Source organism: Zwartia panacis (assembly GCF_030410395.1).
GTDB lineage: Bacteria > Pseudomonadota > Gammaproteobacteria > Burkholderiales > Burkholderiaceae_B > Zwartia > Zwartia panacis.
Genome location: NZ_JAUHHF010000009.1, coordinates 57,672 through 113,903, shown reverse-complemented (window position 1 = coordinate 113,903; position 56,232 = coordinate 57,672). Strand labels below are relative to the sequence as shown.

56 protein-coding genes (2 of these 56 running past the window's edge) are annotated in these 56,232 nt (G+C 51.2%); 29 read left to right on the top strand and 27 right to left on the bottom strand.

Annotated features, from left to right (window positions below; translation table 11 throughout):
* A protein-coding gene (locus tag QWY30_RS12330; protein ID WP_290241472.1) for a patatin-like phospholipase family protein crosses the window boundary here: on the bottom strand, positions 1-764 show its 5' portion. 163 nt of this gene lie to the left of the window's left edge; the window shows 764 of its 927 coding nt (coding positions 1-764); it begins with the start codon at positions 762-764; the stop codon falls past the left edge of the window.
* Between the two features lie 163 nt (positions 765-927).
* Here QWY30_RS12330 and QWY30_RS12325 point away from each other — a divergent pair, with 163 nt between their 5' ends.
* Positions 928-1,908 carry a tripartite tricarboxylate transporter substrate binding protein gene (locus QWY30_RS12325; RefSeq protein ID WP_290241470.1) on the top strand — a complete coding sequence of 327 codons (981 nt, stop codon included), beginning with the start codon at positions 928-930 and terminating at the stop codon, positions 1,906-1,908.
* Between the two features lie 49 nt (positions 1,909-1,957).
* Here the strand turns inward: QWY30_RS12325 and QWY30_RS12320 are convergent, their stop codons facing one another.
* The 9 genes from QWY30_RS12320 to QWY30_RS12280 form a co-directional block, all read right to left on the bottom strand.
* Positions 1,958-2,491 carry a phosphonate degradation HD-domain oxygenase gene (locus QWY30_RS12320; RefSeq protein ID WP_290241467.1) on the bottom strand — a complete coding sequence of 178 codons (534 nt, stop codon included), beginning with the start codon at positions 2,489-2,491 and terminating at the stop codon, positions 1,958-1,960.
* A complete protein-coding gene (gene phnX / locus QWY30_RS12315; protein ID WP_290241465.1) occupies positions 2,488-3,321 on the bottom strand; it encodes a phosphonoacetaldehyde hydrolase in 834 nt (277 codons plus the stop codon). Before phnX ends, QWY30_RS12320 begins: the two co-directional genes overlap by 4 nt.
* A gap of 1 nt (position 3,322) precedes the next feature.
* On the bottom strand, positions 3,323-4,453 hold the full coding sequence (locus QWY30_RS12310) for a TIGR03364 family FAD-dependent oxidoreductase (RefSeq protein WP_290241463.1): 1,131 nt from the start codon (positions 4,451-4,453) through the stop codon (positions 3,323-3,325).
* Entirely contained in the window at positions 4,440-5,339 is a 900-nt protein-coding gene (locus QWY30_RS12305; RefSeq protein WP_290241462.1) for an iron-containing alcohol dehydrogenase, read from the bottom strand. Before QWY30_RS12305 ends, QWY30_RS12310 begins: the two co-directional genes overlap by 14 nt.
* A gap of 179 nt (positions 5,340-5,518) precedes the next feature.
* Positions 5,519-6,334 (bottom strand): phosphonate ABC transporter, permease protein PhnE, encoded by an 816-nt coding sequence (phnE, locus tag QWY30_RS12300; protein ID WP_290241460.1) that lies wholly within the window; start codon positions 6,332-6,334, stop codon positions 5,519-5,521.
* On the bottom strand, positions 6,331-7,278 hold the full coding sequence (gene phnD, locus QWY30_RS12295) for a phosphonate ABC transporter substrate-binding protein (RefSeq protein ID WP_290241458.1): 948 nt from the start codon (positions 7,276-7,278) through the stop codon (positions 6,331-6,333). Before phnD ends, phnE begins: the two co-directional genes overlap by 4 nt.
* Before the next feature lie 13 nt (positions 7,279-7,291).
* Complete coding sequence (locus QWY30_RS12290; RefSeq protein ID WP_290241456.1) at positions 7,292-8,146, bottom strand: phosphonate ABC transporter ATP-binding protein; 855 nt, start codon at positions 8,144-8,146, stop codon at positions 7,292-7,294.
* A complete protein-coding gene (locus QWY30_RS12285; protein ID WP_290241454.1) occupies positions 8,143-8,952 on the bottom strand; it encodes a UDP-2,3-diacylglucosamine diphosphatase in 810 nt (269 codons plus the stop codon). The genes QWY30_RS12290 and QWY30_RS12285 overlap by 4 nt, the downstream gene beginning before the upstream one ends.
* A gap of 32 nt (positions 8,953-8,984) precedes the next feature.
* Positions 8,985-10,217, bottom strand: a complete 1,233-nt coding sequence (locus QWY30_RS12280) for a glycosyltransferase family 4 protein (RefSeq protein WP_290241453.1) — start codon at positions 10,215-10,217, stop codon at positions 8,985-8,987.
* 207 nt (positions 10,218-10,424) lie between these two features.
* Here QWY30_RS12280 and QWY30_RS12275 point away from each other — a divergent pair, with 207 nt between their 5' ends.
* Positions 10,425-11,030, top strand: a complete 606-nt coding sequence (locus QWY30_RS12275) for a hypothetical protein (protein ID WP_290241451.1) — start codon at positions 10,425-10,427, stop codon at positions 11,028-11,030.
* On the opposite strand, the gene QWY30_RS12270 is transcribed toward QWY30_RS12275, so the two are convergent.
* Positions 11,023-12,696: an aminotransferase class III-fold pyridoxal phosphate-dependent enzyme gene (locus QWY30_RS12270; RefSeq protein ID WP_290241449.1), complete on the bottom strand. Its 1,674-nt coding sequence runs from the start codon at positions 12,694-12,696 to the stop codon at positions 11,023-11,025. The two genes, QWY30_RS12275 and QWY30_RS12270, sit on opposite strands and share 8 nt — an antisense overlap.
* A 52-nt stretch (positions 12,697-12,748) precedes the next feature.
* Here QWY30_RS12270 and asd point away from each other — a divergent pair, with 52 nt between their 5' ends.
* Positions 12,749-13,624 carry an archaetidylserine decarboxylase gene (asd, locus tag QWY30_RS12265; protein ID WP_290241446.1) on the top strand — a complete coding sequence of 292 codons (876 nt, stop codon included), beginning with the start codon at positions 12,749-12,751 and terminating at the stop codon, positions 13,622-13,624.
* On the opposite strand, the gene QWY30_RS12260 is transcribed toward asd, so the two are convergent.
* Positions 13,619-14,401 (bottom strand): GNAT family N-acetyltransferase, encoded by a 783-nt coding sequence (locus QWY30_RS12260; RefSeq protein WP_290241444.1) that lies wholly within the window; start codon positions 14,399-14,401, stop codon positions 13,619-13,621. The genes asd and QWY30_RS12260 overlap by 6 nt on opposite strands.
* A gap of 170 nt (positions 14,402-14,571) precedes the next feature.
* Between QWY30_RS12260 and QWY30_RS12255 the strand changes: the two genes are divergently transcribed.
* The 4 genes from QWY30_RS12255 to phoR all read left to right on the top strand — a co-directional run bounded on the left by QWY30_RS12255 (position 14,572) and on the right by phoR (position 19,669).
* Positions 14,572-16,788, top strand: coding sequence for a PhoX family protein (locus QWY30_RS12255; protein ID WP_290241442.1), 2,217 nt, complete (start codon positions 14,572-14,574; stop codon positions 16,786-16,788).
* Between the two features lie 105 nt (positions 16,789-16,893).
* On the top strand, positions 16,894-17,601 hold the full coding sequence (gene phoU / locus QWY30_RS12250; protein WP_290241440.1) for a phosphate signaling complex protein PhoU: 708 nt from the start codon (positions 16,894-16,896) through the stop codon (positions 17,599-17,601).
* A 7-nt stretch (positions 17,602-17,608) separates the two neighbouring features.
* Positions 17,609-18,346 (top strand): phosphate regulon transcriptional regulator PhoB, encoded by a 738-nt coding sequence (gene phoB, locus QWY30_RS12245; RefSeq protein ID WP_290241438.1) that lies wholly within the window; start codon positions 17,609-17,611, stop codon positions 18,344-18,346.
* A 27-nt stretch (positions 18,347-18,373) separates the two neighbouring features.
* Positions 18,374-19,669: a phosphate regulon sensor histidine kinase PhoR gene (gene phoR / locus QWY30_RS12240; RefSeq protein WP_290241436.1), complete on the top strand. Its 1,296-nt coding sequence runs from the start codon at positions 18,374-18,376 to the stop codon at positions 19,667-19,669.
* A gap of 3 nt (positions 19,670-19,672) precedes the next feature.
* Here the strand turns inward: phoR and QWY30_RS12235 are convergent, their stop codons facing one another.
* Positions 19,673-19,987: a hypothetical protein gene (locus tag QWY30_RS12235; RefSeq protein WP_290241434.1), complete on the bottom strand. Its 315-nt coding sequence runs from the start codon at positions 19,985-19,987 to the stop codon at positions 19,673-19,675.
* 153 nt (positions 19,988-20,140) lie between these two features.
* Here QWY30_RS12235 and QWY30_RS12230 point away from each other — a divergent pair, with 153 nt between their 5' ends.
* A complete protein-coding gene (locus QWY30_RS12230; RefSeq protein WP_290241432.1) occupies positions 20,141-21,589 on the top strand; it encodes a sensor histidine kinase in 1,449 nt (482 codons plus the stop codon).
* A 63-nt stretch (positions 21,590-21,652) separates the two neighbouring features.
* Positions 21,653-22,459, top strand: coding sequence for a transporter (locus QWY30_RS12225; protein ID WP_290241430.1), 807 nt, complete (start codon positions 21,653-21,655; stop codon positions 22,457-22,459).
* 15 nt (positions 22,460-22,474) lie between these two features.
* On the opposite strand, the gene QWY30_RS12220 is transcribed toward QWY30_RS12225, so the two are convergent.
* The 3 genes from QWY30_RS12220 to QWY30_RS12210 form a co-directional block, all read right to left on the bottom strand.
* A complete protein-coding gene (locus QWY30_RS12220) occupies positions 22,475-22,822 on the bottom strand; it encodes a winged helix-turn-helix domain-containing protein (protein WP_290241428.1) in 348 nt (115 codons plus the stop codon).
* 67 nt (positions 22,823-22,889) lie between these two features.
* Positions 22,890-24,227 (bottom strand): ferredoxin reductase family protein, encoded by a 1,338-nt coding sequence (locus tag QWY30_RS12215; RefSeq protein WP_290241425.1) that lies wholly within the window; start codon positions 24,225-24,227, stop codon positions 22,890-22,892.
* An 18-nt stretch (positions 24,228-24,245) separates the two neighbouring features.
* Positions 24,246-25,232, bottom strand: a complete 987-nt coding sequence (locus tag QWY30_RS12210; protein ID WP_290241423.1) for a Bug family tripartite tricarboxylate transporter substrate binding protein — start codon at positions 25,230-25,232, stop codon at positions 24,246-24,248.
* Between the two features lie 139 nt (positions 25,233-25,371).
* Here QWY30_RS12210 and QWY30_RS12205 point away from each other — a divergent pair, with 139 nt between their 5' ends.
* The 4 genes from QWY30_RS12205 to gdhA all read left to right on the top strand — a co-directional run bounded on the left by QWY30_RS12205 (position 25,372) and on the right by gdhA (position 30,043).
* Positions 25,372-26,352 carry a Bug family tripartite tricarboxylate transporter substrate binding protein gene (locus QWY30_RS12205; protein ID WP_290241421.1) on the top strand — a complete coding sequence of 327 codons (981 nt, stop codon included), beginning with the start codon at positions 25,372-25,374 and terminating at the stop codon, positions 26,350-26,352.
* Between the two features lie 36 nt (positions 26,353-26,388).
* Positions 26,389-27,276 carry an HpcH/HpaI aldolase/citrate lyase family protein gene (locus QWY30_RS12200; protein ID WP_290241419.1) on the top strand — a complete coding sequence of 296 codons (888 nt, stop codon included), beginning with the start codon at positions 26,389-26,391 and terminating at the stop codon, positions 27,274-27,276.
* A gap of 13 nt (positions 27,277-27,289) precedes the next feature.
* Positions 27,290-28,519: a CaiB/BaiF CoA transferase family protein gene (locus tag QWY30_RS12195; protein ID WP_290241417.1), complete on the top strand. Its 1,230-nt coding sequence runs from the start codon at positions 27,290-27,292 to the stop codon at positions 28,517-28,519.
* 180 nt (positions 28,520-28,699) lie between these two features.
* The gene (gene gdhA / locus QWY30_RS12190; protein WP_290241415.1) at positions 28,700-30,043 is read left to right on the top strand and encodes an NADP-specific glutamate dehydrogenase; all 1,344 of its coding nucleotides are present in this window, start codon (positions 28,700-28,702) and stop codon (positions 30,041-30,043) included.
* 47 nt (positions 30,044-30,090) lie between these two features.
* Here gdhA and QWY30_RS12185 read toward each other — a convergent pair whose 3' ends face one another.
* The gene (locus tag QWY30_RS12185; RefSeq protein ID WP_290241413.1) at positions 30,091-31,344 is read right to left on the bottom strand and encodes an MFS transporter; all 1,254 of its coding nucleotides are present in this window, start codon (positions 31,342-31,344) and stop codon (positions 30,091-30,093) included.
* Positions 31,345-31,369: 25 nt separating this feature from the next.
* Here QWY30_RS12185 and QWY30_RS12180 point away from each other — a divergent pair, with 25 nt between their 5' ends.
* Positions 31,370-32,641 (top strand): M20/M25/M40 family metallo-hydrolase, encoded by a 1,272-nt coding sequence (locus tag QWY30_RS12180; protein ID WP_290241411.1) that lies wholly within the window; start codon positions 31,370-31,372, stop codon positions 32,639-32,641.
* Between the two features lie 57 nt (positions 32,642-32,698).
* Here the strand turns inward: QWY30_RS12180 and QWY30_RS12175 are convergent, their stop codons facing one another.
* Positions 32,699-33,721, bottom strand: coding sequence for a M14 family metallopeptidase (locus tag QWY30_RS12175; RefSeq protein WP_290241409.1), 1,023 nt, complete (start codon positions 33,719-33,721; stop codon positions 32,699-32,701).
* Positions 33,722-33,858: 137 nt separating this feature from the next.
* Between QWY30_RS12175 and QWY30_RS12170 the strand changes: the two genes are divergently transcribed.
* Positions 33,859-34,986 carry a linear amide C-N hydrolase gene (locus QWY30_RS12170; protein ID WP_290241407.1) on the top strand — a complete coding sequence of 376 codons (1,128 nt, stop codon included), beginning with the start codon at positions 33,859-33,861 and terminating at the stop codon, positions 34,984-34,986.
* A 100-nt stretch (positions 34,987-35,086) separates the two neighbouring features.
* Here the strand turns inward: QWY30_RS12170 and QWY30_RS12165 are convergent, their stop codons facing one another.
* Both QWY30_RS12165 and QWY30_RS12160 read right to left on the bottom strand, forming a co-directional pair.
* Positions 35,087-36,052, bottom strand: a complete 966-nt coding sequence (locus QWY30_RS12165; RefSeq protein ID WP_290241405.1) for a Bug family tripartite tricarboxylate transporter substrate binding protein — start codon at positions 36,050-36,052, stop codon at positions 35,087-35,089.
* 88 nt (positions 36,053-36,140) lie between these two features.
* Complete coding sequence (locus QWY30_RS12160) at positions 36,141-37,148, bottom strand: quinone oxidoreductase family protein (RefSeq protein WP_290241403.1); 1,008 nt, start codon at positions 37,146-37,148, stop codon at positions 36,141-36,143.
* Positions 37,149-37,370: 222 nt separating this feature from the next.
* On the opposite strand from QWY30_RS12160, the gene QWY30_RS12155 reads away from it, so the two are divergent.
* The 8 genes from QWY30_RS12155 to QWY30_RS12120 all read left to right on the top strand — a co-directional run bounded on the left by QWY30_RS12155 (position 37,371) and on the right by QWY30_RS12120 (position 45,450).
* The gene (locus QWY30_RS12155) at positions 37,371-38,342 is read left to right on the top strand and encodes a TRAP transporter substrate-binding protein (RefSeq protein WP_290241401.1); all 972 of its coding nucleotides are present in this window, start codon (positions 37,371-37,373) and stop codon (positions 38,340-38,342) included.
* A 3-nt stretch (positions 38,343-38,345) separates the two neighbouring features.
* Positions 38,346-38,855: a TRAP transporter small permease gene (locus QWY30_RS12150; RefSeq protein WP_290241399.1), complete on the top strand. Its 510-nt coding sequence runs from the start codon at positions 38,346-38,348 to the stop codon at positions 38,853-38,855.
* Positions 38,848-40,149: a TRAP transporter large permease gene (locus QWY30_RS12145; protein WP_290241396.1), complete on the top strand. Its 1,302-nt coding sequence runs from the start codon at positions 38,848-38,850 to the stop codon at positions 40,147-40,149. The genes QWY30_RS12150 and QWY30_RS12145 overlap by 8 nt, the downstream gene beginning before the upstream one ends.
* Positions 40,150-40,230: 81 nt before the next feature.
* The gene (locus QWY30_RS12140) at positions 40,231-42,108 is read left to right on the top strand and encodes a DUF294 nucleotidyltransferase-like domain-containing protein (protein ID WP_290241394.1); all 1,878 of its coding nucleotides are present in this window, start codon (positions 40,231-40,233) and stop codon (positions 42,106-42,108) included.
* Positions 42,098-42,757: a 3'-5' exonuclease gene (locus tag QWY30_RS12135; RefSeq protein ID WP_290241392.1), complete on the top strand. Its 660-nt coding sequence runs from the start codon at positions 42,098-42,100 to the stop codon at positions 42,755-42,757. The genes QWY30_RS12140 and QWY30_RS12135 overlap by 11 nt, the downstream gene beginning before the upstream one ends.
* Before the next feature lie 10 nt (positions 42,758-42,767).
* Positions 42,768-43,121: a c-type cytochrome gene (locus tag QWY30_RS12130; RefSeq protein WP_290241391.1), complete on the top strand. Its 354-nt coding sequence runs from the start codon at positions 42,768-42,770 to the stop codon at positions 43,119-43,121.
* Positions 43,121-44,449, top strand: coding sequence for an NAD(P)/FAD-dependent oxidoreductase (locus QWY30_RS12125; protein WP_290241389.1), 1,329 nt, complete (start codon positions 43,121-43,123; stop codon positions 44,447-44,449). Before QWY30_RS12130 ends, QWY30_RS12125 begins: the two co-directional genes overlap by 1 nt.
* A complete protein-coding gene (locus QWY30_RS12120; RefSeq protein WP_290241387.1) occupies positions 44,446-45,450 on the top strand; it encodes a YeeE/YedE family protein in 1,005 nt (334 codons plus the stop codon). The genes QWY30_RS12125 and QWY30_RS12120 overlap by 4 nt, the downstream gene beginning before the upstream one ends.
* On the opposite strand, the gene QWY30_RS12115 is transcribed toward QWY30_RS12120, so the two are convergent.
* Genes QWY30_RS12115 through QWY30_RS12095 form a run of 5 tightly spaced genes read right to left on the bottom strand, consistent with a single transcriptional unit; the run spans position 45,438 to position 49,602 of the window.
* Positions 45,438-46,640, bottom strand: coding sequence for an MFS transporter (locus QWY30_RS12115; protein ID WP_290241385.1), 1,203 nt, complete (start codon positions 46,638-46,640; stop codon positions 45,438-45,440). The two genes, QWY30_RS12120 and QWY30_RS12115, sit on opposite strands and share 13 nt — an antisense overlap.
* An 8-nt stretch (positions 46,641-46,648) precedes the next feature.
* The gene (locus tag QWY30_RS12110; RefSeq protein WP_290241383.1) at positions 46,649-48,379 is read right to left on the bottom strand and encodes a SulP family inorganic anion transporter; all 1,731 of its coding nucleotides are present in this window, start codon (positions 48,377-48,379) and stop codon (positions 46,649-46,651) included.
* A gap of 17 nt (positions 48,380-48,396) precedes the next feature.
* Complete coding sequence (locus tag QWY30_RS12105) at positions 48,397-48,819, bottom strand: YeeE/YedE family protein (protein ID WP_290241381.1); 423 nt, start codon at positions 48,817-48,819, stop codon at positions 48,397-48,399.
* Between the two features lie 13 nt (positions 48,820-48,832).
* The gene (locus QWY30_RS12100) at positions 48,833-49,270 is read right to left on the bottom strand and encodes a YeeE/YedE family protein (protein ID WP_290241380.1); all 438 of its coding nucleotides are present in this window, start codon (positions 49,268-49,270) and stop codon (positions 48,833-48,835) included.
* Positions 49,267-49,602, bottom strand: a complete 336-nt coding sequence (locus QWY30_RS12095; protein WP_290241378.1) for an ArsR/SmtB family transcription factor — start codon at positions 49,600-49,602, stop codon at positions 49,267-49,269. The genes QWY30_RS12100 and QWY30_RS12095 overlap by 4 nt, the downstream gene beginning before the upstream one ends.
* 133 nt (positions 49,603-49,735) lie before the next feature.
* On the opposite strand from QWY30_RS12095, the gene QWY30_RS12090 reads away from it, so the two are divergent.
* A complete protein-coding gene (locus QWY30_RS12090; RefSeq protein ID WP_290241376.1) occupies positions 49,736-50,611 on the top strand; it encodes an MBL fold metallo-hydrolase in 876 nt (291 codons plus the stop codon).
* Positions 50,612-50,622: 11 nt separating this feature from the next.
* Complete coding sequence (locus QWY30_RS12085; RefSeq protein ID WP_290241374.1) at positions 50,623-50,838, top strand: YgaP family membrane protein; 216 nt, start codon at positions 50,623-50,625, stop codon at positions 50,836-50,838.
* A gap of 44 nt (positions 50,839-50,882) precedes the next feature.
* On the opposite strand, the gene QWY30_RS12080 is transcribed toward QWY30_RS12085, so the two are convergent.
* Positions 50,883-51,887 carry an energy transducer TonB gene (locus QWY30_RS12080; protein WP_290241372.1) on the bottom strand — a complete coding sequence of 335 codons (1,005 nt, stop codon included), beginning with the start codon at positions 51,885-51,887 and terminating at the stop codon, positions 50,883-50,885.
* A gap of 121 nt (positions 51,888-52,008) precedes the next feature.
* Here QWY30_RS12080 and QWY30_RS12075 point away from each other — a divergent pair, with 121 nt between their 5' ends.
* Entirely contained in the window at positions 52,009-52,524 is a 516-nt protein-coding gene (locus QWY30_RS12075; protein ID WP_290241371.1) for a copper chaperone PCu(A)C, read from the top strand.
* A gap of 32 nt (positions 52,525-52,556) precedes the next feature.
* A complete protein-coding gene (locus tag QWY30_RS12070; RefSeq protein WP_290241369.1) occupies positions 52,557-53,171 on the top strand; it encodes a LysE family transporter in 615 nt (204 codons plus the stop codon).
* 26 nt (positions 53,172-53,197) lie between these two features.
* On the opposite strand, the gene QWY30_RS12065 is transcribed toward QWY30_RS12070, so the two are convergent.
* Complete coding sequence (locus QWY30_RS12065; RefSeq protein ID WP_290241367.1) at positions 53,198-54,109, bottom strand: ketopantoate reductase family protein; 912 nt, start codon at positions 54,107-54,109, stop codon at positions 53,198-53,200.
* A 108-nt stretch (positions 54,110-54,217) separates the two neighbouring features.
* Here QWY30_RS12065 and QWY30_RS12060 point away from each other — a divergent pair, with 108 nt between their 5' ends.
* Both QWY30_RS12060 and QWY30_RS12055 read left to right on the top strand, forming a co-directional pair.
* Positions 54,218-55,189 carry a Bug family tripartite tricarboxylate transporter substrate binding protein gene (locus tag QWY30_RS12060; RefSeq protein WP_435433408.1) on the top strand — a complete coding sequence of 324 codons (972 nt, stop codon included), beginning with the start codon at positions 54,218-54,220 and terminating at the stop codon, positions 55,187-55,189.
* A 52-nt stretch (positions 55,190-55,241) separates the two neighbouring features.
* Positions 55,242-56,232 carry the 5' portion of an MFS transporter gene (locus QWY30_RS12055; RefSeq protein WP_290241364.1) on the top strand. It continues 272 nt past the right edge of the window, so 991 of the gene's 1,263 nt are visible here — the first part of the coding sequence; it begins with the start codon at positions 55,242-55,244; the stop codon falls past the right edge of the window.

The following is a 56,232-nucleotide window of genomic DNA, read 5'->3' as shown; positions in this document are numbered from 1 at the left end:
CTGCCTTCAGAAATTTGAAGTTGCATGATGTTTAGGCTTGTCGTGAGCACATCGAGCATCGAGGGTAGGTCAGAACCATTTCCTGCGCTCTGTGGGTTTCTGCTAGTGGGTCTGAATCTACCAAGAATGGCTTCCACTACATTGCTGGTGAGCGAAGGTGTGCTCACAGACTGTGCCGGGTGTTCATTGCCATCCCCCGAAATCCGGCTTCGTCTGCCGACCAGATTCCAGTTCAAATCCACCGCGATGACGATTTGCGCACCCATCGCCCTGCATAGGGAGACCGGGATGGGATTGACGAGACCGCCATCGACCAGTAGGCGTCCGTCCTTCATTTGCGGAGTAAATAAGCCAGGCAGGGCGATCGATGCTCGCACGGCCTCGATGACCTTTCCTTCTTTTAACCAAACTTCATTGCCGTTGGCGAGGTCCGTCGCAACGCAGGCAAATTTCTTTGCAAGATGTTCGATGCCCTGATCATTGAATTGCTTGTTGAAAAAGTCGACCAATTTGCTGCCTTCGATCAGACCCCCACCCATCCTCAGATCGATCAGGTTGATCACGGCTTGCCAGTCTAGTGTGTTGACCCAGTTGTGCATGCGTTCGAGCTGACCCGCTGCGTAAGCGGCACCGACGAGCGCTCCGATCGATGTGCCACACACAATCTGGGCAGAGATACCGGCGCGCTCAAGTTCGCGCAGCACGCCGATATGTGCCCAACCTCTTGCCGCGCCGCTACCGAGCGCCAGACCTATCGAAGGCATAGATGTTGTCAAAATGAGTCCGTTTAAAAAAACCATAAACATCATAAGGATAACCGCATCAACCTAGGGTTAATCGGTAGTCGTTCAGCACGCTTATGGGTATAAACTAACAATTCAGGAAAGCTGATAGTGCTTTCAAATCAAATTGAGCAAGGAGTTAAAAGTGGTAAATAAACTCATTCGTCATGTCGGATTCGCCCTGGGTGTGTTGGCTGTCGCAGCCTCCCCGATTGCATCCGCACAACAATGGCCGACCAAGCCAGTGACTTTTGTTTCCCCGTTCCCTCCAGGCGGCTCTGTTGATCCGCTTGCTCGTTTGTTCGCTGCCAAACTGTCCGAAGCGTTGGGCCAGCAGTTCATCGTTGAGAACCGTACGGGCGCCTCGGGTTCAATTGGAACAGGTTATGTCGCGAAAGCGCCTGCGGATGGCTACACGTTTGTGTTCGTCTTTGACACGCATGCGACCAACCCCTATTTGTTGCCCAAGATGACGTACGACACCATCAAGGACTTGACACCCGTCATGCTGGTGGGGACTGCTCCGATGGCGTTTGCGACATCTCCTTCCAAGCCCTACAAAACCTTCACTGACTACGTCAACGCCGCCAAAGCTAAACCCGACACGCTGAGCTATGGTTCAGTCGGTAGCGGCAGCCTAGGCCATCTGGCGATGACGTTGCTCCAGAAAGACGGCAGCTTTAAGGTTGTGCACGTCCCCTACAAAGGTGGCGGTCCAATGTCTATCGACATCATGGGCAGCCAGATCGATGGCGGTATCGGCTCCATCGCTGTGCTGGGCAACCACATCCGCAGTGGCAAGATGCGTGCTTTGGCTGTGACGAGCGAGACCCGGGCTCCTTCGTTGCCAGACGTCCCCACCATGGCAGAGCAGGGATTCAAGGGCTTTTCCGCTGAAGCCTGGTGGGCGGTTTACGCGCCTGCCGGTACTCCCAAGGCAATTATTGACAAGCTGAATGCTGAAATGGTCAAAATTACCAAGCAGCCAGATGTTTACAAACAGTTGACCGAGACACAGGGCATGAACCTCAAGGCCAGTACACCAGAAGCGCTGGCTGCCTTTACCCAGTCCGAAATGGATCGCTGGTCCAAGGTGATCAAGGAAAACAACATCAAACCTGACTGATCTTCAGCGGTGATGATGCGATTGCAAACGCCCCTTTTGGGGCGTTTTTTCATCGCGCGATGGTTCTCGCCATTTCGAGAAAATAATGAAGAGATAGCGTTTTTTTTCCAGAAATTTTGGCTTGATCGTCCCAAGCTCTGAGTTTCAAAGCGTCATCTGAATATGGGCTTTCAATGAAATCATTCAGCTGGGTCGAATTCAATGCACCGCCTTGAAGTGACAAACTGCGCCTGGAGTCTTCAGACAGTTTTTCATAATACATGCTGTCCAATGCGCAAAGCGCTCTTTTGGCGTCTACATGCATGCGTATGGGTAGGCAGACACTAGGGGGGAATAAGTCTTTTAGGAAATGAGCCGCAAAATATTGGTGCTGGTCATCTATGCCTCTCATGCTTGGGGTGTCGCCCCTAAGGTTTAATAAATGACCAATATCATGCAGAAGCGCTGCGGTGATAAGTTCGACGGAGGACTCAGCCTCTAGTGCCAACATCGCGGTCTGTAAAGAATGCTCCAGTTGGGTCACGGCCTCGCCCGCATATTGAATGTGGCCTGACTCATGAAAGAGCCTTTCTATTGTCTTCATTCGGCTGACTCGTAATGTGACTTTAACCGTAGCGTATCGATTTCCTTGAGAATTTTGGGTAAATCAGCAACGGTATCAATTAGAAAATTGGGTTTCCCTTTTGAAAGTTTCTCGGATACTTGAGTCCGGATCAAATTTTTTTCATCTTCATTTAGACTGTGCCATTCTTCGTGCGTCAGGCCGACTTCGTTGCCACTCGCAATGACTCCAACTGTCCAGCAACCACTGTTGTATCCCTCAAGCAGACCAGGCACGGTATCGTCAACTTTGATAACCGATGTCGCTGGCCAGACATTAAGATCTAAAAAGCATTGATACATGCCTAAAGGGCTGGGACGTGATTCTGGCAAATCATCGGCACACACCAGGTTGTCGGGCGTAAAACCTTGTTCTTTAACAAGTGGTAAGACAACATTCATGATCTCTCTGTTGTAGCCAGTGGTTGTTCCGACCTTAATCCCTTGGGTTCTCAAGATTTCAAGCGTTGACAAGAATCCAGGAATCAGCTGAGAGTGATCCATAACTGAAGCAGCGTTCATCGGGGTAAAAATAGCGTAGAGCTCGTCTGTGTCTTTATCGGTAAAGGGACGATTGAATTTTTGTTGCCACTGCTGATTTATGTGGGGAAGATTTCCAAGTGCATGGATATGTTTCCATTTGGGCAACCCCATCGGACCTCGGGCGTCTTCGATGCTGAGCTCGATCCCGTATTCTCCAAACAGTCGTACAAAAGCTTGCATAGGCGCATGACTGCCAAAATCGATAATCGTACCCGCCCAGTCGAATACAACCGCGCTAATACTTGGATTTTTATAAACGTGATTAGTCAATTCATATTCCCCATTGATCGATAACTTCTTCGGCAATCCCAAAGGCTGTGCTTGCCCCAGTTCCGCTGATCACGCTTACCACGCGAATATCATTATTAGGTGAAATGATCAGCGCATCATTGTCTGTCTGGTCGACTGGATATTTTCCGGTCCAACGATGCGTGACGCGATATTCATCCAGAAGAATGGTGCGTTGGAGTTGGTCGAGGATAAGCATGTCGACAGATTCTTGAGCAAATGGCTCAACATCCGAAACGGGGTGGTGGGAGTCGCCTACAACTAAGCTACCATCCTCGCTTTGTACAGCAATCAGGTGTATGCCAGCGTCAAGGCTGGGTTTTTCCTCGAGCAAGAGTCGATCTAAAAGAGCTTGATGACAATTTAACCCGGTGTATCCCGCATAGCGTACTAGACTCAAATCTGACATGACGGCAGCGTGGAGCGGGAGAGGGCGTGATGGTTGGATCCTTAGCATCTGGAGCTGGGTGTGAGTCAGACGGTGAGGTGCTAGATAGGGCTCGGCAATACCGCTCAGTTCAGTACCGGGGCACAAAATCAGTTTTTCAGTATGAAAAATATTGCTAGCTGTTCGTAACTGGGGAAGATTAATTTCCAGAAGTTCATGACCGAAAAAAAAGTCAACACCCATTTCTTGACTGAGCCACATGGCAAGCTGACCGATAGCATCTTTGGACTCGACGCGTAACTCCTGCGGACTGTAAAGACCGCCAAGAGCATGCTCGCTCCTGATTTCCGGAAAACGTTGACACATAGTTTCTGCGCTCAACAAGCTACAGTCCTGTCCCATTTCAGTTTGCTGAAAAGATTCCAAGATTTCAAGAGCCTCGAAACGCTGACCGACAACGATCAGACCCTGGTGGCAAATCGGAATGCCGGCTTTAGGCGCGACCTCAGCCCATAGCTGTCTTGAACGCATCGCGCGTCGCCACGTATCGCCTGCGCGTTGCCCGGTGACGGTGATAAATCCAAAGTTTCTGACAGAGGCACCGATGCATCGATGATTTTTTTCTAAGACCGCGACTCGCAAGCCTTTTCTGCTAGCCATCCAAGCGTGAGCTAAACCGACAATGCCTGCTCCCGCTACGACCACATCGTATTTAGTGGAATGCATAGAGGCGCTCCGCAGTCACAAAATTCTTGCCACGCGTTGAATTTAAAGCTGCCTGAATCCGAGCATCAATGCTTGGACTCTTATCATTCAGTAAAACAGGCTGATAACCGAGTTGAATAAGCCATTCTTGAAGTTCCCATTCATCATTGATGATAGGCTCCATTGCTGCGCGTAAATAAATGCCAAGTTCTTCAGACGATTCGCGAGCGAGTTTGTAGACCCGGGGAAGCCATTTGGCACAAGCTTCACCATGAGAAATGCCCTGTACAAGCGTATCCTCATAGGAGAGGGCATGGACAAGAGCAGTCTCGGTTAAAGCCATTGCCTGGCCCGCCCAAAGAGCAGCTTGACTCATGTCGGATCTCAGCGTGATGTCGTGAGGATGATCAACAAGGCCTGGCAAGGCACGGGTAATTTGTTGAGCCGCGGACATCGCGAATGCGAACGCTTTTGGCACGCGCTTTCGATTCCAGATTGACTCAAGAGCGTGCGCAAGGGCGTCTACCCCGCTGTCGCGCGTGACAACCCAGGGAGCAGTCAAACAAAGTTCAGGGTCGATTACGGCCCAGTCTGCAGTTGCAGCGCTACCAAAAAAAGAGTGCTTAGAGCCATTTTGCAGATTCCAAAGCGTTGCTGTGGAAGAGACTTCGCTGCCAGTTCCTGCAGTGGTTGGCAGCAGCAGGAGAGGGCAGGCGACAAAGTCCTCTATGTGATTGGCGCGATCCAAAACACTCAGGATAGACGCATGAGGGGGCAATGCAATGCGCATGGCTTTCGCTAAGTCCAGCGTGCTTCCGCCTCCGATGGCGATCAGAGTGGGAAGATCCCTCCCGGAGTGACGTGTCCAAAATTGATCTCGCATCCGATCGGTGAGATCAATCGTCATGAGCCCATCAGGACAATATAAAATTTCTTTTAGACGCGAGCCAAACATGAGACGTATTTCTGCTATTAGGGACCTGCTTGCGTGGGCATGTAGCAGGATGACAACAGGTCTATCCCCAGTTAGATTCGGCAAGCTGTTGCGTGCTCCGATACTGAACAAGATTTCTGGTTTTAATTCGTTCATGTCACACGACTCCTCAGATAGGCTGAAATGACATCAATGAGAGTGACGGTTCCAACTAATATGATCAGAACAGCACATGTTTCTGCATATTGAAAGCCGCGTATCACTTCATACAAAATCACGCCAATTCCACCTGCGCCGACCATACCCACAACAGAGGCAGAACGGACGTTAGACTCAAATCGGTAGAGGCAGAAAGAAATCCACATTGGCAAAACTTGTGGAAGAACGCCAAAAACAATTTCTGCGAGTTTTGAACCACCAGCCGCGCGGATTCCCTCTACGGGCCTGGGATCTATCGCTTCAACAGCTTCGGAAAATAATTTGCTGAGCGTTCCGGTTGTGTGTACAAACAATGCGAGTACGCCTGCAAAAGGGCCAAGGCCGACTGCGACGATGAAAAGTAATGCGAATACCATCTCGTTGACGGCACGCAACGCGTCCATGACACGACGTAAAGGTTGATATACCCACGACCGAACAATATTGGAAGCGCAAAGCAATCCCAGTGGTATTGAAACTAATACGGCTAATAGAGTTCCCCAAAAGGCGATATGGACGGTGACAATCATCTCCTTTAGGTAGATACGCCAGTCCAGAAAATTAGGTGGGAAAAAATCCTTGGCAAGTGTGACGATATTTCCGGAATCCCGAATCAAATCAACAGGTCGGATTTCGGCACCTTGCCAAGCCCAAGCCAGCATCAGGAACGCGAAAAACCAGCCTAGGTAATAACCCAGGCCGGGTCGTCCCGCACTTGCGCGTGCTTTGACACGCTCAAGTGGAGTCTGATGAGCGTATTCTGCTGTCATTGGAGTTTAGCGAGAGCTTGATCGATCTCTTTAACCTTTGCGTCTTTTTCAGCCTGATTCATGCCAGCAGAGGACAACACCTTTTGTCGGTCTTTGAAGAGTTCGAGTTGACGGATGGGTTTGAGCTGGTCGTTGTTTGATGCTCTGAAGCCGCCATAGTTATAGATATTTTTCAGGATTTCTTTCTCTTGAGCATCTGATTGAGCATATCCCAATACAAACGTGCGTAATTTTTCCTTGATGGCGGGATCCAAATCTTTACGCCAGACAAAGGGGTCACTCGGTATGAGTGGACTGGTCCAGATGACTCTGAGTTGTTCGAACAGTTCGGGTTTCGTCGCCTTTAATCGACCCATGTCTTCGGTGTTGTTGGTCGCAACGTCAAGTTGCTTGGCCAGGACCGCCTGAATATTTGCACCGTGACTGCCGTTTCGGACAGATTTGAAGATCGCCCGGGGATCGACTTTTCGTTCAGAAAAAACGTAATACGTAGGAACTAGAAATCCTGATGTTGAATTTGGGTCGCCAATACCAAAATTCACATTTTTTGAATTCTTAAATACGTCGTCCAGCGTTTTGTAAGGCGAGTCCTTATGCGTAATCAATAAGGCCTCATAACCATAGCTACCGTCGGCGTACATCAATTGGGCAAAGATTTCACCATTGGCTCGATCAACTGCTTCCATGGCAGCTTTGTTTCCGTACCATGCAACCTGAACTTTGTTAAAGCGCATGGCTTCGATGACGCCTGCGTAGTCAGTTGCATAGAATGATTTAACCTTCAAGCCCGTTTTCTTTTCCATATCCTTAAAAAATGGTTCCCATTTCTCGCGCTGAGCAGAAGCTGAGTCTGTCGCGATGATTCCAAATGAGATTTCTTGTGCGAGCACGATCGTGCTGGATATTGCCAAGCAGGCGGAAGCGATGAGATGACGAATTTTCATAAAAAACTCCAGATTAGGCGCTGAGTAATGTTGGGTACTTCTCTGACATTGATGGGTTGATTAAATATGAGTCAGTGACAATCTCTTGCGCATCCGATCCATATAAATCCTGTAATCGGTGCGCTGTGAGGTCTGCTACGGGGCCGTCATAAATCATTCGTCCTTTGCGCATTCCCAAAGCGCGGTGACAATATGTTTGAGCGATTGAAATCTGATGCAAACTGACAAGTAGCGTCATACCAAGATCCTGCGTGAGTCCAAAAAGGACATCCATGACTTTTTTCGCAGAGGAGGGATCTAGCGATGCGACTGGCTCGTCCGCGAGCAATAATGTTGATCCGCGCAGTAGTGCGCGAGCCACGGCAACCCGTTGTTGCTGGCCTCCCGATAATGTCGAGGCACGCTGATAGGCTTGAGGGCCCAGACCAACCTTGTCGAGGCATTCAATCGCTGCAACTCTTTCAGCTTCGGTAAACCGTCTAAGCAACACATCCGTTAATGATTTATTGGCCACGCAACCTATGAGTACGTTTGTGATGACGTCGAGTTGGCCAACTAAATTGAATTGTTGAAATACAACGCCTATTGTTTTACGAATTTCACGGATCTGCGGGGAGAATTTATTATCCTCATAGAGGTGTCGATCATTCACGCTAATTGAACCGCTTCCAGGATCAATTTTCTCCAAGCCGCAAAGCATTCGAATGAGTGTGGATTTGCCAGATCCGGAAGCGCCGAGAAGAGCAACAGATTCTCCTTTTGCAATCGAAAAACTTACGTCATCCACTGCAAGATATTTTGAGCGACCAAAACTATGGTTATTGAATGTTTTTGAAATATTCTTGATTTCTAATAAAGGTGCGCTCATACAATGAGTTCCTCTTCGACACTTTTGTTAATACTCGACCTGTAGGGCCAATGAACGATTTTCAATTCGCCAGTGTGGGTTTCGACAATGGCCGAAAGACTTTCTACCCAATCCCCATCGTTGCAATACAAAACGCCATTGATTTGACGAATTTCAGGACGATGGATATGCCCACACAACACACCGTCATAACCACGTCTCTTGGCTTCTTCGGTCAGAATAGTTTCAAATTGCGTAATGAAAGAAACAGCATTTTTGACGCGATGTTTCAGATACTGGGACAGAGACCAATAAGACAGTCCAAACTTGTGGCGCAAATGGTTGAACGTGTTGTTGACTTTTAAAATAAAGTTATAAAGCGAGTCACCTAAGTAAGCGAGCCACTTGGCATGCTTGATAATCCCGTCAAACAAGTCGCCATGTGTAATCCAGATTTTTCTCCCATCGAGAAGCTCGTGCGTCGCTTCATCGACAATTGCGATATCTCCAAATGCCATACCTGCGAAGGGGCGAAGTGCTTCGTCGTGGTTCCCCGCGATATAGATCACTTTTGTACCTTTCCTGGATTTTCTCAATATTTTTTGAATGACGTCATTATGGCTTTGGCGCCAATACCACCCTCTCTTGAGTTGCCAACCGTCAATAATGTCGCCTACAAGATAAAGATGTTCTGATTCATTGAATTTCAGAAAATCAACTAAATATTCGGCCTTGCAGCCCGGAGTTCCCAAATGAACGTCCGAAATCCATATGGCTCGGTATCGCTCGTGACATTGATCTGGAATCGAAAATTCAGTTGAATTCATGCAACTGAGTATGCTCAGACAACATGACGTTTTTATGTCGGGATGATGAATTTATCGTGACATGCGAGAGAATTACTCTTTTCGTTTATAAGTTCATGCCAGATATTTTCTGTTCTTCGAACGATTTCCTCCCATGAGTGTTCTTTAGCAGTGGTGATTGCTGAGCAGCCTAATCGGCGGATGAGGGATTGATTCAAAATCGTTGAAGTGACGGCCTGTATAAAGGCACTTTCATTGCCAGGCTCGATGGTGATTCCGTTTTTTCCTGATTCGATCAGTTGACCTGCAGCCGCGTGCTTGTAGGCAATAACAGCCAATCCGCTTGCCATGGCTTCAATCGTGACATTTCCGAATGTTTCAGTCAGACTTGGAAATACAAAGATATCCGCGCTTGCATAGTGTTCAGCAAGTTCTTGACCGCTTTTTTTCCCTACAAAAATGGCTTCAGGACATTTTTTTTGCAGAGACTCTCTCATTGGACCATCTCCAACGACGATAAGCTTGACACTTGAATCGATATTTCTTGCTTGTTCAAAGCTGCTGATCATCAGCTCTAGATTTTTCTCTACCGCGAGTCGACCTACGGAAAGAAGAACAATATCGGTTGGAAGAGCACCCCATGATTCTCGTAATTGAGTGGATCGCAACGCATCTGAAAATTGATGCGTATCGACTCCCCTTGGAATGACTTTGAGGTTTAACAGTCCCGAATCCTGGAGTTCAGTCTTGAGTTTTTCCGTTGGCACCATCGTGCAGTTGGTTGCATTATGGAAATACTTCATATATCCCATGATCACGGGCTCTAGAAACCCAAGTTTGTACAAGGAGCTATATGCATGAAAGTTAGTCCTGAAATCGGAGGTGACAGGGATGCCTAGCCCAGAGGCCGCTTTTAATGCAGACCAGCCAAGTGGACCTTCTGTCGCGATATGAACAACATCTGGTCGTCTCTGTTCCCACCGGTTGGTCAATCTTCGCTGTGCTGGCATTCCCATGCGCAATTCGCGGTATAGAGGGATGGGCAGGGACTTGACCAAGAAATCTGATTGATTTTGTTTGTGTTGAGAGATGATTTGATCTGTCACCTGTCTGGGTCTGACAACCTCGACATGATGTTTGGATTTTCTCAATCCTTTCACTAGCATTGAGATGGTGTGGGCAACGCCATTTATCTCTGGTGGATAGGTTTCGGTGACAACTTCAATATGAAGCGGTGAAACTGAGTGCGAGCGAACTGATTCGTTTGGCTGATTGTTCACTGACATGGCTAGGTATCCAAGTTGAGTGATCTTCACTCTAATAGGACTCTATAACCGTTTGATGACAGTATTAGTTTTATTCACATTGTCATGACAACTTAACATCCATGGTTCAGTCTTAAGCCTGAAGTGCCTCGTTATCAACTGAAGTGCAAATCAATGGATGGATACATTCATTGATCATATTGAAATAATTTATGAATGGAGTCCTCTATGCAAAAACTCATGGGACAGCTTGCTGTTCAGCGTTGGGATGATCATCGTCTCTATCACCACAGCAGAATTAATCAAAGTCTTCATTTAATTAGTGCGCTTTCTTTTATTTTTTCATACGTTATGCTGTTTATTAATCCTGTCATCGCTTCTCTTGTTGCTTGGCTAGTTTCTATGACAACGAGACAAGCGGGGCATTTTTTCTTTGAACCAAGAGGTTATGACTATGTCAACAATATGACTGATGCCCATAAAGAAGACATAAAAGTTGGCTACAACATCCACAGAAAAATAGTGTTGATGAGTATTTGGGCGGCAATTCCTTTCATTGCATACATTTATCCGACAGCGCTTGTTTGGGCCGTATCGGATCGCTATCATGACCTCGTGAGTATCACTGCTTTCTGGTGGTTGTACTTGGGTGCTGCAGGAATGCTGTTTCGGATGCTCCAGTTGGCCGTGCAAGATCATCCACTGAGTGCGCTGGCTTGGGGGGTCAAAATATTGACGGATCCATTCCATGATGTGAAGCTTTACTACAAGTCTCCTTTTTTTCTCTTAAAAGGCGAAATGATTGATCCCATGACTCACGTGCAGTCTAAGTAGTCTCTTTCATTTTCAGTCGCGCTTTGAGCAGTTCGAGCGCGACTGAACGTTTGATATGTTGATTAGTTTGCGTTTCTGGCACCCACCACCATCCGTCTCTTTGCATGGCACTGGCGGCCGAGACGAAGCGTCTACAAAACTCTGAAAAATCTTCGTCAGTAAAGGCGAGATTAAATATCAATCTCCCCGTTCCTACCCAGCTTAGGCAAATTCCCTCTCTTCGCAGATAAAACTGAAGCATCCAGTTGAAGCGACTCGGTACGTTGAAAATCACAGTCCATATGGTACTCATTGAAACCATTTTTAACGGGAGATTGAGCCGTTCAAGTTCAGTATTGATTTGATTGTGTCTGTTTTCCCACACAGAATCCATAGTTGCATAAATTTTTTGAATCTCAGGTTCTTCTATTTTCTTAAGAAAACTATTCATTGCGCCCATGACATACGGATTTGCATTGAATGTTCCACGCGAAAAGCAAATATCCGCCGGATTGTCTTCGCGATAGCGTTTCATGATCTCAGATCGGCCACACAGGACTCCAATCGGTAATCCTCCACCCAGAGTTTTCCCGTAAGTGACGAGATCCGCTTGAATGCCAAAGTACTCCTGGGCACCCCCGTGCGCCAGTCTAAAGCCTAAAAAGACCTCATCCATGATGAGGATAATTTTTCTCTTTGTGCATACGGCTCTTACTTCCTGGAGCCATTCTGTGTAAGCTTGTCGATCGTAATGTGCGGATCTTGATCCATCTATGAGAGTGGAATCGACAGGAGCAGAGCGATTAGGATGCATACCTTGAATTGGGTTGATCAGTATGCAGGCGATATCTTTACGTCGACGTAGGACACGTAATGTGTTTTCATGCATGTCTCTGAGTGTCAGGGTGTCAGAAGAGGGTGGCATCGGATTGCCCGGGCCGGGTTGTACATCGTCCCACCAGCCATGGTATGCGCTCGTCAAGCGAACGATTTTTCTCCGACGCGTATGATATCTGGCGACTCTAACAGCCTGCATGACAGCCTCTGTGCCAGACATGTGAAAAGTGACTTCGTCCATACCGGAGATTTTTGTGATGCGTCGCGCATTGTCCAGAACGCAAGGGTGATAGCCACCGAGCACTGGACCAAGCGCCTCGACTGTCGCCGAGCCTTCTTTGATGCACTCTTTGTAAAAGTCTTGACCAAACAGGTTCACTCCGTAGGCTCCGCTGACATCGATGTAACGTTGTTGATCAAGGTCAGTGATCCACACCCCATTTGTATGGTGATAAAAACTCCCTAACAAAATATTTTTTTCAATAATTTTTTGGAATTGAAAGGGAACCCGGTACCTCCCAGTGAGTTGAAGATCTGATAACAATTCTTTTGCTTGCTGCGTCATGACAAGCGTTTGGGGACTTTTTATTCTCAATGATTGGCATAAAGACTCAAATGCAGCTTTCCGTTGAATAACAATATTTTCGGGTGCATGGTCGATGGCGAGCCATTCATTTTCTTTGTATGAATATCCTTTGATCCATCCGGATATTCGTTTTGCCCAGCGCAAGTGCCCATTAAGTCCTGGTGATTTCGCTAGCGATAACTGTATGCGTTGCACGAATGCCGCACCCGCCCACAAGGCGAGTATTGTCACAATAGCGTATTGGAATAGTTGCAGAATGGTCATGTTTGGAAGTCCTGGCATCAAGGCTTTCTTTTTATACAGACTGCATGACTAAATGATGAAAATCGCTCAAACCATCAGAAATATATTTGCGAACGAGGATTTAAATTTTTTGCTAACCAATCGAATTCCAAGGCATGCCTTGACTGTTTTCATAGGTTGGTTCAGCAAAATTGAGTCAGCATGGATTCGAGATCTCTCCATTTTTATATGGAGAATCTTTACAGATTTAGATCTCTCTGAAGCCAAAAAGACTCAATTTAAAAGTCTTCATGATTGTTTCATCAGAGAGTTGAAAGAGGGTGCGCGTCCAATCAATGATGCTGAGAGTGTCCTGATCAGTCCGAGCGACGGAATCGTGGGAGAGTGTGGCATCATCAAAAACGGGCAGGTTTTTCAGGCTAAAGGCTTTCCCTACCAAATCTCCGACTTATTAGGATCCCATATCGACCCAGTCAGTCTCGAGGGCGGGGTTTATGTCACGTTGCGGTTGACTTCTGCGATGTATCATCGATTTCATGCGCCTTACTCTGGTGTGATTGATCGTGTGGTCTATCACTCAGGCGATACATGGAACGTCAATCCTGTCGCGTTGAAAAGAATAGAGAATTTATTCTGTAAAAATGAACGGGCTGCGATTTCCATGCAAATCGCGGCGGGTCGATACAAAATTTATCTGGTCCCGGTTGCCGCGATACTGGTCGCAAGTATTCGCTTGCATGGTCTAGACGTCACTTTAAATAGCCATTACAGAGGGAGTCATCATCTGAAATGCGCACTTCCATGCGTCAAGGGCGAGCAACTCGGTTGGTTTGAGCACGGTTCAACAATCATTTTGTTCGCCCCATCTGGTTTTTCACTCGCGCCAAATATCGCGAACGGTATCACGATCAAAATGGGTACTGCTCTTTTTCAGCTACCGCCGTTATGATGGGTCGAAACCCAGTCGCTTTCTGTAGCGTGGATTCATCTGCGAAACGGTTAGTAGCATGGGAAAGTCGACTGTATTAAAGTCGGGATCCCAGGCGGGTTCACCACAAACCTTGACGCCGAGTTTTAGGTATCCATCGATCAGGGCGGGAACGTTTGCGGGAAGCTCTGGGTTGACCTGTTCAATCGGGTAAGGGTGGTGGGGTGTGACTTTCAAGCCATGATCTTGCTGGGGGTACTCTCTGACACTGCGCCAGACTTCAGCTGCAGTGACTCCGTCATCGCGTAGGCTGACGCTTGCGCAACCCAGTACATATTGATAATTGTTCTTCCTGATAATTTCAGATAATCCTGTCCACAACATCATGAGGGTTGGGCCGCTGCGGTAGTCTTCATCTATGCACGCTCGTCCAAACTCCACGATTTCATGTCTGATTGAATCCAGTCCTGCGAGATCAAACTCCGATTCGGAGTAATAGCCACCTGCCTGGACTGCCTGTTCGGGTCTTAGCAATCTATACGTTCCAACTACCTGCTGAGTCGTCTGATCGCGTACCAGCAAATGGTCACACCACTGGTCGTATTTGTCTTGATCGATATCTGTGGAAGACCCTTCAAATATTGCACCATATTCCTTGCTAAAAACGGCATGTCTTAATCTTTGCGCTTCCTCGATTTCTAATGCTGTTTTTGCAATGCCAACAGAAAGAGACGAGTTGCTTTTATTATTTTGTTGATGGATACGAAAGTCATTTTTAGCGGGGATTTGGATCAGCATTGTCTGGTATCTCCGTTCGACAACGTGATGATCAAAGACTTGGATTTCATTTCAATGACTATTCAGTGAAATTTTTATGACGTTTGACTGTCATCACGATGTCATGTTTCTTGTGTGTACTAACTTTTGAATGAATTGATGTGATCCGCACCAACTCCAAGGATTGAAAGATGAGTCAGAACAAAGTGAATGCAAATTTTCAGACTGTTTTAGGACAGGCACTCAGTAGTCCCGCAAGAAGAATGGTGCTTAAAGGTGGTTTGGGTTTGAGTGCTCTCGCCCTATTGCCTGAAACATTGCAATCCGCCTTTGCCTCTCCCGTGACTGGAAATGTTCAGTCAGGTCTTGGATTTCATCCGGTCGATAAAAGTCTGTTGGATGATGTGCTTCTGCCGCCCGGATATCGATATTCGATTTTGCATGCGACGGGTGATGGAATGATGCCTGGCGTTGCTCCATACTCCAATGCAGGTATTGAGTCAGACGACTGGTCAGGTCGTATTGGCGATCATCATGATGGTATGGAATTGTTCTATGTCGATGACAAGGGTCGATATTCAGCCAAAGCTACGGATCGAGCTGTTTTGTGTGTGAATCATGAAAGTTCCGCAGATGCTCATTTTTTACATCCCAAAGGTCAGACATCCGCGGGTTCAACTGGTAAGAAATTTGACCAGTTCGGTGCGTGGGACCTGGGTGATCGACCCGAAACAGAAGTCATCAAGGAAATCAACTTGCATGGTGTTTCTATCGTGGAGTTGGTTCGAGAGGGCAACGGCTGGAGGTATCGTGTTGACGGCTCGTTGAATCGTCGGATTACCCCCGAGACAAAGATGTTGATGGCTGGCCCATCTGATAGTCTCCATCAAATCAACCGATACATGAGCACCCGTTACGATCCGACGGGTCAATCTAGTCGCGGAACATTGAATAACTGTGGCCATGGGAAGACGCCTTGGGGAACATATCTGACTTGCGAAGAAAATTGGGCGCGTTATTTTCAAATCACTCCCGAATCTGCACCTCTGCAACCCAAACAAATCGCTGCGCTCAAGCGCTATGGTGTTGCTTCCCAGCCACTGAGTAAAGATTTAAAAAAGGCATACAGTCAGGGTTGGCATACTGTCTCATCGAAGGATGACCGTTTCGCTCGCTGGAATATTGCACTGTTAAGCGCTTCGCCAGAGGGTGATTTCCGACAAGAAGCCAATACCTTTGGTTTTAATGTGGAAATTGATCCGTTGGAGCCAAGCTCAATGCCGGTCAAGCGCACCGCGATGGGTCGCTTTGCCCACGAGGCGGCGGTGTGTGCCGAACCCAAAGCAGGAGAGCCGCTTGCCTTTTATATGGGATGCGATTCTGTTAACGAGTACATCTATAAATATGTATCTGAAGCACGATGGGATCCCGCTGATGTTGGCGGCGGGATTCGAGTGGGGGATAAATATCTGAACGATGGTCGGCTGTATGCAGCCCGTTTTAATGCGGATGGCACGGGCGAGTGGCTCGAGCTGACATTCCAGGACCCAAAGATTCAGTCTTTCGGGGGGTATCGATTCTCTAACCAGGCAGACGTTCTCGTGCATGCACGATTGGCCGCCGATGCGGTGGGTGCGACCCCTATGGATCGCCCGGAATGGGGCGCGGTCAATTATCGTAATGGCGATATTTACTTTGCGCTTACAAACAATAGTGCAGCGAACCGAACGCCCGCTAAAGTTAACGCGGCGAATCCGCGTGCCTATAAAGATCCCGATGGAATCAAGAGGGCTGGTAATCCTCACGGTCATATCATACGGTTCCGCGAGCAAGATGTTCGTTCAAATGCCAAGGTTTTTTCATGGGATATTTTCCTTTTTGGCGCAGAAGAGGACGATCCTCGTTCGAATTTGTCAGGTCTCACTGCAGCGAACTCTTTTTCCTCACCGGATGGCCTTTGGTTTAGCCGGGCGACGGGAATATGCTGGATTCAAACCGATGATGGTGCGATGACCGATGAAAGTAACTGCATGATGTTGGCAGCCATTCCCGGATCAGTCGGGGATGGCGAGAAGCTGACTGTCGCCAACTCAATGCAAGTTGGCTCCGAGAAGTTGGATGGATCCCAAGAAACATTCGTTGGCGCGACACTTGGCGAGGCTCGCCTGAGGCGGTTCTTGGTGGCACCAAGGGGGGCTGAGGTCACCGGACTGACTGAGACTGAGGACGGTCGAACGCTTTTTGTGAATATTCAGCATCCTGGCGAGAAAACGCCTGCCTTGGGCGGCAAGGATCAATTTTCCCTTGAAAGCGCCTGGCCGGGTAATCAAGGATATGGACAGCCCGGCAGGCCGCGTTCTGCCACGATCATGATCCAGCGTGAAGATGGTGGGTTGATCGGGCTCTAGAGGGTTTCCCGTCATCAAATTGAAATATTGCATTGTTAACGTGTCGTGTATATTGTTTAGATTCCTTAATTGCCTTTTAGGCGGCTTTAGTTGACGGGAAATTTCATGTCAGACAAACACCTTTCATCGCAGTTCGATACCGAACTTAACGCTCTTTGTAGCAGTTTGCTTGAAATGGGTGGGATGGTCGAATCTCAGATACAGGATGCCACTCGAGCCTTTTCAGAAATGAACATCGAGTTGTGTAAGTCCGTGATTGATCGCGAAAAAACAATCAATACAAAAGAAATTGAGATTGATTTAGCCTGTACTGAAATCATTGCCAGAAGACAACCTACGGCCAGGGATTTGCGTCTGGTCATGGCCGTTTCCAAAGCCATTACAAATCTCGAGCGTGCGGGTGACGAGGCTGAAAAAGTCGCAAAACGTACGCGCCGAATCATTCGAAGTGGAGCAGAGCACAAGATTAATGTCGCAGAAATTATTATTTCTGGTCAGCTCGCGCTCAAGCAACTGCGTCAGAGTTTGGATGCATTTGCACGCTTAGACCGAGACGCGGCGGTTGAAATCGTGTTGGACGACCGGCAGATTGATGAAGAGTTCCGTGCTTTTGTGCGAAAGCTCACGTCATATATGACCGAGGATCCGCAAACGATTGCGACGGGTCTGGATATGTTGACGATCGCCAAGTCCATCGAGCGAATTGGCGATCATGCCAAAAATATTGCTGAGTTCGTTATTTACGTCGTTGGTGGCTACGATGTGAGACATTCCCCCAAAAGCGAATTGCATAAACGCGCCGCTGAGGAATAACTCGGTCATGACCCATCGTATTTTGATCGTCGAGGACGAGCTTTCTATTTCTGAATTGATCGCCATTAATCTGAAGCATGCTGGCTACGATGTCCAGCAAGCCTTTCAAACTGAAGAGGCAAACATTCAGGTGAAGGAGTCTTTACCTGACATGATGATTCTGGATTGGATGCTGCCAGGTAAATCTGGTGTTCAATATGCAAAAGAACTTCGCGCCAACGCGCTGACAGCAAGTATTCCTATTCTGATGTTGACCGCAAAGAGCGAAGAGGCTGACAAGGTTCAGGGGCTTGACTCGGGTGCGGACGACTACATGACCAAACCCTTTTCGACCAAAGAACTGGTGGCAAGGGTGAATGCTTTGTTGCGACGTCATAGCAGAGTACCCACAAATGATGATCTGATGGTTTTGGGTGCCTTGAGGCTTGATCCTGTCACTCACCGTGTGACGGCAGAGTGGCCTCACTCTACGCGTCGTGAGATTATTGTTGGACCGACAGAGTTTCGTCTTTTACAATTTTTAATGGGGGCCCCCGAGCGTGTTCATTCGCGTGCTCAGTTGCTCGATCAGGTTTGGGGTAACGAGGTCTTTATTGAAGAACGCACGGTCGATGTCCACATCAGACGACTACGCGTTGCACTGGCTGTCGCTAAGTGCGATGTGTATATCGAAACAGTGAGAGGTGTCGGGTATCGCGCGACAAGAAATCCAACGGCAGTGAGTTCTGACAACGATTTGACGTAGTCAATCACGCAGAAATGGTAACTCAGCATGACGCTTTATCTCGGCAGGTTCTTGGTATGGATTTCTATCGCAATCCTGATCGGCTGGTTAGTCGACATGGTTGCGGGATTTCCATTAGGCTTGCTTGTGGCGGTAGGCGTGATGGCAATACCAGTTGCCCGTAGTTATCACTATCTTTCAAAGCTACAAGAACTCAACTTACAGGACACAAGCAAATCAACGCCTCAGGCTTCTGGAGCTTGGGGGGATGCTTTTTCCAAAGTCGATCGTATTCTGATGGATGCACGGGGTCAGATTCAGTCATTGGAGACCCGCCATAATCGTTTTATTCAAGGTTTTCAGGCATCACCTAACGGTGTTGTGATGCTGGATGACGGTCTTCATATTGAATGGTGCAATGCAAGCGCTGAAAACTTTTTCGGCATCAATGCGCGCAAAGACAGCCTGCAAAATATTAGTTATCTGGTGCGCAATCCTGACTTTGTGAATTACCTCTCGATGCGTCGATTTGAAAATCCCATTGTTATTCAAAGGATGGGTTTTGCTCACGAGCTTTCCATTGCCGTTCAAGTCTTTCCTTTTGGTAGTGATCAATTGCTGTTACTCGCTCAAGATGTGACGGATCTCCAAAAAACGGAAGCAATGAGACGTGATTTTGTCGCCAATGTTTCGCATGAAATTCGAACACCTTTGACGGTTTTGATTGGTTTTCTGGAAACGATGCAATCCATTGAACTATCCGCTGAACAACGTAATCGTTACCTCAGTTTGATGATGACTCAGTCTTCACGGATGAAAAGTCTGGTTGAAGACCTGTTGACCCTTGCTAATTTAGAAGCCAATACATCTTTTGCTCCAATGCAGGAGTTTGATGTGAAAGCTGAGATGGCGAGTTTGAAAATAGACGCCGAAGCGCTCTCGGCCGGGCGACACAAGATTATTTTTGATGTGCTAACGGACACCGCACTCTACGGTGAACGCCGCGAGTTACATTCGGCTTTTAGTAATTTGATTTCGAACGCTATTCGTTATACCCCTGAGGGTGGGCAAATTACCGTTTCCTGGAGTCTGAGTCCAAGTCGTCACGGTATTTTTTCCGTCACGGATACAGGTCCTGGCATTGATGCCGTTCATCTTCCCCGAATAACCGAGCGTTTCTACCGTGTTGATGGGAGTCGCTCCCGTGACACGGGAGGCACTGGCTTGGGCCTTGCGATTGTCAAACACATCGCGACACGACACAACGCGCAGTTATTGATTACGAGTGTCGTGGGCGAGGGCAGTACATTCAAACTCAGATTTGCGCCGGAACGCCTGATTTAAAAATCAAAGAAACTGCACGCGTTTGGTAATTTGAGCGAGATCATTGCTCGCCGATTGGAGTACGCCAGCGGCCGATTCTGTGCCGCTGATTAAGCCTGCACCCGAAACGGGGGCTAAATTGTCGACTTTAAAGCGCGCATCTCCAGCTTTGGCTTTGATGAAACAGTCTTCATCAAAATACAGGCGGTCGCCATCATCATCGATTTCGTCGAAATCCACATTTTTAGCGCCAAGCAAGGTGGCGATTTCTTTTGATTCGCCGTTGAGTTCTACGCTGCTGATGGTGCGTGTGGCGGGGTCGATCAGGTATGCGCGCATGTCTTTTAAGTACTCCTGAGTTTATTGTGTGGCGATAGCATAGCTGACATGGTGATGTCCGCAAGCATAAGCCCTTTGGCTACTGCGGTTCGATAAATTTTGAATTAATGTAACGATATTATTTCACTCGATTCCCGGGTTCATGGATATAGCTTGAATATTGATATCGCTTCGCTTTATCTGATTTTGGCGCTTTTTTTCTTTCTGCTGCCTGTCGCAGTTTTTTTTGCGACGTCGGAATTTCGCGATCGTCAGGTGTATTGGTGGTGTGTGGGCGGCTTGGGGACAAGTCTGGGCTTCATGTTTGTCGGACTCAGAGGCGTCGTCCCGGATATCGTGAGTTTTTACTTGGCGCATGTATTCTTTGCGATTGGATTCAGTTTTCGCTCCTTGTCTTTACGGCTTGAGATGTCGATCAACATTCATCGTACGGCGCTGATTTATGCCGCGATTGGTTCGATTTATGTCATCGTTTTTTCACTACTCGTCTACACAAATGCGAGTGAGTTTTATCGCCTCAATTGGGTACATGGCTACCTTGTATTAATGTCCCTGGATCTGCTGTGGATCAGTCAATCGATTTATCACGAGCTTAAAAACAAGGGTGGCAAACTCATTGCTTGGATGGCTATCTTTATTTTGATTGGTTTGCTCGTGAGAATGGTGGGCTACACCACTGAACTCGGTGGTGTGGGGGTGTTTGAAAAAGGGACCGATCAATACATTGGCATCTTTTTCATCATGATCGGTTACGTATTGGGTAATTTCGGTTTTATTCAACTTCGCCTTGAAAAGCTCTGGGAATATAAAAAAGCTGTGGATGTTCAGCTGGCCGATACGCGCAGTAAAAATTTAACGCTTGAAGAGATCCTCGAAGAGAAAAACGAATTGATGCGAACACTTTCCCTGTCTGCCAAGGCAAACAGCATGGGAACGATGCTGGGAGCGATCGCGCATGAGATTAATCAGCCATTGGGCGCTATTCGAATCAATGCTGAGATGCTCTTGGCGTTAATCAGAAAATCCGGCGATCGCGAGGGTTTTCAAGAGGCGCTTGAACATATTTTGCAGGATAACGAACGTGCCGCGGTGGTGGTGTCTAGCCTGAGAAAGTTTTTCATCAAAGGATCAAGCGAGTTTGTCTCTGTCGATCTGAGTGAATTGATCGGTGATGTGTATCGTATTCTGTTGCCGGAAGCCCGTCTGCATGGTGTCAATTTGCGTGCAGAGATTGAGCCGGCATTGATGGTCAAGGCCGATCTGAATCAGTTGCAAATGGTGGCATTGAATCTGATCAACAACGCGATGGACGCTGTTGAGGGATTGGCAGGAGAAAAAAATATTTCTATACGCTTATATCAACAAGATAAACGAGTGATTCTTGAGGTCAGTGACAACGGACCGGGTGTGCCGAGCGATCGGGTGGCGACTATTTTTGAATTGTTCAATACGACCAAAGAGTTCGGCATGGGGATGGGACTCTGGCTGAGTCGTGCCATCATGGATTCGCACGAGGGGACGATCAGTCTGTTGAAGGGACCTGCAAACGAGACCTTGTTTCAAGTCTCACTGCCCATCTATTCCTTGGCCTATCAGAACTAATTGTATGGTCTTGTTTTTTTAAATCAGTTTTTTTTTTAAATATTTATTGATGTGGGGTATGTGTTGATTCGCTATTCTTTTCTTCGCTCAGCAGCACTCTTTGTTTTGATTCCGGCAATTTCCAGCACTGCATCCGCGCAGTCTAGCGGCAGTGAATCTGATCTGGCGGCCAAACTCACGAACCCTGTGGCGAATCTGATATCCGTTCCTTTTCAGTTCAACTATGATCGTGGAATCGGCGCTGACGGTAAAGGATCCTCGACCAGTTACATCTTTCAACCTGTCTTGCCGATTACATTAAATCCACGTTGGAACTATATTGTTCGACCTGTGATTTCAGCTGCCACGCAAAACGATGTCAATGGTTTCAGCGGAACGGGCGTGGGTCCGGCTGTGATCGAAACGTTCTTTTCGCCCAATACGCCAGGACCTTTTATCTGGGGTGTCGGTCCAGTGATATCGACTCCGTCGATGTCAGGAAATAATTTTGGGACGGCTCAAACCGGTGGTGGTGTGAGTGCAGTGGGTCTTTATATGAAAGAGCCCTGGACTTTCGGAATGCTGGCCTATCAAACATGGAGCATGGGTGGCTCGGATGTGGCCGGAACCGCCAATAATACGTACTGGCAACCTTTCGTCTCCTATGTGACCAAGAATGCCTGGACATACACCGTCAATACACAGTCCACCTTTAATTGGGATACACGCCGGGCCCAAAATCCGGTCAATGCGACTGTTTCCAAGCTCGTGATGTTCGATAAGATGCCTGTTTCTTTTTCTCTTGGCGCACGCTATTACCTTTCCAGTGTCCCGGGCGGACCAAGCGGATGGGGCGGACGCGCGAGTGTGACGTTCTTGTTTCCGAAATAAGCTGAACGCTGATTTTTACGGATGATCCATTCGGATCTTGTCAGTCAGCGCGCGCAGGAGTTTGGCGCTATGGGTTTCTGATTCTTGTTCGATCGTCCGGTAGAGATGGATCACTTCTTTGCCTGTTTCTGTAAGAGCCGTGCCACCTCCTTGCGCACCGCCTGTCGCCGCCTGTACGACGGGTTCTTTGAAGTAGTGATTCATGTGATCGACCAATAACCATGCCCGTCGATATGACATCCCAAGCTTGCGACCGGCTGCCGAAATTGAGCCTGTCTCGGCGATCGCCTCCAGGATGGCGATCTTGCCGGGTCCGATCGCGATTTCTTCACCATACTTGATCCGTAGACGAAATTGCGCCATAACGGTGGTGCGACTCGACGAGTCGTTCAATTCTTGCTTAGTAGATTTTGTTTTGGGCATCTTACGTTTAGCGCATTTCAAAAAGCTCTTGATGAAAACGACGTGATGCCAAACCTTCTTTGCACAGTCCTTGCTTGATTGCTTCTCCGAATCCTGTCGATCCACAGAACCAGACTGTGCAGTCATTGATGTTGGAGATGGCTGCCCGGATAATTTCTGCTGTCAGCGGAGGATTTTCGCCACTGATGCTGAGGTGCAGCGGTATGCCAGCCTGGCGGGTGAGTTGTTGGACAAGTTTGATCAGTGCGTAGTCCGAGGTTCGGGCGCTGTAAAAAAGAGCGATGGATGGTGACTGGGGTCCTTGCTCTGTGGCCAATGCTTCAAGGCGAGATAAAAAAGGCGTGATACCGATGCCGCCTGCGATCCATACCTGTGGACCACTCTCTGAGCTGAAATCAAACTTTCCGTAAGGACCTTCGATAGTGACGGCGTCTCCAACTTTGAGTGTGTGATTCAGCGTCCGAGTATAGTCACCAAGCTGTTTGATCAGAAAAGTCAGTTTGGCGTCATTCTTCCAACTTGAAGACAAGGTGAAGGGGTGATGGCCTTCTTTGGCGTCGAAGGTCACAAACGCGAATTGTCCCTCTTTGTGGCCCTCCCAAGGGGAGGTGAGAGTGACTTCAACTTCTGTGACTTTGCCATCCTCGTGGAATTTGAGCTGGCTGATCACTCCCGAGGTTCGGTGGTGTGAGCCAATTTTTTTAAAGAGCGAAATACAGGCTGCGGGCACGCCGGCGATGAGCAAGGCTGCGACAAACAGGCCGATGGGCGAAAGCCAGTCAATCTTTCCAAATAGCGCCAGTGTGTGAAAGGCCAGTATCAGGTAGATGATGGCCAGAATACGATGGGTTTTAAAAAAGTAACGGTAGGGAAATTTTTTCCATAGCGCCAGTACCGCCAAAATCAGGAGCAGGTAAAGCGCCCATTCGCCCAGATCTTTGGCGAGACTCTCGACAGGTTTGAAAAAATTGGGATGTTGAAAAAAATCAATGGTGCCTTTCGGAGTCGCGAAGTCGCCTCGTTCATAGACGCCTAATTCAACCAGCCAGTTGTATTTTTTGCTGAGCCAGTGTGCAAATGCGAACAGCGCGGCTGTGATGCCCAGCCATTTGTGTAAACGGTAATGCTTGTCGAGACCGCCAATCCAATTTTCGATCAGGCGCAAACGCATCGCGAGGATCACGCCAACGGTCATGGCAAAAAAGGACATGATTCCGGTGTAATACAGCACGGATTTGCGAAGCGCCCAGGGCGTGAGCGTACGCTCGACCTCAGTCAGGCTGATCCAATACAGTGCTGTGCCGAGCGTAATTAAAAAAATGAAAATCCATTTGATTCGCTTCATAGATACCGGAAAGCAGGGTTACTCTGAGCTGAGGTTGTTTTCTTGAATGATACGACCATAGCGGGCACGATCACTTTTGATGCGGGCATCGAATTGTTCCGGCGTCATGGGCCAGGGGGTCGCACCTTGTGTGACAAGCGTATTGAGTGTGTCGGGCATGGCAAGAACCTCACGCAGGTCTTCGGAAATCTTGTTGACGATCGCGGTTGGAGTACCCGCTGGCGCCAACATCCCGATCCACGACCCTGTATCAAAACCCGGGTAGCCGCTCTCGGCGATCGTGGGTAGATCAGGCAAAGCCGGTGAGCGGTTTGCGCTGGTAACGCCCAGGCCTTTAAGTTTGCCAGCTTTGACGTGTCCTGCTGACTCCAGGACAGTGCCAAAATAAATATTCACATGACCCGCCATGAGGTCGAGCGCGGCCGGACCACCGCCCTTGTACGCAACGTGCAGCATTTTTGCGCCCGACGCTTGTTGAAAAATTTCACCTGCCAAGTGTGGCGCACCACCCGCACCAGAGCTTGCAAAAGTAATCTTGCCGGGTTCTTTCTTTGCTGCGTCCACCACATCCTTGACATTTTTCCATGGCAAAGAAGGTGTGACCAGCATGACCAACGGCAGTTCGGCGATCATCCCGATCGGTGCGAACGCCTTGTCAGGATCGTAGGGCATTTTTTTATAAAGAGCAGGATTGACGGACTGCGTGCCCACATTTCCGACGAGCAGGGTGTATCCGTCCGGCTTGGCTTTCGCAACGAGCTCGGCGCCTACACGTCCGGCCGCACCTCCCCGGTTTTCGACAATGACCGGTTGTCCCCATTTGAGGGAAAGCTTTTGCGCGACGAGTCTGGCACCCACGTCCGTACCTCCGCCCGGTGGAAATGGCACGACAATCGTGACAGGTCGACTGGGGTAGGGGGCAGGTGATTGGGCGTGCGCGTTCAAAGAAGCGAACGTGACCAATGTGGAAAAAAATAATGCCGATGTGCGTAAACCTGCATGCATGTTGTCTCCGGTCCGTGATTGTCATTCGAGGATGACGTTATATTATTGAAACAATCCTCTTAGAGGATGCTTGATCCTAGTATATTAGGGAAGCATTCTGGGACCTATTAAAAAAATATTCGAAAAATTGGAGACAAGCATGATTCGTCGTAAAGTTTTAGCAACAATGCTCGCGGTATTGGGTACAAGCTTGAGTGCCTCCGCATTTGCGCAAGCCAATGTCACTTTCACCAAGCCTGTCAAAATCGTTGTTCCTTTCGCACCAGGTGGAACCTCGGATATTTTGGCTCGGATGATCGCGCCCAAGCTGTCGCTCACTCTCAAACAAACTGTCGTGGTCGAAAATCGTCCAGGTGCCGCAGGTAACCTCGGGGCCTCCATCGTGGCGAAGTCCGATCCCGACGGTCACACACTTTTGCTCATGGATCTCTCCTCGCTGGCGGTCGCACCGCATCTTTACACAACCTTGACGTACAACCCGGTCAAGGATCTCGCGCCTGTTTCGATGATCAGTTTTTCCCCCTATTTACTGGCCGTCAATCCTAAGCTTGGCGTGAAATCGGTTGAGGAGCTCCTCGCCTATGGCAAGAAAAATCCAGACAAACTGGTGTTTGCCCATGCGGGTGTCGGCTCGGGTAATCAGATTGTCGGGCTGGAGTTGGCCAAATACTGGGGCATTCAGTGGGTCACCGTACCCTACAAGGGCGGTTCTGCCGCGATCAATGCGGTTCTGGCGGGTGAAGCCAATGTGATCGTCAACGGCTCGACGGCGACCTTGCCTTACGTCAAAAACGGTCAGTTGGTGGCGCTGGCGGTCAGTGGCGACAAGCGTTTTGAGTCCTTGCCCAATGTGCCCACATACAAAGAACTGAAACTGCCAGCGGCCGACAGTGGAAGTTGGCAAGGGGTTCTGGTGGCGTCAGGTACGCCAGCGCCTGTCGTGGCAAAGTTGAACACTGAAATCAATGCAATCCTGCGCGATCCCGAGGTTGTCTCGCGCATAGCTGCCCAGGGCGCTTCACCCGTTCCCATGACGCCTCAAGCACTTGCCAAATGGATGCAGGAGTCCTCGGTCAACTTTGGCAAAGTGATTCGTGAAAACAACTTGAAGATCGAGTAATTCAGTCCATAATTGAAGGTTTTCTAGGAGCCGTTCATGTCGTTGTTGGTCAAGCCCATTCGAACCTGGTTGTTTGCGCCCGGGATGGATGCACGCAAGTGCGAAAAAGCGGTGCAGTCGGCCGCGGATGCTTTGATTCTTGATCTTGAAGATGCTGTGGCGATTTCAGAAAAGCCTAAAGCACGCCTGATGCTCAATCAGTTGGTCAAGTCAGTCTCTCCCGAGCGTCAGGTGTATGTGCGTGTCAACGACTTCATGACCGGTATGACTGCCGAGGATTTGCGTGCCGTCTGCACGGGCGGTATCGCCGGGATTGTGTTGCCCAAGGCCGAGTCTGCAGAAATGGTGCGGATCGCGAGCGCCATGATTGATGAACTCTCTCGCGCCGAGGGACTTCCACATGGTCAGATCACGATCTGCGGTATTTTGGAAACCGCACGCGGCGTGTTGCGTGCAGAGGAGATCGCTGCGGCTGGCGGTCGCCTGTCCACACTGATGTTCGGTGCGGGAGACTTCACGGGTGATCTGGGTATCCCGACTTCCAACGTAGGCCCTCATTTGGTGAACGGAAAAATTCAGACTGCGCTCGCCTGTCGCGCGGCGGGCATTCGTCCCCCAGTGGATACCGTGTTTTTTGATGTCACCGATGCGACTGGTTTTGAGGCCGATTGTCGCCAGGCGAAAGGCTTGGGTTTTCAAGGTAAGGCGGTCATTCATCCCAATCAAATTGCGATGGCCAATGCCGTGTTTTCTCCCTCGCCGGAGGAGGTCGCATACGCCAAGCTTGTCGTCGATAGTTTTGCCAAAGCCGAATCCGAAGGTGTCGGTGCCATTCGCGTCGAAGGCAAGCTCATTGACTATGCCATGGTTAAAAACTCCCAGAAAGTTCTGGATCTTGCCCGTGCTTTGAAGCTCGCCGAATAAGAAAAGAATGAAGATGTCAGACGTTGAATCCAATCGTGCTGCACACGCAGCATCAGCAACACCATTACCTCTCGAAGGGATCCGCGTGCTTGATTGCGCGCGCCTGGTCGCCGGTGGCTGCATCGGCACCCTATTGGGTGACTTTGGTGCCGAGGTCGTCAAAATAGAAGCACCCGGCAAGGGTGATCCGATGCGGGGCTGGGCGGTCGAGAAAAAAGAGTTTTGGTGGAAGGTGTATGCGCGCAATAAAAAGAGCATGACCTTGAATCTCGCCGTCCAGGAAGGTCGCGATATTTTGCTCGAGATGATCCCGCATTTCGATGTCATGATCGAGGGCTTTGTGCCCGGCAAGCTGGAGAGCTGGGGCTTATCCCCCGAGGTTTTGCTTAAGATCAACCCCGGACTGGTGTTGGTGCGCGCCTCTGGCTGGGGGCAAACGGGACCTTACAGTTCCAGACCCGGCTTTGGTACCCTGATCGAGTCCATGAGTGGCTTTGCGCATATGACGGGGATGCCGGACGGTCCACCGACTTTGCCACCACTTCCGCTCGCTGATATGACCACCGCCTTGTATGGGACCTCAGCCACGATGTTCGCGCTATTCCACCGTGAACGTCACGGTGGCAAAGGCCAGGTGATTGATCTTTCCATCTATGAGTCGATGATCTCCATCCTGGGCCCTGCGGCGGCCGAGTATCAACATTGCGGCGTGATTCAGCAAAGGCGTGGAAACCGCGCGCCAACCAATGCCCCGCGAAATACTTATCGCAGTGCGGATGGCAAGTGGATCGCCATGTCGGCCGCCACGCAGTCCATGGCTGAAAAGACGATGCGCGCGATCGGTCGTCCGGACATGATTGATGATCCCCGTTTCAAAACCAATGAACAACGCATCATCAACGTCGAAGCGCTCGACGAGGCGATTCAGGGTGAGATTGGTAAATACAGCCAAGCCGACATGCTGGAGCGTTTCCATCGGGCGGGTGTCACGGCTGCGCCTGTTTACGACATTGAGCAGCTTCTGGCCGATGAGCATGTTCAAAAACGGGAGGTCATCGTCGAGGTGCCTGATCAGGAAATGGGGACCGTCAAGATGCACAACATCATTCCCCGCTTGTCCGGCACACCCGGGCAAATTCGCTCAACGGGCCCGAGCTTGAACCAGCACGGCGACGAGGTGTTGAAGTCGATCGGTTTCACCGAGGAACGAATCGCGGCAGCCAAGGCGAAAGGTTTGTTTTAGTCATTTTCATGTGCAATCTTGGGGCATTCTGCTGCTCCAAGCTAGTGCAAATATGAATTTTTCATTAAAAATTCATTCATCAATCACCTTATTGCTTTAATTTGGTGCAAAAAATCTATTTTTTTGCACTATATTCATTCGTGACCAAAATTTTCTTTACTTTTAAATTTGGAGCGCTTGATGAAAGCCCAGAGCCTAGCTGACTTCCTCAAACAGGTTGAAAGTCGTGATCCTCACCAGCCGGAATACATGCAGGCAGTAAGAGAGGTGATGGAAAGTCTCTGGCCTTTTGTGAAAAAGAATCCCAAGTACGCAAAATTCAGTCTCTTGCAGCGCCTCGTCGAACCCGAGCGCCTGATACAGTTTCGCGTGTCTTGGGTGGATGATCAGGGTGTGGTCCGGATGAACCGCGCTTTCCGTGTGCAGCACAATTCAGCGATCGGCCCTTACAAGGGGGGCATGCGCTTTCATCCCTCGGTCAATTTGTCGATCCTGAAGTTTCTCGCTTTTGAACAGACACTTAAAAACTCTTTGACGACGCTCCCGATGGGTGGAGGCAAGGGCGGCTCTGATTTTGACCCGAAGGGCAAGTCGGATATGGAGGTCATGCGTTTTTGCCAGGCCTTGATCTCGGAACTCTATCGTCACCTGGGGCCAGATACCGATGTGCCAGCCGGCGATATGGGCGTGGGTGCCCGGGAGGTAGGTTTCATGGCCGGGATGATGAAAAAACTTTCCAATTCCAATGACTCGGTCTTTACAGGTAAAGGGTTGAGTTTTGGGGGGAGTCTGATCCGTCCTGAAGCGACGGGATACGGCACGGTTTATTTTGCTCAGGAAATGCTGGCGCGACAGGGTAAGGGTTTCGATGGCATGCGGGTGTCTGTCTCCGGCAGCGGCAACGTTGCGCAATACGCTGTTGAAAAAGCAATAGCGTTTGGCGCGAAGGTCGTCACTGTTTCTGATTCGACCGGTACGGTCGTGGACGAAGCCGGTTTGAACAAGGCCAAACTTGCCGCCTTGATGCATTTGAAAAACGTCGAGCGGGGGAGTCTGAAATCATTTGCCACGCGTTTCAAGCTGAAGTTCGAAGCGGGCAAGCGCCCCTGGTATGTGCCCGTCGATATTGCGTTGCCATGCGCCACGCAAAATGAGCTTGATCTCAAAGACGCCAAGCTGCTAATCAAAAATGGTGTGCAGTGTGTGGCTGAAGGCGCGAACATGCCTGCGACACTGGATGCCGCACATGCGTTGATTGCTGCGGGTGTCTTGTACGCGCCGGGCAAAGCTAGTAACGCAGGTGGTGTGGCGGTTTCAGGACTTGAAATGAGCCAAAACGCGTTGCGTTTATCGTGGGATCGCGAGGAAGTGGATCGTCGACTGCACGGGATTATGTGCAGCATTCATGAAAATTGCGTTCGTTACGGGCGCGGCAGTAACAAGCAAATCAACTATCTTGATGGCGCCAATATCGCGGGTTTTGTGAAAGTCGCCGATGCGATGCTCGAGCAGGGTGTGTATTAATCCAATCCAGTCATCCATGCCATTCAAACGAGTGACACCTTTTTGGGTCACTCGTTTTTTTGTGTGAGTCTGACAAACCACAGATTTTGAACAAAGCTGCTTGCCATCAAAATGATGATGATCAAGACGGCTGAGAGCAGGCAGATAAACTGAAACCCTTTCAGAAAGGCCAGAGGCGCGCTGAGCCCTGTTTCCAGTGCATCGAGCCTGACCCGCTCCAGCAGCCACAGCCACAATAGCGCCGCGCTGACGACACCGATGGTGCGGGTCAGCACAGTCAGTCCGCCGGCAACGCCGCGCGCCTGTACAGGCAAGGTTCTGACGACCCAGTCTGAGTATGAAACCTGAAAAAGACCCAACCCCACACCATGCACAAAGACTGCCCCAAAGACAAGTGAAACAGAAATCTCGATGGACCACAGCATAGTCAGTGCAAGTCCTACGACGCAGAGCCAGCCCGCCAGAAAGGCCGCGCGATTGGTATCGATTGCCATAGAGACGCGAGCTGTTATCGCTGAACCAATCAAGGTGCCAGAGGCCCATATCGCCAGAACAGCACCCGATTGCGCAGGTCCCCACCGTGCGATTTCGGACAGGTAGTAGGGGACAAGAAGAGGAATCGTAAAGCTTGCCATCTGCACAGTGATGCTGATGACATTAATCCAGATAAATTGTGGGGAGGATTTAAAAATATTGAAAAGTAAAAAAAGGCTCGAGGATGTGCCCGGGAGAAGTGTTGTCGTCGAAACTCTGTGTCGCAGTCGGGTCTGAATCATCGGCAGCAATGCCAGCGCGAGTAATGCCAACGGCACGCGAAACCAGTAGACCCCCGGCCAGCCCATCAGTGCGATGCTCAAGCCACCTGCCAGGGGCGCGATTAGACTCGCGATCGAGGTCATGCTTCCATATGCGGAAAGAGCGCGCGTGCGGGCATGTTCGTCATATAAAAAGGTCACCAGTGCGGGTGCGCAGGACAGTGTCAGCGCCATGCTGATGCCTTGCAACACGCGTGCGCAAACAAGCCAGAAGTAGGTCGGTGCGAGGGCGCAAAGGGAGAGGGCGATGACGGCGAGCATCAGTCCGACTCTGAATACGCGCAGGTGTCCGATCCGGTCACCGAGCGCGCCAAAGCCGATCACCAGCACGCCATAGGTCAGCACATAGCTGAGTGGAATCCAGCGAATCGCTTGCGTATCGAGTGCAAACGCCTGTGTAATGGCGGGAAATGCGACATTGACGGAAAAATCGAGTGGCGCAATGGATGCGCCAAGTCCGACAATGAAAAGTGCGAGAATATTCAAACTAATTTCTTCCTATGGTGGATGTATGAGAATAGTCGATCAGCTTCATGATCAGGCGCAAGCGTTGTTTGATGCACTGCGTCAAGGTAGTCTGGATCCGGTCAGAGGCGGAGTCACTCGAGATACATACGGTCCCGGAGAGGACTTTGCGCACGTCTTGATGGCCCGGCATGCCAGCTCAATCGGGCTTGAGGTCAAGCACGATTTCATGCGAAACACCTATATGGTGCTGCCAGGCTTGGATCGCAGCTTGCCGGCGATCGTGATTGGTTCGCACCTTGACTCGGTTGCGGGCGGTGGTAATTTTGATGGTGCGGCGGGGGTAGTGTCAGGATTGATCGCTGTGCAGGCGCTCAAGCAAGCGGGCATACAGCTGCCTTGCGACGTTGTCGTGATGGGCGTGCGAGCAGAGGAAAGTATCTGGTTTCAAGTGTCCTATATCGGCAGCAGAGGCGCACTCGGTCGTCTTCAGCCCGAGGCGCTGCAAGCGCGACGCATCGATACGGGCAGAACCCTCGCGGAGCATCTGACAGAAGCGGGTGGTGATCCTGAAGCGGTTCAACGCGGGGATTCTTTTTTATCCACTCAGAATGTGCGCGCTTTCATGGAGGTTCATATTGAGCAGGCGCCGAGCCTGGCGATTACGGGCTTTCCGATCGCAATCGGCACGGGTGTGCCAGGTAATTTTCGCTATCCAAAAATCAGGATCCAGGGCGAGTATGGTCACGTGGGTCTGGGTCGACGTTATCGTCATGATGCCTCGCTCGCAGGGGCTGACCTGACGCTGGGACTGGATGCGATTTGGGAACAGTGGGAGCGTGAGGGCCGCTTGATGGCTTGCACGGTAGGAGAGTTTTATACAAAGGCTGAGAAACACGGACTGACGGTTGTGCCAGGTGAGTTTTGCATGAGCCTGGATGTGCGCGCGTACGCGCAGCCTGATCTTGTGGAGCTGGAGGCGGCTTTTCTCGCGCTTGTTCGTCAGGTGGAGCAAAAACGCGGTGTGACAATTGATCTGGGACCCCGCGCCAGTGCCGAGGTGGCGCAAGCAGATCCAGTATTGACGAAACAATTAAGGGAGTGCGCTCAGGCTCTGTCCTTGCCTCACTGCGACTTACCCAGTCCGGCCTCGCATGACTCTGCTGCCTTTTGTGCTGCAGGCATTCCTTTTGGCTTTTTGTTTATTCGCAATCCCAATGGCAGCCACCACCCCGATGAGGCGATGGCGACCGAGGACTTCATGTTGGCCACAGAGGTCTTGGCGCAATGGCTGGTGAGGCAGCAAGGCACACAATGAGTGCCTGCATTGGCTGCATTGTTTGTATGGTCTGAATTGTCTGCGCATCTGGGACGCTTATCGTCCCAGACGTCCGCCCGCTCGAGCCAGATAAAACCACTCCTGACCAGGCTGTGATTTGATATTTGGGAAAACAATGAAGCAGTCTTGCTCGGCGCGCAGGACAGTGCCATCGGCGCGCGTGCCGATGATCTCGCCTTTGGCGACAGGATCGAAACTTTTCCAGACCCGTGCAAAGGTATCGTTCAGATCAAAGCGGTCGTAGACGTCATACAGACCCAGCACCTGAAAATCTGTGGCGGGTACAGGCTGTGGGCCTTCAATGAGACCCAGATACGTCAAGGTATTCAGAATGGCCTGATAGGCGACTTCGCGACCGCCGATATCGTCGTGTTGGCCGCACTCGAGTGTGATGGACCAGCCGCCAGTCGAGCGCATGTATTCGGTCGTACCGATGCCATAGCGCGTATCGACATCGACGTCTTTGGCATTGAAGCGTCCTGCCCGGACCTCGGCTGCGCGACGATCAATGCCCTTGGCATAGGTATCCAGCCAGCCATAGACAAAACGTGAACAGCCCAACCTTTGAACAAGTGCCTCTTCGATCTCTGCATGTGCGAAGGGTTCGAGCGTGTCCTGATTGTTTTTAGGACCGAAGAGCGCGAAGGCCTGATCGCCGCTCTGAAAGGAGTGCAGATCCAGCAAACCATCGTGTTCAGCCAGGAGCGGACAAAGCCAATTGGCAATGTAGTCTTCGTATTGAACGGGCTGTTCAGTAGGAATGAGTCGGCGATTGAGGTTGCGATCGCCATTGCGCCGTTGCAAGCGATAGGCTTTTGGATTGGTGACTGGAACAAACGTCACCGCACCGCGTTTGAGCTTGCGTGCGCCTTGCTCGAATTCTTTGATGAGTCTTTCGATCGCGAAAGTGCCGCAGGTCTCGTTGCCATGCACGGCTGCGGTGATGATCAGTCGCGGTCCTTTGAGGGGACTCTGCAAGCGAATAGCCTCGAAAGGGCGCTCCTGATCCAGGGCGAGTTGTTCGGGCAAGGACGTCAATAAGGAGGAGGGCAGAGACATTGTCAAAACCTTGTGTGACCAAACTGAATGGATTTTATTTAAAGGGAATTTGGTGATTTTAGTTGCATAATGACAATGTTTAAAAAGAAAAGTATCTGGTCATCTGATCAGATTCATACTTAGTAAGGACTCGACACATGAAACAGTTTTCAGTCTCTACACTCTCTCGCGCGATTGCGGGAATTTGTTTGATCGCCTTTGCGCATCATGCGAGCGCATGCACCGCTGTGAATGTATCGGCCAAAGATGGCGCAGTCATTGCAGGGCGCACGATGGAGTGGGCCTACGACATGCAGTGGACCCTTAAATCCGTGCCGGTGGGCAGTGCCGTTCCTTTGACAGCGCCCTCCAAGCTCAAGCTCGCAGGGACCGAACTCAAGTCCAAATTCGCGTTCATCGCCGTAATGCCCGCCATTTTGAAGGGGGCTGATGCCTTTCTCGAGGGTCAAAACAGCGCAGGTTTGGGGATGAGCGGTAATTTTCTGCCTGGCTTTACCGAGTATCAGGCCGTGACTGCGGGTGACAAGGACTATGTCTCGATTCTGAACCTCGGTCGCTTCGTTCTGGGGATGTTTGATAGCGTCAAGGCGCTGCGTGCAGAACTTCCCAAGTACAAAGTCTGGTTCGATCCTGCCGAGGTCAGTTGCTTGCCCACACCACCTTGGCTGCACTTTGTGTTTACGGATCGCTCAGGCGACAGCATTGTGGTGGAGTTCGTCAAAGGCCAGATGGTGATCAGCGATAACGTGGCGCAGGTTCTCACGAATTCGCCCACTTATGACTGGCATGTTTTGAATTTACGTAATTACCTCTCTCTTGCGCAGGATGGCAAAGCTTCTGTTCCTTATCGGGGTGGAAATGTGACTGCGCTCGGTCAGGGGGGCGCTCTGCTGGGCTTGCCCGGTGATTATCAGCCTTCTTCGCGGTTCGTACGTGCGGCGTATCTGAGGCATTTGGCGACGACCCCTGCGAATGCGAGCGAGGCCAGCCAGCTGGCTGTGCATGTCCTCAATAATGTCGACATCCCGGTTGGCGTTGTGTCGAGCAAAGAGGGTGGTCAGACGGTGTCGGATTACACGCAATGGGTGATGATCAAGGATCTGACTAATAATCGTGTCATGATCGCCAATGATAAAAATCGTGCGAATTATGTCACCCTAGATTTGAATCAGATTTTCAGCGCCAAGGAGTCATTCTCGACCTTGATCGATGCCTTGCCTTATCAGCCCAACGACGCGACGTCACGCTTTAAAGCCAGCAAGTGAAAAAAAAGCAGACAACGCGATGTCTGCTTTAAATTTTCTGAATGAACCGCTCATCACGAGCGGTTTTTTTTCAGATTTTTGTTTGTTCTGAGTATCGGTGTCACTCGGCCTTGATGTTCGCGTCCTTGACGGTCTTGCCCCATTTGGCCAGATCAGACTTGATGCGATCACCCGTTTGCTGAGGTGTGAAGTCCATGGGCTCGTAGCCTTCGCGTTTGATCGCGGCGATCACGGCAGGATCTTTCATGATCTTGTTGATGGCGGGCACGAGTGTGTCCATGACATTTTTTGGCAGTCCGGCCGGGCCCACAATGCCGAACCAGATCGTCGCATCAAATCCGGGGAAGCCTGACTCCGCCATGGTGGGGACGTTGGGGAACATGGAGCTGCGCTTGCTGGCCGTATCAGCCAACGCGACAATCTTGCCTGACTGAATTTGAGCGGCAGCTGAGCCCAGCGAGGAAAACAAGAATGGCACGTGACCACCTAACAGCTCGGTGATGGCGGGGTTGCCACCTTTGTAGGGAATGTGCGCGATATCGAGCTTGGCAGCGGCTTTGAATTGCTCCCCGGCCAAGTGACCCACACCACCCACGCCTGAAGTGCCATAACTCCACTTCTGTGGATCTTTCTTCGCCAGTTCAACCAGAGTCTTGATGTCTTTGGCTGGCGAGCTTGGTAACACTGCGACGACAACGCCACCCTCGCCAATCATGGAGATAGGCGTGAAATCTTTGACTGGGTCATAGCCCATTTTTTTCATGTTGGGCAAAATCGCCATGGGGCCTGAGTCGGTGATGTGCAAGGTATAGCCATCCGGTGCTGACTTGGCGGTAAAGTCAGCAGCCACGGAAGCGCCTGCGCCGGGCTTGTACTCAATGATGAAAGGCTGCTTGAGCATCTTGGACAGTTGATCCGTGATGGGGCGGATGAGTTTGTCGGCCGCGCCGCCTGGGGCATATCCGACCACCATGCGAATTGGCTTCTCGGGGTACTGCGCCATCGCCATCGGACTGAAAACCGACAGGGCCAGAGCACCTGCCAACACTGATTTGATCAAACGCATGTGAATCTCCAGATTGTTATAAAAATATCGAAACTGATACAGACCATTCAAGCGGCTGCCGCCTAGAAATATAGGAATATAGGTTGATTTACTTTTTAATAAAAAGTGCGTCCGGGATCAAGACAATTGCACCTTGGGTCGTGCGACTTTCAAGTAGTCGATGAGACTCGCTGGCCTGACTCAGCGGTAAAACGACTTCGATATCAAGTCGAATCGCGGGATCGCCCAGTATTTCAAATGCCTCTTTGCTCATCGCGAGCATTTCGGCACGGTCCGCGACATAGGTTTTGAGAGTGGGTCTGCACACCCAGAGCGATTTGCTGTGCAGGTCCTGCAATTTGAAACCCTCGACCTGGCCGGACGCCGTCCCGAAGTTGACGACCAGTCCCCGGGATTCGAGGCATTTGACCGAGCCATCGAAAGTATCTTTACCAACAGAATCAAACACCACGCTCACGCCTTTTCCGGCTGTGATGCGATTGACCTCGGCGACAAAGTCCTGCGTCCGGTAGTTGATGGCAAAGTCGGCGCCAAGTTCGAGTACGGTTTTGATTTTTGCGTCACTGCCTGCGGTGGCAATCACGACGAGACCCAGGCGCTTGGCCCACTGAACCAGAATCTGACCGACACCGCCCGCTGCAGCGTGCACCAGAATGCGTGTGCCCGGCTTGAGGGGGCGCATTTGTTTGAGCAGATATTGCGAGGTGAGCGTACGCACCAGACCCGCGGCGACACGCACGTCATCCAGAGACTCTGGCACGGGAATCACGCGCTCGGCAGGAAGCACCACATGCGTGCAATAGCTGCCAACTCCGGCGTTTGTGTAGGTGGCTTTGTCGCCGACCTTCAGATCCCGCACATTGCTGCCAATGGCTTTGATCCGTCCGACTCCGCTGACACCGGGAATAAATGGCGGGGTGGGGTTATGTGAATGGGGCTGTCCGGCGCGCAGGTAGATATCGACAAAATTCACGGCGACTGCGGTGTGTTCGATGACAACTTCGTCTGCACCCGGAACGGGCATGGCGATAGGTTGAGCCTGGAGGACCTCGGGTCCTCCAATAGCGGTGACATAGACTGCAAAGGGGGCTGACATGAATACTGTTCCTCATTCCAAGAGCTGCTCACTTTACAGACACTGCAAGTGTCGCGTCAAAATGTTTTCGCTCCTAGGTATTTACCCTCAAATGGGTGATACCATGATTGTGACAATTCGTTGTCACGCATACACTCACCGTGCTTTGACGTGCTTTGGCTGCGTCAACTGAAAAAACCGTGGTCGATTTGTCGACCGATTCATTCGCTCAAGGATATCCTCATGCGTAAAACTGTATCTTGGCTTGCCGGCGCGCTCATCGCGACGGCTGGAATCTCGGCTCAGGCCCAAACGAAGTGGGATTTGCCTTCGGCTTACTCGCCGACAAACTTCCATGTAGAAAACCTTAATGAGTTCGCAAAAGATGTGGCTCAGGGTTCGAAGGGTAAGTTAAACATCACTGTTCACGCCAATGCCTCATTGTATAAAGCCCCTGAAATCAAGCGCGCAGTGCAGGGTAATCAGGCCCAGCTTGGTGAAATCCTGTTGGTGAACTTCGCGAACGAAGATCCCATTTATGAGCTGGACGGTTTACCCTTCCTGGTGTCGAGCTACGCCGGAGCGAGCAAACTCGCTTCTATCCAAAAATCCTATCTGGAAAAGAAACTGGCTTCTCAGGGCATGATGTTGCTGTTTACAGTGCCATGGCCACCACAGGGCATTTTCACGAATCGTGACCTGAAGTCCGTCGCGGATATGAAAGGCCTGAAGTGGCGCGCTTATAGCCCAGCAACGTCCAAGATTGCTGAATTGGTGAGCGCTCAGCCAGTCACGATTCAAGCGGCCGAGCTTTCGCAAGCGATGGCCACCGGCGTGATTGACTCTTACATGTCATCAAGCGCGACTGGTGTGGACACCAAGACCTACGAGTACATCAAAAAATTCTATGACACCCAAGCTTGGATTCCCAAGAATGCGGTCTTGATGAATAAAAAGGCATTTGATGCGCTGGACGCAGACACCAAAAAAGCCGTACTCGAAGCTGGTGCGCGTGCTGAAGAGCGTGGTTGGAAGCTTTCCGAAGCCAAAACCAAAGAGTATCTGGCAGCCTGGACTAAGAACGGTGGTCAGATCATTCCTCCCAGCCCAGAGTTGACCAAGGGTTTGAACGAGGTGGGTCAGAAGATGTTGGCTGACTACCTCAAGAAAGCTGGCAAAGACGGTCAGGCTATTGTTGACGCTTTGAAAAAATAATCGATGCGACGCTTTCTTGATGGTCTGTATTCCGCCGCCGAATTTCTGGCGGCGGTTTCTTTAATAGGTGTTCTGTTGACGGTGCTGTTAAGCATCGTCTCCAGGCAATTTTCATTTCACGTTTCTGGACTCGACGCGTACGCCGGCTATCTAATGGCATCGGCGGGTTTTTTTGCACTTGCTTCTACTTTGCGTCATGGCGAGCATATTCGTGTGACGATTCTGCTAAATGCTTTATCCCCAGCGGGTCAGCGAAAACTTGATATTGGCGCGATTACGGTTGGTTTGGCTGTCGCTATTTCCCTAGCTTTTTTCAGCTCAAAATTAGTGCTCGACTCATGGACGTTTAACGACATATCCACGAGTAACGATGCAACTCCGCTCTGGATACCCCAGCTGACAATGGCTGCTGGAAACATATTGTTCGTGATCGCTTTCATCGATTTGCTGGTGGCGCGTATTCGTGGGCAAGCATTGTCGATTGATTCGCAGGAGCCGCAGCGAAATGAATGATTTTTTGATTATTGGATTGTTAATCGTTTCGCTGTTTGGCTTTCTGGCCGGTGGTGTTTGGGTTGGATTAACGCTTGCTGGCACGGCATGGATTGGTATGGAGTTGTTTTCGACTCGTCCTGCTGGCGATGCGATGGCCATCACGATCTGGGGCGCTTCGTCGAGCTGGACTCTGACGGCATTGCCCCTGTTTTTATGGATGGGTGAGATTTTATTTCGTACGCGTCTTTCCCAGGATTTGTTTACAGGACTGGCTCCCTGGCTCAACAAGCTCCCTGGCCGATTACTGCATACAAACGTGATTGGGTGTGCGATCTTTGCCGCTGTTTCTGGTTCGTCCGCAGCAACCTGCGCCACGATTGGGAAAATGACACTACCCGAGCTTAAAAAGCGCGGCTATCCCGACAACATGGTGATCGGTACCCTCGCGGGTGCTGGAACACTGGGGTTGTTGATTCCACCCTCAATCATCATGATTGTCTACGGTGTCGCGGCGGAAGTGTCAATTGCCAAATTATTCATCGCCGGCATACTCCCAGGACTTTTCCTTGCTTTGATTTTCATGGGTTACATCATGATCTGGGCTTGGAGAAATCCTGGCTTGGTTCCAGCTGCTGATGCTGAGATGACTTTCCGTCAAAAGGTTTATCAGTCTCGTAATTTGATCCCCGTTATGCTGCTGATTGCGAGTGTGCTGGGATCCATTTACAGTGGCGTGGCGACAGCGACTGAGGCTGCTGCGATTGGTGTGCTGGGCTCATTGATTATTTCTGCTTTGCAGGGTTCACTGAACTGGTCGACTTTCAAAGCCTCAATGCAAGGCGCAACACGCTTGTATTGCATGATCGCCCTGATTCTCGCCGGCGCGCAGTTTCTGACGCTGTCGATGGGCTACATCGGTTTGCCACGTGCTTTGGCCGAGTGGATTGGCAGTTTGGGCTTATCCCAGTTCTGGCTCATCATCGTTTTGATGGTGTTTTTCATCATTCTGGGTTGCTTCCTCGATGGCATCTCAATGGTGGTGCTGACCATGGGCGTATTGCTGCCGACGGTACAGGCCGCTGGTATCGATCTGATCTGGTTCGGTATCTTTATTGTCTTTGTCGTCGAAATGGCACAGGTCACTCCTCCCGTGGGTTTCAATCTTTTTGTGCTGGCCGGTATGACAAAACGCGATTTGCCTTACATCGCGCGAGTCTCTTTACCGATGTTTTTCCTGATGGTCTTCGCTGTTCTGGTGCTTTATTTTGTACCCGAACTCGCAACGTTGCTCCCGCAACACATGAAGCTGTAAGATGGCTCATCCGCCGCAAACCTCTCCATGGGGTTTGCGGTCCAGTGCTCAGGGCGCCACATATTTCGATGGAGGCTTGCGATGAGTTCACTTAGCCTGGTTCAAAATCTCCGCCAACAGTTGATGCAACGCCTGCCATTTTCCGAAATGGCGATCGAGGACGTTGATTTTTTCCTGACCTCATCGGCCGAGTCATACTTTGCACCCAATGAGGTCATTTTGGCGCCCGCTGATGGCCCTCCCAACCACCTCTTTCTGATTCGCCAAGGACGCATTTCTGGCAAGCGAGTCAACCCTGGATTGGTTGAGACGGTTTTCGAAATGGAGCCGGGTGATCTCTTTTCCGTGAGCGCCAGTCTGGCTGCGCGACCTGTCGCCGCAACCTATACCGCTGTCACGGACTGTTTTTGCTTGCTCTTGCCCAAAGCCTCTTTTCAAGAGTTGTTGGGGCGCTCACAAGCGTTTCGGGATTTCACGAATAATCGCGTCTGGATGTTGCTTGAACAATCCAGGCAAGCGATGCGTAACAGTGTCGCCTCCAAAGCCTTGCATGAACAGTCGCTTGAGAGTCGTCTTGGAGATTTGATCCGTCGAGTTCCCATCGTGACTCGGCCTCAAACTTCTTTGCGTGAAGCCTTGACGCTTGTACACGAAAAGAAAGTCGGTTCTGTATTGATTACCGAGGACGGTCATGAGATTTTGGGCATTTTGACACGTGATGATGTCCTGAGCCGAGTGACTTTGGCCGGCATTAGTCTGGATACGCCCATTAGCGAAGTCATGTCAAAGAATGTGAAAACCCTCACTGTCGATGACACCGCTGAAGCCGCTGCTGTCATGATGTCTCAGTTTCGCATTCGTCATGTACCGATTCTCGATCAGGGTCGGATTGTTGGATGCATTTCTGAGCGGGATTTATTTTCCTTGCAGCGTTTGTCCTTCGATACGATTAGCTCCGCTGTACGCATGGCGGAGGACGTACCTGCCTTACAGGAGTGTGCATCCAATATTCGCAAGTTCGCCCGCAATCTGTTGGGGCAGGGGGTCAAGGCGCGTCAGCTGACATTTTTGATTAGTCATTTGAACGATGTGCTGACTTCCCGTCTGGTGGTGTTGCTTGTGCATCAGCACGGGCTCGACCTTGACGATTTTGCCTGGATCGCACTGGGTTCGGAAGGGCGCAGCGAGCAAACGATCGCCACGGATCAGGATAATGCGCTCATCTATGTGGATCGTGGCGATGCGACGATCAAAGACAGATATTTGACGTTCGCCCGCGAGGTCAATGTCGCCCTGGATGCGTGTGGGTATCCGCTATGTAAAGGCAGCATTATGGCCAGCAATCCGACCCTGTGTCTCACACAGCAAGAGTGGCGTCAGCGCTTTAATCATTGGGTGGAGCACGGACATCCAGAGGACTTGTTGAACGCAGGTATTTTCTTCGATTTCAGATCGCTGGTCGGTAATGATCAGCTCCTAAGAGAGTTGCGCACGGAGGTCACGGAAATGGCGGCCGCTAAACCAAGGTTTCTCAAACTGATGGCCGAGGCGGCTCTTCGAAACTCAGTCCCGTTGAACTGGTTGGGTAGTCTGGACACCAAAAAAATCGATCAAAAGCAAGTGATTGATCTCAAGTTGCAGGGCACGGCGATCGTAGTGGAAGTCGCGCGGATTTATGCGCTCGCCCACCGGATTGAGGCACTGAACACGCAAGAGCGTCTCGCGGCGCTAGGCAGAGTGGCAGGTGTTCCGAAAAAGGAAAGTGCTGCGTGGATCGCCGCATTTCAATATCTGCAAACTTTGCGTCTGGCTATCCAGCTGGATGGCGGAATGATTGGTGACAACCCCAATGCTCTGGATGTGGATACGCTCAACGCGGTCGATCGCACCATTTTGAAAGGCTCGCTCTCGCGCATTCGTTCTTTGCAGCAAAGACTCGAGTTAGATTATGCTCGATGAGCTGGGTCGGTGGTGGCGAGGCCTGCGAGGCCATTCTGACGAGCGCGCCGGCGGGCCTGAACGTTGGATTATGCTGGATGTCGAGACCACGGGATTGGATCCCAGGGCGGATCAGCTTCTGGCAATCGCAGCCTTGGCGATGAGATTTGTACCGACCACGGGTCGTCTTGAGTTGTCCGTGGGGGATAGTTTTGAAGTCGTTCTACGGCAGGAAAAGCCCTCGGGTAAAGAAAATATCCTGATTCATCACATTGGCGTTCAGGCTCAGTCTGAGGGATGTGCGCCCGCCGAGGCGCTTGAACAGTTCAGAGTTTGGGCGGGAAACGCCCCTTTGCTGGCGTTTCATGCGGCGTTCGATCAGGCAATGATCGAGCGCGCGTTTCGACGTCATCAATTAAAACCGCTTGATAATGAATGGCTGGATATTGAACCGATCGCCAGGCTGGTTGGAGGAAATGCTCAGGCCCGTGCACTGGATGATTGGCTCGAGCACTTCGGGATCGAGTGTGCCGTGCGTCATCAGGCCGCCTCGGATGCGTTTGCCACGGCCGAGCTGTTGTTGCGTTTGTGGCCAGCTGTGCGTCTGGAGGCTCAGTCATGGTCTCAATTGCGCAGACTCTCGCGTCATGCGGCTTGGGTTCCACGTTAAGGAAAAAATAATGAAGCGCAAGTATTCTGTTTGGATCAGTATGAAGGGCCTGATCTGCTCGTTCATGTTGTCGGGTGTTGTGCAGGCTCAATCAACCTTCGATATCTCGATCCTCGCGGGCTCTTGCGCCAATTGCCACGGTACCGATGGACGCTCACCGGGTGGCATTCCCTCTCTCGCAGGACGTCCTGAAAGCGTGCTCAAGTCGCAAATGTTGGCGTTTAAATCGCAGACCCCTCCACCTGGAACCACGATCATGAATCGTCTGGCCAAAGGCTACAGCGATTCAGAAATCGACGCGCTGGCGCAATACTTTGCCAGGTTGAGTCCGTCTCTGCCCGTCGTCCAAAAGGAGACTCGATAATGTCAGTCGCGAAGAACGCTGTTGTGACGGGTTCGTCCACGCTGAGTCGTCGACAAATGCTCAAGACGATGGGAGGTGTGGCGGGCCTCTGCGCGCTGGGTCTGTCCTCGTCCGCGCTGGCATCTTCTGTCGCGGGGCGCGTCGTGGTGGTGGGCGGAGGGTTTGGTGGCGCTACGACCGCAAAATATATCAAGCGTCGAAATGCCGCCATCGATGTCACACTGATCGAACCCTCTCCTCAGTTTTACACCTGTCCTTTCAGCAATTTGTATCTTGGCGGATTGCGTGACTTTGACGCCCAGACCCACGGTTTTGACGAGCTACGTAGCTTGGGTGTGCGCGTGATCCAGGGCTTTGCGCAGGATGTCGATCCCGTGATTAAAGCGATCAAGCTCGCATCGGGAGAGCGTCTTGCTTACGACAAACTTGTGCTGTCTCCCGGGATCGATATACGCTGGGATGCTTTGGCAGGGTATGACGAAGCCGCTGCGCAACTCGCCCCACACGCATGGAAAGCCGGTCAGCAGACACTGCTGTTGAAACGTCAGCTCGATGCCATGCCGGATGGTGGATTGTTTTTAATGGTCGCACCCGCCAATCCTTTTCGTTGTCCGCCCGGACCCTACGAGCGTGCGAGTATGGTGGCTTACTACTTAAAAACGCATAAGCCGAAGTCGAAAATTCTGATACTGGATGCCAAGAATAATTTTTCCAAGCAAACCTTGTTTACAGACGCCTGGAGCAAGCTCTATGGCGAGATGATTGAATGGGTGCCTGCCAACAAGGACGGCAACGTGATCCGAGTTGATGCTCAAAACCTGACGGTCGAGACTGAATTCAGCGTCCGTCACAAGGCCTCTGTGCTCAATGTGATTCCGCCTCAGTCTGCAGGTTTGATTGCGCAACGTGCCGGAGTCACGAATAAAAGCGGCTGGGTCCCTGTGCAGGCACAAACGTTTGAATCCAGCCAAGTATCAGACATTTATGTCGTGGGAGACGCGACGATTGCCGCACCGATGCCGAAGTCCGGATTTTGCGCCAATGCGCAGGGGAAAGTGGCTGCGGCTGCGATTGTCAGCGCACTGACGGGCAAAGAAGTTGCCACCGCATCCTGGGCGAATACCTGCTACAGCCTGGTGGGGCCTAATTATGGGATTTCGGTGGCAGGCGTCTATGGCGTCTCAGAAGGTAAAATCGTTGAAATCAAGGGTTCGGGAGGCGTGAGCCCTCGAGAGGCTAGTCAAGAGATCCGCAAACGCGAAGCTGATTATGGCGTGGCTTGGTATAACGCGATCGCACAAGACACGTGGGGAACAAAAGTTTCATGAATGTACAGGACACACTGATTTGGTCGGGACTCGTGATCGGGCTGATTTTTGGCGCGACCGGGCAACTGTCGGGTTTTTGTCTCAATCGCGCGCTCAAAGAGTACTGGCAATCTGGCGCACTGCATAAGGCGCAATCTTTTGTGTTGGCTTTATGCGTGGCCGTGATCGGCACACAGGCGTTGGCTCAGTTCGAATTCATTGATTTGAGCAAGTCCATTTACCGTGGCCCGACCTTTTCCTGGTTGCTTGTACCCATTGGCGGCGTGCTATTCGGGTACGGCATGATGCTGGCCAATGGGTGTGGGGCGCGGACGCTGGTGTTATGTGCGCAAGGTAATCTGCGCTCACTCGTGGTGTTGTTGTGCCTCGGGATTTCAGCCTTCATGACATTGACCGGGGTGCTCGGTCCTGTGCGTCAGTCATTGAATCAAATGACAGCCGTTTCCGGCGGCAGTATCTCTGACATTCCGGTTGCCTTTCAATCCTGGCTGTTGGGCGCTTTGCTGCTCTGTTTGCTTGTCTTTAGTTTCTGGAAACTCAACTTGTTGCGACACAAAAAGGACTTGTTCGCAGGTTTCACGGTGGGACTGCTGATTGTTGCAGGCTGGTTCTCGACGGGCTGGCTGGCGTTCGACGAATTCGAGCCTGTCAATCTGGTATCGCTCACTTTTATCGCACCTATTGGCGAGACGATTCAATACGCGATGATCGCGACAGGAATGAAGTTAAGTTTTGGTGTCACCGCGGTGCTGGGCGTGTTGCTTGGGTCGTTTCTGCTGGCCTGGTTGCGCAAGGGCTTGCATCTTCAGGGTTTCAGCTCACCCAAGGAAATGTTGCGCTACATCGCCGGTGGTGTTTCGATGGGGGTGGGTGGATCGCTGGCACTAGGATGCTCGATTGGCCAGGGGTTGACGGGTCTTTCGACCCTCGCGCTCAGTTCTGTCGTGGCCGCGGCGGGTATCCTGATTGGCGCCCGCCTGGGCTTTCATCAAACCGCTTGAAGCTTTTTTTCTTGTTGTTGTTTGTGGCGCAACCAGAGTAGTGCGACACCCATCAAGACAACGGGAAAGAGCGAAGCGAAGTTCAGGATATCCCAGCCCGAGGTGGTGACTAAAGCACCTGAGCTAAACGAAGTGATCGCCATCGTGGCGAAAACAAAGAAGTTGACGATTCCCTGAGCCTTGTCTTTTTCCTCAGGGCGATACGCAGTCATCGCCAGACTGGTCGCGCCAGTGAATAGGAAGTTCCAGCCCACACCGAGGATAAAGGAGGAGAGCAAGAAGTGATGCACCTCAATGCCTGCGAGCGCGATCATGATGCAGAAGAAATTGAGCGCAATCCCCAAAATCATGATGCGGTAAGTACCGAATTTTTTAATTAGTGATCCCGTAAAGAAGCCGGGAGCGAACATGCCGATCACATGCCACTGAAGGACAAGCGCCGCATCAGAGAAAGGCAGGCCACATACTTTCATCGCCAGAGGAGTCGCGGCCATCAGCAGATTCATGACGCCATAACCAAGCGCTGAACTGATTGCTGCCACCATGAAGACGGGCTGGCGCAACAGCTCCATCGCGCTGCGTCCCGCTGGCAACACTTTTTTAACGACCACCTCATCTGGAAAATGGATGAAGTTCATGACGATCAACCCCAGGAGGCCAGCCGCGGTCAGGGTGAGATACGCGCCGAGAAAGGGGGTATCGAAAATATCTTTGGTGAGCACGGCTAAGTTCGGTCCAGCGACTGCGCCAAGAATGCCGCCGGCCAAGACCCATGAAATAGCCTTGTCGCGCAGGCTCGCATGGGTGAGTTCAGGGGCTGCGAATCTGTAGAGCTGTCCGTTCGCGCTGTAATAGCCTGCGACGAACGTACCGAAAGTCAGCAGCCAGAAGTTTTTGGAATACGCCGCATAGCCGCAAATCAGCGAAGAGATCACCGCAACCAACAGTCCTAGTTGAAAGGATTTTTGACGGCCGTATTTTTTTTGTGTCCGGGCGACGAGTCCTGTGGAGAGCGCACCGCCCACCACATAACCCATGATGGGCAGCGTCGCCATCCAGGAGATGTTGGTCAGACTCAGGCCCACTAGGCCATTGATCGCGACAAACGTAATGTTGTTGGTGAGGAAGATGCCCTGACACAAAATCAGCAGCACCAGATTCTTGTTGAATAAACGCGGTGAATTTTCCATGAACCTGATTAAAGCACAGACTTTGTCTGGATGATTTCGGGGCAGAGATGCTGCACTGCACGATAGTTTGTTAAAAATACTTGACCACTGAGGTGCTTGAGGAAGTCAGACTTTTCAAGGCGGTCCATGACGGGACCTTTGACCTCAGAGAGGTGCAGGCAGATGCCCGCATCGCGCAGACGCTTTTCGATCGCTTCGAGACTTTCGAGCGCGCTGGCATCGATATCGTTGATAGCCGAGCATTGCAGCACCACATCTTTCAGTTTTGGATTGTCTGCCACTTCGGCGTTGAGCCGATCTTCGATGTTGCGCGCGTTGGCGAAATAGAGACTTTCGTCGATGCGTAAACAGAGAACATGTGGACTCGTGCGCACATCGTGGCGTAAAACGTTGCGAAAGTGCTCTGTGCCGGGCACCAAGCCGATCGTCGCGATATGGGGTTGGCTCGTGCGGTACAAATGCATGGCCAGAGACAGCACGACACCCGCAACAAGACCAATTTCGACGCCTAGCAACAACGTGGACGCTAGGGTCACTGCCACAGCGGCGAAATCAGCTTTTGAATAACGCCAGGTATGCTTGAAAATGCTGAAATCCACGAGGGAAAGCACGGCGACGATGATGGTCGCCGCCAGCGTGGCCTGTGGCAGGTAATACAGTGCGGGCGTGAGTAACAATGACGCCAGTGTGATGCCGATTGCGGTAAAGAGTCCCGCGGCTGGCGTGCGCGCACCGCTATCGGCGTTCACCACCGAACGGGCAAACCCGCCGGTAACGGGAAATCCGCCCGTCAACGAAGCCGAGATGTTGCAGGCGCCAAGCGCGACAAGTTCCTGATTAGGTTCGATGCGTTCGCGCCTTCTGGCAGCGAGAGTCTGTCCTACTGAAACGGACTCGACGAATCCCACAATGCTGATCAGCAAGGCTGGAACGAAAAGATCTTTCCAAAGTGTTAAATCCCAAAGCGGTGCGGTCAGCGGCGGTAATCCCTGAGGGACAGTGCCGACCACTTTTAAGCCTGCGTCGGGCCAGTCGAGTTGCCAAGCGAGCGTTGTTGTGACCACGATGGCCATGACAGGACCGGCTTTGGTCACAATGTCGGCAGCCAGCTTGTTCAGTCCAATCTTGATGAGGAGGGGTTTGAGTTGTTGTCTGACCCAAAAGAGAAACCCTGTTGCAAGCAGACCCACAGCGAGGGTCAGAACATTGGTGTTGGGTATCTGCTGAATCAGCGACCAGATGAGGATAAAAAAGTTGTCTCCGGATGCTTGAACACCCATGAGCGTTTTGAGTTGACTGGCTGCGATCAGTAAGCCTGATGCGGAGATGAAACCAGAGACGACCGAGTGGCTTAGGAAGTTGGCCAGAAAGCCGAGTTTCAGGAACCCCATTAATAAGAGCAGTCCTCCCGAAATGAAGGCCAGTGTCAGGGCAATTTGCCAATAACTGTGCACACCGAGGGCGGCCTGCTCACCCACCGCGGCCGCGGTCATCAGAGAGATCACCGCGACAGGCCCCACTGCTAGCACGCGACTCGTTCCTAGCAATGTGTACAACACCAGCGGGGCGACGCTGGCATAGAGACCGACTTCAGGAGGGAGTCCTGCCAGCATCGCGTAGGCAAGGCTTTGCGGAATCAGCATGATGGTGACAATCAATGCCGCGACTAGATCACTGACAAGTAGTTCGCGATTGTATTGAGCACCCCATTGAAGCGCAGGCAGGATCGGCAGTTTCATCTTTGGCCTGGGTCAGCTTATTGAGCGGATTTGCCGCGTTCCGCGATTTCAAAAAATATCATTCCAACAAGCATCGCCGCAACGAAGATCAGCGCTTTTTCGTGCCCGGCCGCCATCGAGACCAGAGCGGGCCCTGGACAGAAACCCGCCAGACCCCAGCCGATGCCGAACATCAAGCTGCCGACAATCAAACGCTTGTCGATATGTGTGGATTTAGGCAAATGCAAGGCGCCGCCAAAAAAGTTGGTCGTGCGTTTTTTTGCAAGGGCAAAGGCGAAGACGCCCACCAGAATGGCCCCACCCATGACAAACGCCAGGGAAGGATCCCATTGACCGAAGAGATCCAGAAATCCGAGAACTTTGGCAGGATTGGTCATGCCAGACAAAATGAGGCCTAGACCGAAAAGAAGACCGGCGAGAAATTCGAAAACGCGAAGCATGATGTGTACGCCTTTAAAAGAGATGACGAACGATGTAAACCGTCAGGAACCCGGCTGCCATGAAGGAAATGGTGGCGACCAGTGAGCGAGGTGACATGCGTGAGAGACCGCATACGCCGTGACCCGAGGTGCAGCCTGAGCCATAACGCGTGCCAAGACCAACCAGTAGGCCGGCAATCACGAGCATGACTGTATCGGCATCAATCTGGGGGGCCGTCACGAACTCCGGGGGCGCAAGGGTGGTAAATATCCAGGGGGCTGCGAACATACCAGCCAGAAATGCGAGGCGCCAGATGGTGTCCCCGGCTTTTGGGGGTAATAGACCCCCTAGGATGCCGCTGATCCCGAGCACCCGACCATTGATCAGGATAAACAAGGCAGAGGCGACTCCCAGGATGATGCCTCCTGAGAGGGAGCTCCAGGGGGTGAAGTGAGTCCAGTCGATGTTCATGTGTTGACCTCGTCAGTGTTACAAAATTGTGAATAAAGCACTTCCATGACAGCAAGCGCCTGCGGGCTGGCGAACTGGTAGTAAATATTCTTGCCCTCTCGCCGTGTCTGCACGAGTTGTTCGTTGCGCAAGACAGTGAGCTGTTGTGAGAGGGTCGGTTGCATGATGCCGAGTGTGGTTTCAAGCTCGCTCACGCAGCGCTCTCCCTGGGTGAGCTGGCAGAGGATCATGAGTCGATCAGGGTTGGTGAGGACTTTCATCAGCCTGCAGGCATTCGCTGCAGAGGCTTTCATCGTGTCCAGTTCGAATGGGGCGATGTCTTGGTTCAGCATGGTCGTGAAAGTGGGTTCAGTTAAAGAGTGAATTCATTAAAGAGTGAATTCGGATGTCAAATTATAATATATTTACAAACAAATTGTTTATATATATAATATCTAAAAGTTATCTAATGTTTCAGGAGTCCGTATGAGTACTTCAACAGTCAAGCCGATGGTGCATGGCATCTTCGATCCCGTCACGTGGACGGTGACCTATGTTGTATATGAAAAACCAGGAGCAGCCTGCGCCATCATCGACTCCGTGCTCGACTACGACCCCAAATCGGGTCGGACCCGGCACACCTCCGCGGACAAGGTGATTGATTTCGTTAGAGCAAACAATCTCAAGGTCGAATGGATTCTCGAGACACATGCGCACGCCGATCACTTGTCTGCCGCACCTTATTTGAAGCAGCACCTCGGCGGCAATATCGCGATTGGTGATCACATCACCACCGTGCAAAAGGTATTTGCAGGAGTCTTTAATCTTGAACCTGAGTTCCGACAGGATGGTTCGCAGTTTGATGTGTTGATCAAGGAAGGCGAGCCGATCAAAGTCGGTGCGCTCGAAGGGCATGCTTTATTTGTTCCTGGTCATACGCCTGCCTGCATGGCTTACCAGTTTGGAGACGCTGTCTTTGTGGGTGACACCTTATTCATGCCCGATGTGGGAACTGCTCGTTGCGACTTTCCCGGCGGTGATGCCAAAACTTTGTATGCATCGACACGCCGCCTGTTGAGTTTGCCGCCAGAGACGCGCTTGTTCATGTGTCACGACTATCCTCCCGCGGGCAGGGAAGTGGCGTTTGAAACAACAGTCGCCGAGCAGCGGGCCAACAATATTCATGTCCACGATGGCATCACTGAAGCGCAGTTTGTGGAAATGCGGACCAAGCGTGACGCAACACTGGAAATGCCGGTACTGATTTTGCCTGCAGTCCAAATCAATATCCGTGCGGGTGAGTTCCCACCCAAGGACTCCAATGGAGTCTCCTATTTAAAAATTCCTCTCAACGCTCTATAAGGATGTTCATCATGAAATGTAATGTCGGCACGATTGATCGTACGCTACGCATCGCCGTTGGTTTGGTGCTGATCGCCCTGGCTGCAACGGGCACCGTCGGTGTCTGGGGCTGGATCGGAGTGGTCCCTCTCTTGACAGGGATCTTTCGTTTTTGCCCGGCCTATCCTTTGCTGGGCATCAGTTCCTGTTCCAAAGAAAACGCAGGTTCAAGCAGCAGCAAAAAGTAATCAGTGCGCGGTCCTCTACGAGGGCCGCGTTTATTGATGTATGTTTATTGATGTTTAAATGCGATCGGTACCAGCACCGTTGAGGGTACCGCGACCTGTCCGCGGGTGGCCGGGATAAATCGCCATTGACGCACCGCTTCAAGCGCGGCTTGATCAAGCCGTTGAAATTGACTGCTTGATTCAACCTGAATGTCCCGAACGGCGCCTTGCGCATCGAGACTGACGCGTAACACGACGGTACCTTCCTCGCGCAAACGCTTAGAGAGCGCAGGATAGACCGGATCGGGACGATGTAAATAGTTGGGGTCGACTTGCGCCGGGGTCAGTGGGGGCGAATCAAGGTTTGCACTTGTTTGCGTCGGACCTGGGGCAGGGTTGCTCGAAGAATTTGTGGCGCTGGACGTTGTGGCATTCGATGGAGACATCGGTTCTGCCAAAGGGCGTGGTGTGGTTTGCGATGTGGGTGCGACAGGCTGTTCGGGATTGACTGGTTTGACTGGTTTGATTGGTTTGATTGCTTCAGTAGGCGGATTTGCTGGGGCAGCCTGAGTGCTTTCCTGACCGCTTTCCTGATCGCTTTCCTGATCGCTTTCCTGATCGCTTTCAATAGCGATTTCACTTTCAGACTCCCTCTTGTTGTCCGAGGGTGAACCTTTTTCCGTACTTGTGTCTGTTGGTGGAAGGGTCTCTTCCCGAGGCTCTGGTCCTGTCACGGGTGTGAGCTCTGGCTTAGGTTCAGGTTCGGGTTCGGGTTCGGATTCGGATTGTGGATTAGGCTCAGGTTTTGGGTCGGCTTTTGCTTCAGGCTGCACCTCGGGTTTTGTTTCTGTTTCGGCTTCAGCCTCTTCAGCTTTTTCGAGCGTGACCGGGATGATGATGCCTGACTGCCCCGTGTTGGAGTCGGTCTCTGATTCGCTGCCGCCCAACCAACCAAAATGGGACAGTAGTAAAACGATGACCAGCACGTGCACAAAAGTCACGAGTGCCAATATCGTGCCAAACCGCATGCCGGAGGTGGGCTCGATGGCTGGCGGATTTGCGCGTGTCATAGTTTGGACATCAGTTCTTGTGAGAGCATTCAAATTCAATTCAACAGGTAGTGTAGAGGTTTTCAGCTAATATTTGCGGTGAAGCTTTCCTCATGAATGTTTGCATAGGTACGGTCGCACAATGAACACCCCGCTCAAAAAATTTCCCCGCATGCTTGCTTGCGCTTTGTTGGCCACGATGATGTCTTTTGGGGCATCTTTTGGTGCGTTCGCCTCCGAGAAAGTCGTGGGTGATTTGAAATTATCGACCCCGTGGGTGAGAGCATCCGTGCCAGGGCAGGTCAACGGTGCCGGCTATGTTCAGATCGATAATCAGGCGGCTCAGCCTGACAAGCTGGTGTCGGCAAGCACAACAGGCGTCAACCGGGTCGAGCTGCATACCATCCTGACAGAAAACGGCGTCGCCAAAATGCGTGAAGTATCGGGTATCGAGGTACCCGCCGGTGGTGCAGTCAAGCTAGCACCAGGCGGCTATCACATCATGTTTTTGGGACTGTCGGAGCCTTTTAAAGTCGGTGCGACGATTCCCGTGATGCTCAAGTTTGAAAAAGCAGGTGAAGTCAAAGTCGAGTTTGAAGTCAAGCCCGCGACTTATAACCCGGGGTCCATGTCTGGACACGGGGCCCATCGTCATTAATCAAGCCACTCCCTTAGATTGAGGCTGCCCTGATGCTTGGTGTGACTGACTATCCTGCGTTTGTGATTGCATTCATCATTTTTCTGTTGATTCCTGGTCCTGGCAATCTCGTCCTGATCACCTCCACGACAAAAGGCGGGATTCGAGGCGGTTTTGCAGCCGCCTTCGGAGTGATTCTCGGCGATCAAGTCTTGTCATGGATGGCTGTCGCGGGACTCGCTGCTGTGTTGGCGGCTTCTCCCGTCGCCTTCGAGGCAGTTCAATGGATGGGGGCCATTTATCTGGTCTGGCTGGGAGCCAGGATGTTGTTGGCCAAGCCTGGTGCGGCGCCTGTCCTGAATATCAAGCCCTATCACTACCTGCGACAAGCGCTCGTGATTACCTTGCTCAATCCTAAAGCCATTGTTTTTTACATGGCCTTTTTTCCTTTGTTTGTCGATCCAGTACAAAACAGGGGATTGATCACGTTCGCATTTCTTGCGGCGACCATCGCAGTATTGGCTTTTTTCTATTGCGTGGTGGCAATTTTATTGACGCACTTTCTAGCCGAGCGATTACGTGCGAATCGCTCGATCTCTTTTGCGCTTGAAAAGTTAGCGGGTCTTTGTCTGATTGGTTTCGGACTCAGGCTTGCGTTGTCGCGCTAAGCCTAGAGTGCGAGTTCAGCCGGTAATCACCCTTTGTTTTGTTCAACGACCATGTGCGTATGCGCCGCTTTGAGGAGCGGGCAGGGCACACCTTTCTTCACGCCGTAATCGATCATGGCGCCCAGGATATGTTCATGTTCTGTCTGGTGACCTTGTGTCAGATCACGGAGCATCGAGGCGGCGAAGCTTGAGCCTGATTTAGTCAACATGGCGAGTGCTTTTTGCTGGGCGCTTTCTTTGGTGGGGAAGCCGTTCGCTTGCGCGATAGCGCAGCTTTCGGCGTAGAAGCTCGTCATGGTTTCTTTGCCCCAGGGTGCATCTGAGATTTTGCCAACATGCCCACGGCAAAGTGTGGTCATGCCTGCGAGCGTGGCAAGAAACACCCATTTGTCCCAGAGTGACTGCTCAATATTTTCACTGTAGGTATGGTCAAAGGCCGCCTGTTGGCACAGGGCGGAAAATTCGCGCGCGAGTGCTTCGTGCGCCGGGTCCCTGTGCCCGACTGTCAGTGCGTGCAGCTCAGTGAGCTGTTTGACTGAGCCGCTGGAGGTCACAGTGGCGGCGATGTGCGCGACACCACCCATGACGCGCGCACGGCCAAATTTTTCGTCCAGCTTGGCAATGTGGCTTAATCCATTGAGCACAGGCAATATCACCCCGCGACTGCTGGCTGCGCTCACGGAGTCCAGCGCATCATCCAGGTCATACGCCTTGGGGGCCAGCACAATCAGGTCGTACTCGGGTTTGAGTTGGTCCCGGGTGACGGATTTTGGATGCAGAGTAAACGTTTCATTTGGAGTCTCGACAACTAGGCCTTCGGACTGAATTATCTGGTGTCGCTTGTCACGCAGCAGATAGGTCACATCCGCTCCGGCTTGAATCAGTCGTGCACCAAAATATCCACCCACGCCACCTGCACCCAAAATTAGAATTTTCATGCTTTCTCCTTTAGAAAAGTAATCTTATCGCTTTGCTGAACTGGATGCTACGATATGCGCACAAGAAAAAAATTGGAGAATGCCTTGAAAAAAATTCGACTTGCCTCGGTGCTGCCTGCGCTTTGTACGCTGTCTCTTGTCTTGGGTGTCACGGGTCTTTCATCCGTCGCGACTGCTCAAGAGTTTCCAAAAGGTCAGACCATCACCATCGTGGTGGGATTTGTCCCCGGCGGAGGTACCGATACAGCCACGCGGATCGTTGCTAAAAGTCTGGCGGCCAACCTCGGACAGCCCGTTGTGGTTGAGAACCGGCCTGGCGCGGGCGGTGTAATCGCCACGCAGGCGGTCGTTAATGCAAAACCTGATGGCACCACGCTTTTGCTTGGAACGATTGGTCCGATGACGGTGTCGCCTCATCTGATGAAGTTGAGTTTTGATCCCCTCAAGGATCTCGCGCCCATCACGATGGGCGTGAATTTTCCAAACGTGTTGGTGGTCCCACCAAGCCTGAAAATCAACACGCTCGCTGAGCTTGTCGCCGCGGCCAAGAAAGAGCCGGGCAAGTTGACGTATGCGTCGACGGGTGTCGGATCGGCGGCGCACCTCGCAGGTGAGTTGTTTGCTCAACGTGCGGGCGTCGAGTTGATCCACGTTCCTTACAAGGGTGGCAGTGCGGCCATGCTTGATTTGTTGAGTGGTCGTCTGGATGCGTATTACGCGACCCCCACGACGAGCTTGCAGCATGTGCAGACTAAAAAGCTGATCCCGCTTGCGACCACGGGTTTAAAGCGTACGGATGCGATGCCGGATGTGCCGACGATGGCGGAGTCCGGGTATCCTGGTTTTAATGCAACGAACTGGTACGCTTTTGTCGCGCCCGCCAAAACTCCTGCTCCGATACTGGATCGCTGGAACACTGAGATCGTCAAAGTGCTGAACGATCCCGAGGTCCGTGAACAGTTGAACAAACATGGCTTGACGCCCGATCCGACCACGCGCCAGGAGTTGGCAGACTTTATGGCCAAGGAGTCGGAAACCTGGAAACAGGTGGTCAAGGAACGTAATATCAAGCTTGAGTAAGCTCAATTGTTGATTTGTATCGAGTAGACCGAACGTCTGATTGGCTTTTCGTATGCCGGGTCCTTTTAGCAGTATTTTGCAATCCTCCCGCGCACCTTTCAAGGTGCGCAGTTTTCGTTATCAATGGACGGCAGACCTGGCGACCTCCTGGGCGTTCGAGATGGAAATACTCGTGCTCGGCTGGTATGTTCTGGTCGAGTCAGGCTCGGTTCTCCTGCTGGTGATCTATGGCGCCTTGCAATACACCGGCGCACTGATTTCGCCCTTCCTGGGCATCGCGGGGGATCGAGTGGGGTACCGGGTTCTCTTCATGATCACGCGAGGGCTCTATGCGCTGGCTGCTTTGACCATCGCGACGCTCGCCTTTTTCGATTGGCTCACACCCTTGACCGTGATCGCGGTGGCGACCTTTGTCGGTTTGATCCGTCCTTCCGATTTGATGATGCGCTACGCCTTGATTGGGCAGACACAACCGAGCGATCAGTTGACCTCTGCCTTGGGTATCTCGCGCATGACCTCCGACTCTGCGCGCATCGCGGGTGCGCTGGCCGGCGCGGGCATTTTCGCGCAGTTCGGCATGGTTCCGGTTTATGTGAGTATCACCATTTTGTATCTGGTGAGTTTTTATTTCTCGATGAGTGTGGCAGGCAAGCCTGCGCAAGAGGCGGTTGTGCATACCTCCCGACCGTCACCCTTCACGGATTTGCAAGATGCTTTTTCCTACGTGTGGGGAAAGCCCGTTTTACTGGGTACGATGAGTATGGCGTTTCTGGTGAATTTTCTCGCGTTTCCCTTCTCCCTGGGCTTGCTGCCCTACATTGCGCGCTCCGTTTATGACGTGGGCCAGGCCGGGCTCGGCACCTTGAGTGCCAGTTTCGCTTTTGGTGCGTTGCTGGGTTCGATCGTGTTGGGGACGAACCGGTTTTCACTTGGGACTGGGCGCGCCTTATTGATCGCCACGGGGATCTGGTTCACGTTGCTGATGGTGTTTGGGCCGACGACGCATTTCGCGCTGGGTGTGACGATTTTGATGTGCGCGGGTT

Bases quoted from the DNA above. Each gene is read 5' to 3' on its own strand.
- QWY30_RS12320 (WP_290241467.1), bottom strand. From the start codon at position 2,491: ATGAAGACAATAGAAAGGCTCTTTCATGAGTCAGGCCACATTCAATAT.
- QWY30_RS12310 (WP_290241463.1), bottom strand. From the start codon at position 4,453: ATGCATTCCACTAAATACGATGTGGTCGTAGCGGGAGCAGGCATTGTC.
- QWY30_RS12305 (WP_290241462.1), bottom strand. From the start codon at position 5,339: ATGACGATTGATCTCACCGATCGGATGCGAGATCAATTTTGGACACGT.
- phnE (WP_290241460.1), bottom strand. From the start codon at position 6,334: ATGACAGCAGAATACGCTCATCAGACTCCACTTGAGCGTGTCAAAGCA.
- phnD (WP_290241458.1), bottom strand. From the start codon at position 7,278: ATGAAAATTCGTCATCTCATCGCTTCCGCCTGCTTGGCAATATCCAGC.
- QWY30_RS12290 (WP_290241456.1), bottom strand. From the start codon at position 8,146: ATGAGCGCACCTTTATTAGAAATCAAGAATATTTCAAAAACATTCAAT.
- QWY30_RS12285 (WP_290241454.1), bottom strand. From the start codon at position 8,952: ATGAATTCAACTGAATTTTCGATTCCAGATCAATGTCACGAGCGATAC.
- QWY30_RS12280 (WP_290241453.1), bottom strand. From the start codon at position 10,217: ATGTCAGTGAACAATCAGCCAAACGAATCAGTTCGCTCGCACTCAGTT.
- QWY30_RS12275 (WP_290241451.1), top strand. From the start codon at position 10,425: ATGCAAAAACTCATGGGACAGCTTGCTGTTCAGCGTTGGGATGATCAT.
- QWY30_RS12270 (WP_290241449.1), bottom strand. From the start codon at position 12,696: ATGACCATTCTGCAACTATTCCAATACGCTATTGTGACAATACTCGCC.
- asd (WP_290241446.1), top strand. From the start codon at position 12,749: ATGATGAAAATCGCTCAAACCATCAGAAATATATTTGCGAACGAGGAT.
- QWY30_RS12260 (WP_290241444.1), bottom strand. From the start codon at position 14,401: ATGCTGATCCAAATCCCCGCTAAAAATGACTTTCGTATCCATCAACAA.
- QWY30_RS12255 (WP_290241442.1), top strand. From the start codon at position 14,572: ATGAGTCAGAACAAAGTGAATGCAAATTTTCAGACTGTTTTAGGACAG.
- phoU (WP_290241440.1), top strand. From the start codon at position 16,894: ATGTCAGACAAACACCTTTCATCGCAGTTCGATACCGAACTTAACGCT.
- phoB (WP_290241438.1), top strand. From the start codon at position 17,609: ATGACCCATCGTATTTTGATCGTCGAGGACGAGCTTTCTATTTCTGAA.
- phoR (WP_290241436.1), top strand. From the start codon at position 18,374: ATGACGCTTTATCTCGGCAGGTTCTTGGTATGGATTTCTATCGCAATC.
- QWY30_RS12235 (WP_290241434.1), bottom strand. From the start codon at position 19,987: ATGCGCGCATACCTGATCGACCCCGCCACACGCACCATCAGCAGCGTA.
- QWY30_RS12220 (WP_290241428.1), bottom strand. From the start codon at position 22,822: ATGGCGCAATTTCGTCTACGGATCAAGTATGGTGAAGAAATCGCGATC.
- QWY30_RS12215 (WP_290241425.1), bottom strand. From the start codon at position 24,227: ATGAAGCGAATCAAATGGATTTTCATTTTTTTAATTACGCTCGGCACA.
- QWY30_RS12210 (WP_290241423.1), bottom strand. From the start codon at position 25,232: ATGCATGCAGGTTTACGCACATCGGCATTATTTTTTTCCACATTGGTC.
- QWY30_RS12205 (WP_290241421.1), top strand. From the start codon at position 25,372: ATGATTCGTCGTAAAGTTTTAGCAACAATGCTCGCGGTATTGGGTACA.
- QWY30_RS12200 (WP_290241419.1), top strand. From the start codon at position 26,389: ATGTCGTTGTTGGTCAAGCCCATTCGAACCTGGTTGTTTGCGCCCGGG.
- QWY30_RS12195 (WP_290241417.1), top strand. From the start codon at position 27,290: ATGTCAGACGTTGAATCCAATCGTGCTGCACACGCAGCATCAGCAACA.
- gdhA (WP_290241415.1), top strand. From the start codon at position 28,700: ATGAAAGCCCAGAGCCTAGCTGACTTCCTCAAACAGGTTGAAAGTCGT.
- QWY30_RS12180 (WP_290241411.1), top strand. From the start codon at position 31,370: ATGAGAATAGTCGATCAGCTTCATGATCAGGCGCAAGCGTTGTTTGAT.
- QWY30_RS12175 (WP_290241409.1), bottom strand. From the start codon at position 33,721: ATGTCTCTGCCCTCCTCCTTATTGACGTCCTTGCCCGAACAACTCGCC.
- QWY30_RS12170 (WP_290241407.1), top strand. From the start codon at position 33,859: ATGAAACAGTTTTCAGTCTCTACACTCTCTCGCGCGATTGCGGGAATT.
- QWY30_RS12165 (WP_290241405.1), bottom strand. From the start codon at position 36,052: ATGCGTTTGATCAAATCAGTGTTGGCAGGTGCTCTGGCCCTGTCGGTT.
- QWY30_RS12160 (WP_290241403.1), bottom strand. From the start codon at position 37,148: ATGTCAGCCCCCTTTGCAGTCTATGTCACCGCTATTGGAGGACCCGAG.
- QWY30_RS12155 (WP_290241401.1), top strand. From the start codon at position 37,371: ATGCGTAAAACTGTATCTTGGCTTGCCGGCGCGCTCATCGCGACGGCT.
- QWY30_RS12150 (WP_290241399.1), top strand. From the start codon at position 38,346: ATGCGACGCTTTCTTGATGGTCTGTATTCCGCCGCCGAATTTCTGGCG.
- QWY30_RS12145 (WP_290241396.1), top strand. From the start codon at position 38,848: ATGAATGATTTTTTGATTATTGGATTGTTAATCGTTTCGCTGTTTGGC.
- QWY30_RS12140 (WP_290241394.1), top strand. From the start codon at position 40,231: ATGAGTTCACTTAGCCTGGTTCAAAATCTCCGCCAACAGTTGATGCAA.
- QWY30_RS12135 (WP_290241392.1), top strand. From the start codon at position 42,098: ATGCTCGATGAGCTGGGTCGGTGGTGGCGAGGCCTGCGAGGCCATTCT.
- QWY30_RS12130 (WP_290241391.1), top strand. From the start codon at position 42,768: ATGAAGCGCAAGTATTCTGTTTGGATCAGTATGAAGGGCCTGATCTGC.
- QWY30_RS12125 (WP_290241389.1), top strand. From the start codon at position 43,121: ATGTCAGTCGCGAAGAACGCTGTTGTGACGGGTTCGTCCACGCTGAGT.
- QWY30_RS12120 (WP_290241387.1), top strand. From the start codon at position 44,446: ATGAATGTACAGGACACACTGATTTGGTCGGGACTCGTGATCGGGCTG.
- QWY30_RS12115 (WP_290241385.1), bottom strand. From the start codon at position 46,640: ATGGAAAATTCACCGCGTTTATTCAACAAGAATCTGGTGCTGCTGATT.
- QWY30_RS12110 (WP_290241383.1), bottom strand. From the start codon at position 48,379: ATGAAACTGCCGATCCTGCCTGCGCTTCAATGGGGTGCTCAATACAAT.
- QWY30_RS12105 (WP_290241381.1), bottom strand. From the start codon at position 48,819: ATGCTTCGCGTTTTCGAATTTCTCGCCGGTCTTCTTTTCGGTCTAGGC.
- QWY30_RS12100 (WP_290241380.1), bottom strand. From the start codon at position 49,270: ATGAACATCGACTGGACTCACTTCACCCCCTGGAGCTCCCTCTCAGGA.
- QWY30_RS12095 (WP_290241378.1), bottom strand. From the start codon at position 49,602: ATGCTGAACCAAGACATCGCCCCATTCGAACTGGACACGATGAAAGCC.
- QWY30_RS12090 (WP_290241376.1), top strand. From the start codon at position 49,736: ATGAGTACTTCAACAGTCAAGCCGATGGTGCATGGCATCTTCGATCCC.
- QWY30_RS12085 (WP_290241374.1), top strand. From the start codon at position 50,623: ATGAAATGTAATGTCGGCACGATTGATCGTACGCTACGCATCGCCGTT.
- QWY30_RS12080 (WP_290241372.1), bottom strand. From the start codon at position 51,887: ATGACACGCGCAAATCCGCCAGCCATCGAGCCCACCTCCGGCATGCGG.
- QWY30_RS12075 (WP_290241371.1), top strand. From the start codon at position 52,009: ATGAACACCCCGCTCAAAAAATTTCCCCGCATGCTTGCTTGCGCTTTG.
- QWY30_RS12070 (WP_290241369.1), top strand. From the start codon at position 52,557: ATGCTTGGTGTGACTGACTATCCTGCGTTTGTGATTGCATTCATCATT.
- QWY30_RS12065 (WP_290241367.1), bottom strand. From the start codon at position 54,109: ATGAAAATTCTAATTTTGGGTGCAGGTGGCGTGGGTGGATATTTTGGT.